Raw genomic sequence first — 57,671 nt, forward strand, 5'->3', positions numbered from 1 at the left:
TTGTCGTAGTAAAGCTGGCGGTTGCGCTCGAAAAAATCGGAGAGATACAGCACCGGTTGCTTCAATATCCCCCGGCTCACCAGATACAAGGCAATCAGCAGGCGTCCGGCGCGGCCATTGCCGTCCAGAAAGGGGTGGATGGTCTCAAACTGGTAATGCACTAGTGCAATCTTCAGCAGTTCGGGAAAATGCTGCCGGTCGTTATTCACAAACTTCTCGATGTCGCCGATCAGCTGCCCGACGGAGTCATGCATCGGCGGCACGAACACCGCGTCGTCGATAGACGCCCCGCCAATCCAGTTCTGGCTGCGGCGGAATTCGCCCGGTCGCTTGCCCTTGCCGCGCACGCCCTGCATCAGCGTCTTGTGTGTCTCTCGAACCAGCCGCGCGGTAAAAGGCAGTTTCTGCAACTTGTCCACCGCCTCGTTCATCGCCGCCACGTAGTTCTGCACCTCTTCCCAGTCGTCGCGCCGGTCCAGTGCGACATCCTCTTTCTCCAGCAGCGCCTCTTCCATGGTCGTCTGCGTCCCTTCGATACGGCTCGACTGGTTCGCCTCTTTCAGCACATGCATGCGGATAAAGAGATCGATGTTCGGGATGTATTCGGAATACATGTCCAGCCGGCCCAGCTCCCGGTCTGCCTGGCCGAGCAACTGGAGCAGAGCCATATCGTCCACAACCCATGCGCGGTTGATGGGATTGGGCTGAAAGCTTTTGTAATGCGGCTGCTGGACATAACGTCCGGCCTGGAAATGCTTCATCGGAGCGGCCCCTCCCCACGGCAATGAAAATTAGCTCGGTTATTGTTTTAGATTCTACGCAATAACTAAAATAACACCAAGCGCTAATTTAGCCCCGGGCACGCGGGCTTCCAGCCCGCATGAGGTGGCCAGAATAGCCGCGTCCCGCCCGTTTCATACCAGCCGAATCCTCCCCGTGAGTAGTTCCGGCATCATGCCCTGCTTGAGGTGGCATGCCTTAGCGAGTTTTTCTTCCAGCGCGTTGAGGGCGGCGAGTTTGCGCTGGTAGGCAGTTATCAATATCTGTCAACGTTTCGCCACATGCCAACAGATCGCTGCGCTCGCAGACGCGTTCACCGGCAGGATGCTGACGCCATGGAGATCCCCGTGAACGGTGGCTCGTTACCGTGTTCGTGCAGCAGTATGCGATCGCCAAAGACCGCACCGTCCCGACCCATGACGCGAAAGGCATCCGCGTATCTGGCTGGCGTGTCGTACGGCGAAGAAACCGTGACGTCGAAGTCAAAGCTATCGGAGCCGCGCGGCTGGACCTTGGCCGAAACAACATCGGGATAACGCTGTGGCTCTGCCGACAAGGCCCCTCCTCCTGCCAGGAGCAGAATGATGCCGATAAATAGTTGCTTCATATTTACGATACTCCCGAGACGGCGCGCGGGAAGCAAGCCATTCCCGAGGGGCGGAGTGAGTTGGAACGATTTGGAAAATTGAGGCTGGCTCTTTTGAATTACGGAAATATCATTAGCCTGGAATATTAGGAAAAATTCCTCTCTGACCGGGTTTTTTACTGCCATGCTCTAACGAACTAGACAAATTTTCCAATCAAGCGTGAATTCGTTGCCGAATTCTTCTCGCTGCCATGTTGGATCATCAAGTTTCAAGGTACACTGTAAGTCCTGGATCAACTTTCGATTGTTGTCAGAATCCCAAATAATAGCTCCCATATAGGTGCCATCCGATACGATCATTAATTCAATTCGACCATCAAGTTGGTTAAGTTCTTTGAAGTGCCTGCTGTTCTCATTGCGAACAATCTCGACAATTTTATCTTCATTGATTTGATATGGCATAGTTTTTTCATAGAATTTCCCCTTGACGATACTCATGGTTGTGCGAACCATCGTGGAAAGCCTTGCCATATCATCTTCATGATAAATTTTTCCTGCACAGGAAGTACCAGTCCCAACAAAAATAACAACTAATACAATTAGAACGTTAAACCCAAAGCGTTGCATTGCCTTCTCCAGTAGGATCAATTGTTCCTTTATCCAAATTCCAGTTAGGCAATGTCGGCATAGAGATATCGCCCTCCCCCTCAATAGCAGCGTTCATAGCTGTCCAATACTGAACAATATTATCGACACCAAAATTGAAGATCTCCTGATAGTGCATATTTTTCACACCAAAACGATTAATTTTGGGTGTCGTGGCTTTCTCTATATACATAGTCATTGCTTGCGCGGGAATAGCTGCTGAGTCTGCGTAACAGTAACCATTCTTAGTAAAAGCATGTCTGAACAGAATTAAGTTGTTATCAGCCATATCAATGGCCTGGATATAACCATTATGCCAACCATCGAAGTCAGGACGATTTTTCTCATATTCATTGGGATAGGTGGTCTTAAGCATATGCTCCCAAATAGCTTTAATAGCTCTGTCCATGCCCGCACCGCTGTCATCGGTAGTGTGGCGTAGATAATCAGCCCATTCGTCATTTACCAGCTCATACCCGAAGGTCTCTTTGAAAATGAAGGAGTCCATGTACATCTCACAAATGCGGTGTTCTTTTGCATGATCCTCATACTCTCCTACGATGGCTCTCACAACGGGGTGGACCGAGGCATCTAATACTACATGTGAAAGATAACCTGACAACCAAGCTACGGCTCGTTGATACTCTTTGCTCGTACGATCGCCAGTCCATTCACTAAGCCACTTGATTCCAGCCCGTACCACATCGCCCGTGCGTTTGTAGTGCATAAGATCAGCCCAACTATCTGATGGATCATGGCTACGGAGATGATGCAGATATGGGAAATCCGGTCCCACAGTACCGGCCTGTAACCATTGAGGATATTTAAGCGTGCTTCGGGCAACCGAATGAAGACCTTTGGATTCTGCCGCTTGTTGCGCTTGTGTAGCAGCTAACATATGAGCAAATGCACCGGGCATATCTACGCCTCCTTCAATGGAGTCTGAACCGCTTGATTGCTACTTCAGAAAGCTACAGTGGATAAAGCCGGCATCGCGTCCCAAACCCGGCCGCGGTACTTCCGGCCATTCGCCTTCTTCGATCGCTTCTGGCCGTCCGCTCCCCAAGCGCCCCATTGCTTGAAGAAGAAAGCCACATCCGCTTGGTCGCATTGTCGCTTGATGCTATCCACCCACTCCCGTTGCATCGGTCTCGCTTTGGGACCCGATTCGCCGCCGACGATGGCCCAATGAATTCCCGTGAGGTCAAATTCTCCGAGGTGCTCCAGAAGAGGCTCGATGGATAAAAACCGTACGTTGACCTCTATCTCCCTCAGCACGCCGATTCTCGGAACGCCGTGCTTTCTGTTTTCAACAGAAACACCGAGCCAAACGTTGGGTGGCACAGTCGTGCCTCGACAGAATTCCGCCATGCGCTCCGCACGTTTGGTGAGTACCTGGAACGTATGCTGTGGCGTTTGCGACATCACGTCGAAAACTTGTCGGATATAGTCGAATGGCACTTTCTCGTGAAAGAGATCGGACATGGAGTTCACGAAATACACCGTCGGTTTTCGGCGCTCCAGGGGTTCGGACAACCGCTCAGGCATGAGGGTGAGGCGGAAACCATTCTCATAGCCGCGCATACCCATAGCGCGCAGGCGTTTAGCCATGGTCTCGGCGTAACAATTCTTGCAGCCAGGTGAAATCTTTGTGCATCCGACTGTTGGATTCCAAGTTTGCTCTGTCCACTCGATTCGACTCTGTGTGCTCATCTGTTTTCCTCCGTAAGCTACAACCGCTCACCACCATCGTTAAAGTGCAGGAAATTCTTTCTGCGTTTTCCACGAGCATCCAAGTTCTTGACCTTGCCACCGGTGATGAGACTCCCCAATGCGCGCTGGAAATCCGCCGGGAACCAATCGGTCGATTCAAGCAGATTGGCGAATTCTTCTTCATCAATTCGTTTCGTGCCTGCAGCCAGATATCGTATCCAATATTGCTCGACCTCGCTTAGGCTGGCGTGCCCTTGTTCTGGGTCTATGAATGAAGCCATACCAAACAGGTCATCCATGCCTGACTTTTTTACGCGCGCATTATGCTTTGTTGAAGCCCTGACATGTTTCTGAACCTGATCGAGGTTTTCTGATATCTTCATGAACTCTATGATACCGCGTGGATGGCTCGTCAAATAAACGAGATGGTATTTCGGACGTTCCTTCTTCCGATCTAACACACGCACATAGGCTGAACGTGCCGACCACTTTCTACCAGAGCGCACACAGCGCTTCAGATTGTCGCGATATGTGCTTAACAGCAATTCTTCCCGCTCTGCGGGATCGAGCCCTTCAGTCTCGATGGTTTCGCCCAGAAGCGCCGCAATATCTTCCTGCCATCCGGACATGGATGCAGTCCGATTCACAAAGTCGTACATGAAATTGATAAGAAACTCGGATTGCGGTCGTCGCAGCAATGGCCTGAGTACCTCGACCCCGACTTCTTTCCAACCAGTGGGATCGATGAAGAAAAACACGAAAGCCCTATTGCCGCACCAACTAAGAATCTGGTCCCGTAGTGCCACGAAATCGCCCGGCAATGCCCGCGCTTCAATCTCGGCAGGGGTGTGCTCTGAAAGGTAACGCTGCAAATGTTCAAAAGCTGGCTTATCCTGTTCTACGTAGAGCGCACGGAAACGCGGGACTGCTCCCATCTGCGCGAGGGCCTGCCGGGTTTTCTCAAGGCTTTGCAGCGAGACCGCGATGGAGGTGCCGCTCAAGTCTTCGCTCTCGTCGGCCCATGGTCCTGCGAAACAATCCACATAGCAGATCTCCTTGATTCCGAGCCTCTTCGAACTCATCCCGACGATGAGAAAGAGCTTTTCCAAATAGCCCTTCAGCAACTCGTGCTTGATGTAGGCCTGCTCTCGCCCCTGGTACGTTTCGGGGACGGTAGTGGTCTTTTTATTGCCCGGCATCCGTCCTCCCTTGACCGGCGAACGATCGTTCGGTAGCGTAACCCCATGTCCAATGACGGTCAATACCTCGCCAAGCTCCAGGACTACTACACCCGGCACCGGGTGCTGCCGTCCTATTCCACCATTGGCAAACTTATTGGACTGGCCTCGAAGGCCTCAGTGGCGGATATGGTTCTACGGCTGAAGGCCGAGGGCTTTCTGGAAAGCACGCCGGGCAAGCGACTCAAACCCGGGCGGCGGTTCTTCGAGCGGCCATTCGCCGAAAGCGTCCGTGCGGGCCTGCCAAGTCCAGCGGCCGACCTGGGACCGGACATCCTGACGATTGATGACTATCTAGTGCCACACCCGTCGAAGACGGTTCTGATCAAGGTCAAAGGCGACTCGATGATTGGCGCGGGCATTCAGCCGGACGATGTCGTCGTTGTGGAGAAACGGACCTCCGCGAATGTCGGCGACATTGTCGTCGCAATCGTGGACAACGAATTCACGCTGAAGCGGCTAGACCGCGAACGGGGCCGGGTCGTGTTGAAGCCAGAGAACAAGTCCTATCCGGTCATCCGTCCGAAAGGCGAGCTTGAGATTTTCGGGGTGGTGGTCGGGCAGTTTCGGAAGTACCGATAACAACTCGGTCGCTCGATCGCAAAATGTGTCAATTCAAGACCTGACCCTGCGCTGCGGGATAACGCTGTGGCTCTGCCGACAAGGCCCCTCCTCCTGCCAGGAGCAGCATGATGCCGATAAACAGTGGCTTCATATTCACGATACTCCCGCGATGGCGCGCGGGAGGCAAACCATTCCCGAGGGGCGGAGTGGGTTGGAACGATTTGGAAAATTGAGGCTGGCTCTTTTGAGTTACGGAAATATCATCAGTCTGGGATATTAGGAAAAATTCCTCTCTGACCCGGTTTTTTGTATTGTAATTAAGCCCAAGCCCCACACAGCAATTCTGCCTGCATCAACACCGTCTTTACCGCCTCTTCCTGTAAGTCAGGCGGGTAGCCGTATTTGTTGAGGATGCGTTTCACCATCACGCGGATTTTGGCGCGGGCGCTTTCGCGCAAGGTCCAGTCGATGGTGACGCTTTTGCGGACTTGGGTGATGAGTTCGGCGGCGATGACTTTGAGTTGGGCGTCGCCCATGGCTTGCACGGCGGATTCATTCGCGGCCAGCGCGTCGTAGAAGGCGACTTCGTCGTCGGTCAGGCCGAGCTTTTCGCCGCGTTTGCTGGCGGCGTCCATTTCCTTGGCGAGTTTGATGAGTTCTTCGATGACTTCCTGCGTGGCGATGGCGCGGTTGTGGTAGGCGTTGAGGGTCTTCTTGAGTTTTTCGCTGAACAGTTGTGACTGGACGAGGTTGTGCTTCGCGCGGACTTTCAGTTCGTCTTTGAGCAGCTTTTCCAACAGCTCGGCGGCGACGTTCTTGTATTTGAGGCCGCGCACTTCGGCGAGGAACTGATCGGAGAGGATGCCGAGGTCGGGCCTGGGCAAGCCGGCGGCGGTGAAGACGTCGATCACCTGGCCTTCGGTGGTGATGGCCTTGGAGACGAGCTGGCGCACGGCGGCATCGAGTTGGTCAGGCGTCTTGCGGCTGCCGCTGCTTTGTTTGTTGAGCGCAGCTTGCAATGCCTGGAAGAAAGAAATGTCATCACGCACTGCTACCGCCTCATCGCTCGCGGCGCACAGGGCGAAAGCGCGGGACAGTTCAGTGACTACCTGCACGAAGCGCGGCTTGCCTTCATCCTGTTGCAGAATGTGTTCCTGCCCGGCGGGGATCAGCGCCAGCCGCTGCGTCGCTGTGCCCGTTGTCCACGGGTCCCAACTGAAGCCATGCAGCATATCGCCGGCGATACCGTGCTTCTCCAGCATCACGGCGATGGCCTGGGCCATGTCGTAGGTGGGATCGCCCTTGCCGCCACTCTCGGTGTAGGTGGCGAGCGCCTGCTTGAGTTGATCGGCGAGACCGAGATAATCCACCACCAGCCCGCCGGGCTTGTCGCGGAACACGCGGTTCACCCGCGCGATGGCCTGCATCAGCCCGTGCCCGCGCATCGGCTTGTCGGCATACATCGTGTGCAGGCACGGCGCGTCGAAGCCGGTCAGCCACATGTCGCGCACGATGACGATGCGGAACGGGTCTTTGCTGTCCTTGAAGCGGTTCGCCAGTTTGCGGCGCTTGTCCTTGTTGCGGATGTGCGGCTGCCAGTCCGGGCCGTCATCTGCGCTGCCGGTCATCACCACCTTGACCACGCCGCCCTTGCCCTTCTCGCCCTCGATGTCGTCATCCTTGGCGCTGGCCCACTCGGGCCGCAGTTTGATGAGCGCGTCGTACATGTCCACGCAGATGCGCCGGCTCATGCAGACGATCATCGCCTTGCCGTCCAGCGCCTCCACGCGCTTCTCGAAATGCGCGACCAGATCGGCGGCGATCAGCGCGATACGCTTGGGATCGCCCACCAGTGCCTCGATCGTGGCCCACTTGGTTTTCAGCTTCTCGCGGCTGGTCTGTTCCTCGCCTTCGGTGATCTCCTCGAACTCCGCGTCGAGCTTGGGCAGCTCGGCGGCGTTCAACCCCAGCTTGGATATGCGGTTCTCGTAGTAGATCGGCACCGTCGCCTTGTCGGCGACGGCGCGCTGAATATCGTAGATGCTGATGTAATCGCCGAACACCGCGCGCGTGTTCGCGTCGGTCTTCTCAATGGGCGTGCCGGTAAAGCCAATGAACGACGCCTGCGGCAGCGCGTCGCGCAGATGCCGGGCTAGGCCATCGATCAGGTCGTATTGACTGCGGTGCGCTTCGTCGGCGATGACGATGATGTTCCGGCGCGGTGACAGCTCCGGCATCCGCTCGCCCTTCTCGGGCAGGAACTTCTGAATGGTGGTGAAGACCACGCCGCCGCTGGCCACTTGCAGCAGTTCACGCAGGCATTCCCGGTTCGCGGCCTGCACCGGCGTCTGGCCGAGGATTTCGTGACAGCGCTGGAACTGGCCGAACAATTGATCGTCGAGGTCGTTGCGGTCGGTCAGTACCACCAGCGTCGGGTTTTGCATCGCCGCATGCCGCACCATGCGCGCGGCGTAGAACAGCATCGAAAAACTCTTGCCGCTGCCCTGCGTGTGCCAGACCACGCCCGCACGGCGGTCGCCGGGCTTACCGCCGTGCATGCGACCCGACCAATAACTGCCCTGCTCATCGTGCACGACATCGCGCTCGCCCGTGCCGCTGGCGCGCACGGTTTCCTCCACCGCCGCATTCACCGCGTGGAACTGATGGTAGCCCGCGATGATCTTGTGCAACGCGCCGTTGTCCGGATCTTCCTCGAAGACGATGAAATGCTGGAGCAGATCGAGCAAGCGTTGTGGCTCGAACACCCCGCGCACCAGCACCTCCAGCTCCAGCGCCGTTTTCGGCGCGTCCTTCTCGCCGTCGATGGTGCGCCAGACCTTGAACCACTCCTGACTGGCCGTGAGCGAACCGATGCGCGCCTGCACACCGTCCGACACCACCAGCAGTTCGTTGTAGTGCATCAGCGAGGGAATCTCGGCCTGGTAGGTTTGCAGTTGCTTCCAGGCGCTCCAGATCGTCGCGTCCTCGTCCGCCGCATTCTTGAGTTCCAGCACCGCCAGCGGCAGCCCGTTGACGAACACGACAATGTCCGGCCGCCGGTTGTGCTGCGCTTCAATCACTGTGAACTGATTCACCGCCAGCCAGTCGTTCGCCTGCGCATCGGTGAAATCCACCAAGCGCACATGATCGCCCGCGATGGAGCCGTCGGGCCGTTTGTATTCCACCTCCACGCCATCGCGCAGCCTATGGTGGAAGGCGCGGTTGTTGGCGAGGAATGAGGGGGAGTCTGGGCGCAGTACTTTGCGTAGTGCTTCTTCTCGCGCTTCTTCGGGAATAGTTGGGTTGAGGTGCGTGATGGCGGCCCGCAGGCGACCTACCAGCACTACATCAGCGAAGGAATCACGTTCTGCCGCCAACTCGCCGGGCGCCATGTACGGACCATGACCGATCGAATAGCCGAGTTCCCCGAACCAGGTCAGGGCGGCTTCTTCGACGTGGGATTCGTTGAGGCTCATGTGCTTGAGTAATTATGGAAGATATTTGTCATCACGTTTATCGAAGGCTGGGCGCGTTCCTTCCAAAATATCTACAATCCGACGATTAATGAGTGGGTCCTCGATTGAGCCACTGGTATATGTGACGGTGTTTTCATGATCCTTCTGCATCTCTGCGCAGATGACTTGTTCGGCATCGCAGACAACAGCGAGGTTGGGGTTGTGCGTCACCATCACAATCTGGCGTCGTTTTTTCGCGTCTTTAATGCACGGAACTAACGTCTTAAACACAGTCTGGTTATCAAGATTTTCTTCTGGTTGGTCAATCACCAAAGGAATGTCGTCTCGGTCAACAAGCAGATAAAATATTAATAGAAGATTGCCACGCTCTCCGGGTGACAATTGTTCCAACCCTTTTCCATCCCATTGAAGGTTATAGATTGGCGAGAGGAATCCCAGCGAGAATACGAAATCGTGAAGTTCCTGGACTGTCCCATCTTGCCGCAACTGATCCTTCACAAGAAGAGGTTTACCCTCTCGCTCAGCCATCCTCTTAAAGATCATTCTCGTAAATCGAAGAGCTCCAAGTGCGGAATCGAAATTCGCACTATCAATAAGCCTTCTCATCTCAGCCGCACCCTCTTCGTCCCCCATAAATGGCCCCACCTTGCGGCGATTTAGACGACTAAGAAACGCCTCTGAGAATCCGCTCTCTGCCATCGAGACATTGAAGGTGAGCCGGAACTGTTCACTTGCCGCCAGTGGGTGCTGCTTTAAAAAGGTTTGTACCGCGCCATAATAGGTCTCGTAGTAAGTGCGTAGCTTTTGTTTCTCGCGGAATATTTCCAAAACTTTTCGATCACGATGTTTCTGCAATGACTTCAATTGAGCCGGAAGCCCATCTAAGTCGCTAAGTTGCTTTTGCAAATACTTTACAGAGCCAACGGAATCATTAGTGCCAACTATCTTTGCCTTCCCGTCTTCCCATTCCTTCAATACTTGGAGGTATGTCTGATATTCCCTCTGTGGCGCACTCAATTGAGCCTGAAGACTCTCAATCACAGCTACCACCGCCATGCGTTTAAACTCAGGACCATCTGCCGTTTCGGGAGAAAGTTGTACAGCGATAGCCCCTCGTTCGGAGTCCAGCGTATTCAGAAGTGTTTCTATGGGGGTGGTGTTGACCTTAAGAGCAACAATCTCTTTGGCGGTTATATTTAGCTCGCCGAGATCCTGCTCCACCTCCACAAGGAATGCCTCAACATACCGTTGTAGATTTTTAAGTTTTCCGGCCAGCTTTTCAGCAGTTGATCGCTTTTTCGCTGCCGCCGCATCCTTTCCCCTTAGCGCAGACAATTCAGTTTCCAGCGTTTTTAGCTCACCCTGCTTCACTTCTAACGCATCTGCCGCTGCCTTGGATTGTTGTTGGACAGCGGGGTCAGCATCAGGCTTGGGTTTATCTTGTGGGCGCGCGTGGGTGTGAGCATCCAGCTCACGGTTTTTCTCTGCCAGATGGGCTTCGATCGTCTTACGATATTGGGGCAGCAATCGCTCCCCTGTAGTTACAATTAGTGCATTGTACTCCTGTAGCTTCGTGACATATTGAGCGATCGCCTGATTAGTCTCTTCGCTTCGATGGGCAAGCAACTCGTCGAGCGTAGCAAAGCCCAGCCTCTCAACCTCTGGCACATGGGAGAAGATGACTTGCTGGAGCTCATTGTAAAACCGCCCCCCCTTTCCAGAGCCAATCTCATTACAGATGTCCTCTAGGTAACTTTGCGGAATATACTTTACCTTCTCAACGGCATCGGGGCTGGGATTGGCGTCGAGACTTGGAACGGTATCAACCGTTCCATCCGCCCATGATAGTGACGCGTGAAATTGTCGTGATTTGTTGTTTTTAGTCCTTCGGAATTTTTCTGGGGTGAGGAAGCTGAATGAAAGAAACCGTGGCGTGCTACCCAACAATCCAATGATGTCCGAAAGCGCGCTCTTTCCGCTTCCCTTGTTACCAATCACTGCCACCAATTCGCTATTCAGGGGAATAGAGGAATCGAACCACCTTTCGGTAGTAGTTGCTGCGGGAAGCCTTCTGACATCCACGGAATTAGCCACGCGCGTCGCACGTCGCGCCGCTCTCGTGAGACTAGGGGGTATTTCGCCAACAAAGACGCGGTCTTCGGGCTCGTTTAATAATTGACGGAGTCCGTGAAATGTAGGGTCTGCCTTTATCCAAGTGTGGCGCCCCTTATCCGGCATAAACAATTCATCGAATGTGTGCGAGTCAGAACTATGCACGCAAGGCTTAAGACTTTTAAATTCTGCTATGAACTCTTCTATGGATGCATGCTTTTTTCCGAGCGCAAACTTGCGTGTTCCATTATTAGCAGACAGGAGAAAATGAGATTTCTGGATGAGAATCTTCCGGGACAAGTGTCCTTGGCCGTTCCAATTACACCTAGAAAGATCCTCATCGCAGGGCAAGATCAGCAAATAACGATCTTTAAATATCGAAGGCTTGCCCTCTAAAATATCGCTCACCTCAGCGTGATCTACGACCGCATTCATCATTCCGACGAACAAATCAGTGTATTGACGAAACTTCTCGTGCTGCTCTTTGAGGCGCCTTCCCAATTCAGCAAGGTGCCTCATCGTCAATGGCCAACGTTCGTCTCTACTCTCTGGGTTTGCCTCTGCCGTGAATTTCAGCTCACGCAGGAAATGCTCTTCAATATCTTCAGGCGACACACCGTCGGAAAATATCACATGGAAGTTTACTCGACTATCTGCTCCGTCCGGGTCCCGGACAATGATTGAAGTTCGTAGTTCTATGTTTGGCACGAATAGGATCCGAGAAACTTTCTCTGCCAGCTCATCCCCAACGAGCTGCCTTAATGCTTCCATATCTGCCAGCAATTGTCTGATCTCGCTATATCCTTGGATCGTGAAATAATCAGTAATCCCAATCACAGCAATGTCTTCTTGGCATGCCTTTTCGATAAGCTGTTTGGCATAGGCCGGGAAATCTGATCCAAATCCGTTATTCAGTGCTGAATACGGCGTGTGAACTTGGAGGTCCCATTTTCTCCATTCGGAGCCACGAGGATATGTTGCATGAGCCATAGCAGTAGTCATCCTTGAGTTGAGGACACCGACACCTCGCCGCTCAGTAGCTTCGGCAGCAGCGTGTCGCGCAGGGTGGCGAGAGTGCGGGATTGCTGCTCATAGGCGTGAATCGCAGCGAAGATTGGTGAAATCTGCATGTCGAACGCGTCAAACACTTGCCGTGTCGGGATAATCTGTTTACTCATGTAAGCATGATTGCGATTCAGCCCAGGTACCGCCGAGTCAGCGCTGAGGTTGGAGAGGCCATGATTTGAGAGTGCGTAATAAAGGAAGTAGAGACTCCGGCAATCTCCTATAGGCACCACGTAGAAAGTTGTATCGATTGGAAAGAAATCGCAATGTGCCCAGGTTATAACCCCTGGATTACCTTTGCGCCCCACGACGATACCTGGACCCGAGACCAGCTTTTCATCATGCCAGCCAACAGGTCCGTTAGCGCCGTAGACACAGATGGGGCCATTCTTTCTGTTTTCTGCTTTCAATGGTTTCCCATATGCGAGTTCAATTACTTCCCCGAGCGACTTCACTCCCCACCCCTGCGGGACATGGCCGAGGGGGGAGTCTTGGAAGGTGGCGGGGAAAAGGGCGGCGGTTTCGGGGTCGAGGCCGGTGGGTGGGCGGCCGTCGAGTTTGGCGCGGACAGGGTCGAAATCCACGAACCAGCTCTGGAACAGCGCCCGCGCCATCGCCTCCAGCGTCGCGTTCATCCGCCGGTTCAACTCGATCTTGTCGTCCAGCGAGCCGAGGATTGATGCGATGGCTTTTTGTTCGGAAAGGGGTGGGAGCGGAATCCGGCACGTTTTGAGATCGTGCACCTTGATGCTTTTTTGAACCGTCTCAATGGTTCGACCGTGAACCTCATGCTGGAAGAACGAGTCGTTGATTGCGTAATAAAGGAACCGCGGGTCCGCCTTTGAGCGATTAACTCGGAACCCAAGGACGTTCTGCGCAATACAAAACTTGGGCGTCGCCGGCACCATGCAGGAACGAGCAATCGAGCCAACCGTTGAGAACAGGATGTCACCCGGTTCGAGGTGAGCCCTGAACCAGGTATCCCATGTTTCTTGGTCCACATACTTAGTGTCGTCAAATACTGGGTAGAGACGGTCTTCCTGAATGTGTTTTACCTCAATGAGCGGATAGCCAATTGCAGAAAGTGGCGGAGTCTTTCCCCGGTTATCAATGTTCTTCTCAAGGACACTGACGAAGAGTTCGAGGCTATAGGTCATGCCCAAGTCCCCTTAGGTTCGTCTTAATTGCCTTCTCCAGCTTCGCGGACTCTTCAAACTGGGCACGCAACTCTGCAACGAGCCGCGACATTTTTTCCTCGAAAGGTTCGCCGTCGTCTTCGATATCCTCGGCACCGACGTAGCGGCCGGGTGTAAGAACATGGCCATGCGTGGCAATTTCGGTGGTGGTAGTGGATTTGCAGAAGCCGGCGATGTCTTCGTAATTTCCAGCGCCTTTGTCGCCGCGCCACGCGTGGTAGGTGGAGACAATTTTCTCAAGGTCGGCGTCGGTCAGTTCGCGGTGGACGCGGTCGATGAGGGTGCCGAGTTTGCGGGCGTCGATGAAGAGGGTTTGTTTGCGGCGGTCTGTTGATGATTCTGGATTCCGGCCTGCGCCGGAATGACGGGCTCTTTTATTCTTCGTCAAGAACCAGAGGCAGACGGGGATCTGGGTGCTGTAGAAGAGTTGGCCGGGTAGCGCGACCATGCAGTCGACGAGGTCGGCTTCGATGATGGCGCGGCGGATGTCACCTTCGCCGGACTGGTTGGAGGACATGCTGCCGTTGGCGAGGACGAAGCCGGCGCTGCCGGTGTTTGCCAAGTGGTGGATGAAGTGTTGCACCCAGGCGAAGTTGGCGTTGCCTTTGGGCGGCACGCCGTACTGCCAGCGCACGTCGTCGTCTTTGCGGAACCAGTCGGAGTCGTTGAAGGGCGGGTTGGCGAGGACGAAGTCGGCGCGCAGGTCGGGGTGCAGGTCGCGGCGGAAGGTGTCGGCCTGTTCGGGGCCGAAGTCGGCTTCGATGCCGCGCAGGGCGAGATTCATCACGGCGAGGCGGCGCGTGGTGGGGTTGCTTTCCTGGCCGTAGATGCTGATGTCGCCGAGTTTACCGCCGTGGGCTTCGACGAATTTTTCCGATTGCACGAACATGCCGCCGGAGCCGCAGCAGGGGTCGTAGATGCGGCCTTTGTAGGGGGCGAGCATTTCGACCAGCAGGCGCACGATGCAGGACGGGGTGTAGAACTGGCCGCCGTTCTTGCCTTCGGCGCTGGCGAACTGGGTGAGGAAGTATTCGAAGACGCGACCGAGGAGGTCCTTGGAGCGGCTGGCGACATCGGCGAGTTGGATGGAGCCGATGAGGTCGATCAGTTCGCCGAGGCGGTGTTTGTCGAGATCGGCACGGCCGTAGTTTTTGTTGAGCGCGCCCTTGAGGCGCGGGTTGTCGCGCTCCAGCGCGACCATGGCGTCGTCCACGTCCTTGCCGACGCTGGGGAGTTTGGCGCGGGATTGCAGCTGCGCCCAGCGGGCTTCCTTCGGCACCCAGAAGACATTGGCGGCGAGGTATTCGTCCTTGTCTTCGGGGTTGGCGCCGGCGTAGTCACCCTTGCCGGCGAGGAGCTTGGCGCGGTGTTCCTCGAAGCTGTCGGATATGTATTTGAGGAAGATGAGGCCGAGGACGACGTGCTTGTATTCCGCCGCGTCCATGTTGTTGCGCAGCTTGTCGGCGGACAGCCAGAGTTTGGCTTCGAAGCCGAGGGTGGCGCCGTTGTCTTTGGCTTTGTTGGGTTTTTCGGTAGTTTTCTTGCCTCTTGCCACTGACTGCCCTCCTCCAATCCCTTTTATTTATTAAGGCATCGTAACACCGGGGTCCACGGCATACACCATGACGGGGTTTCGATAAACCTCGAAAAACCTGTGTCCCCGCCCCGGCCAACAACATGCAGGGGCAGTCTCTACACCCCCACCCTAACCCTCACCCCGTCAAGGGGGAGGGAAAATGAGGAAGACTATTTTTTTACCAAGGCGAGTGACACCCGAAGCCGGGTCACAAGACCGAGCACAGCCGGGTAACGGGCAGCAAGATTTTCCATTGAGCGCAGCGCGGCCTCGGCATCTTCGGGGCGACTGGCTTTCTTGTAGCCGACGGCGGCACGGTGGTACCACTCGATGGCTTGCTCCTTATCCGTATCCTCGCGGCCGTGCTCATGCAGATGCGCGAGGCTCATGGCCGCCTCGGGCATCCCGTTTACGGCGGCTTTTTCGTACCACTCGGCGGCTGTGGCTGGGTTCTTCTCGACTCCCCTGCCATCGGCATACATCGTCCCAAGCGCGTATTGGGCCTCGGCATGGTTGCGCTCGGCGGCGAGACGGAAATATTCGACGGCTTTGGTTTCATCACGATAGGTGCCAGTACCGGCGGCATGGAGCCGGCCGAGTGCACAGAGCGCACGCGGGTAGTTCTGCTCGGCCAGCGGTCGCAGGTGTTGGAGCGCTTCCTGGTAGCGGTGGTCATGCAGGGCAGCCATACCCAGTTGGTAGCGATCCCAGTCCGGGGTCTCAGGTTGCTTCATGCGATATATCTGCCAGGTGGCGGCGATGACCGGGGACATCAACAGCAGTTGCAGCCCGAAGCTGTTGACGAATTTAATGACAAGCACCAGCACGACGAGCCCGGTGATGAAGATCACCGGAAGGATCGCGCTCGTGGCCGTGATGAAGTTGAGCGTGGTATACCACTTCTCGTCCTGGGTCAGGTCCAGCTTCTCCTGCACCAGCTCTTTGGCCCAATGCCGCTTGCTGCGAAATACCGCGAGGCCGATGGCGAGCCCGAAGGCGGCACCGGCGAGGTGGGCGACGTAGTTCACATAGCTGCGGCCGTACGAGACCTGATAGAGCAAATCCCAGCCGACGTACCAGGTGGCGACGAACCACGCCGGCACGGCGAAGGTTCCGGCGGACAACAGGAACCAGAACGCGAAGCGGATCCTGGCGCGCGGCAGGAAATAGACGAACAGCGCCATCATCCCCATGACCACGCCGGACAGCCCCAGGGTCGGCCGGGGGTCTTCCACCCAATGGCTGATGATTTGATCAAAGCTGCCGATGGCCAGCGCCAGCATCACGAACACCGCCATGAACAGCACCGGGCCGAGGACGAGCTCGACCGCGGCGGCGAAGGCGAAGAAGAAAATGAGATTGAAGATGACATGCTCCCAGCTCCCATGCGCCACGCTGCTGGTCAGCATGCGCCAGGGATTGAAGGCGGTGCGCTCCTGCCAGAGATTGGCGGTGAGCAGCGCCGGGGCGTGAGCAAGGTAGGCAGCGAACAGCGTGCGGTAACGCTGCGCCGCCTCGCCCTGCCCGTTCCGCTCCATGTCCTGAACGTGCCATTCGGCATGGGCGGTTGGGTCGGGAGAGTAATAGGTATGCCACATCGCCATGGCACAGCTCAGCTTGTAACCCCGCCACCAGGTGAAGCCGGCGGCGGGCTTCCCGTCATCGGCCTGGGCGCAGAATGCCTCGGTGTATGCCTCGACCCGGGAATTGCTTTGCGCCTGCGCGAGGTAGATCACGAGACACAGCAGCGAGATGGCGATGGTCATCACCGGCCATTTGTGCAGTTTGAGCTGGGCGCGATAGGGAAACAGGAACATGCCGGAAAGTATAGGCCGGCGGGTTGGCAGGCGCGGCGATCGACTGGTACGCGCCCTACGGGGTTTCCATGCAGGTCGGGATTCGGCTTCGTTCTCACCCCGCCTTGAGTGGACTTACTTATCCGCCAGCAAATTCATGATCAACCGGATCATCAGCTCCTTGTTGCGCGGTTCGCTCTCGGCGGTGAGCAGCGCCAGGGCCACGAGGGCGTTGTCGTTGATTTTCGGCACGCCGTTGACGTCTTCGAGGTAATCGTTCGCGCGCAGAAACAGGATGAACAGGAACGAGCCGATACGCTTGTTGCCATCAGTAAAGGGATGATCCTTGATGACGAAGTAAAGCAGATGCGCCGCTTTTTCCTCGATGCTGGGATAGAGCGGATCGCCGCCGAAGGTTTGTTCGATGGCGCCGAGGATGCCAATGAGTTGTTCGGTGCGCTCCTGGCCGAAAAGGTTCGAGGCCTCGCCCTTCTCCATCAGCCGTGCCTTGAGCATGTTTATGTTTTCCCGCGCCCGGGCGTAGTCGATGGCGACGCGCGCAGGCCGGCGGCGCTCGGGAACGCTCAGCGTGTTATCGTCATACTCCTTGAGCAGGAGCCAGGATTTGGCATAGCGCGCGATGACGTCCAGCACGCCACGGCCATCTTCGGTGACGAGCTCATGCCGGGTCAGCGTGCGGGACAGCAGCTGCACCGCCTGCTCCATCTCGATGCCCCGCTCGCTCAGGCGGCGCTCGTTCAGCGTATAGCCGCGGACCAGGTGGTCCTTGAGGGTTTGGGTGGCCCAGATGCGGAATTGGGTGCCGCGTTTGGACTTCACCCGGTAGCCGACAGAAATAATGACGTCCAGGTTATATAGCTGGGTATCGTAGGTTTTACCGTCCGCGGCAGTTATCCGGAAATTCCGGATAACTGAAGATTTCTTCAATTCCCCGTCTTTGAAGATATTCCTGAGATGTTCAGAAACCGTCCGGACGTTCTTGTCGAACAGTTCACCCATCTGTTTCTGGCTGAGCCAAACGGTGTCGCCATCAAGCGTTACATCGAGGGCAGCCTTGCCGTCCTCCGTTTTGTAGAGAACCACTTCGCCCAGATTATTCTGCCGGTTGTTCATTTTTCGTCCCTGGAAGGTTTCGTAAACCGGGCAAGATTATAGAGCCCCTTTCCAGATTATTGGCCCTAGATATAGGGGGGATGTCAGAAACGGAATACGACGCTGAATTTTCCGGTGACATTTCTCACCCCCACCCCCGGTTTCCCGTCCGGGGTGCGCCGATTCACGGCGCACCCGTTCGGCGGCATGGAAGTCCACCGGACTTCCATGACTACTCCGCCTCACCCCCATCAAGGGGGAGGGAGTTTAATTTTGAGATAGATTCTAATCAGAAACACCCTCGTGCGCCGCGGCCCGTTTTTCGGTGGGCGGCGGCACGCTGGCCATGGCCAGATCGCGCAGGCTGCGGCCGCGCAGCGAAGCGTCGGCGGCCTCGTCCAGGCGCGCGAGCAATATCTCCACCTCGGCTTCGTGCGGCAGGATTTCGGCGTTCAGGCCGGGCTCTTCTTCGGCACTGCGCAGGGTATCGAGCAGTTCCTTGACGGTGATCGTCTCGAAGGAACGCGCCGGAAGATAACGCGGCGGAACGTCGGCGGTTTCGGTGATGTAGCCGGCGCGCTGGATGGCCATGATCACGGATTCGACTGTTATCACCGGCACCCCGAGCCGGCCGGCGAGGGATTCGAGCGACCAGGCCGGGGCGTTGGTGTAGTAGTTGCGGCCGATGAACGTCGCGATCAGCAGCGCGATCTTTTCCTTGACGCGGTTGCTGAGCCGGAACTCGCGCCGCGGCGTGGCCAGCAGCGCGGGATACTGGTGATAACAGGCGATGCTGGCGCCGACGAGCACGATGAGCCAGTTGAGGTACAACCAGATCATCGAGAAGATCACGATCGCGAAACCGGCGTAGATCGCGGTGTACCTGGTCGAGCCCGCGATGAAGGCGGCCAAGCTCCAGCCGAGCGTCTGCCACAGCACTCCGGCGACGCTGGCGCCCACCAGCGCCGAACCCAAGCGCACGCGGGTGTTGGGCATGAGCACATAAACGAAGGTGAAGCCCGCGATCACGAGCAGGAATGGCAACAGCGCGGCCACGAGTTTGACCAGGGCGCCGAGGGGTTCAATGGCGATCAGCCCCTGCACCGTGCTACTGCCGAAGAACGCCGCCGTGACTCCCATGGCCGAGAAGATCAACAACGGGCCGATCATGAGCACGCTCAAATACTGGCTGAAGCGCTGCGACAGCGGGCGGGCGCTTTTGACGCGCCAGACGAAGTTGAAGGCGTGTTCGATCTTCTGCAGCAAGGTGATGACGGTGTATATAAGGAGCCCGAGGCCGAGCGCACCGAGCACGCCGACCTGGATGTTATTGACGAAGCCGATCACTTGGTCGGTGATCTCCACCCCCTGCTCGCCCAGCGGGGCCAGCAGCGCCAGCAACGCCGGGCGCACCTGGTTTTGCACGCCAAATCCCTTGAGCACCGAGAACGCCAGCGCCAGCAGCGGCACCAGCGACAATAATGTGGTGTACACAAGGCTCATGGCGCGCAAGGTGATCTGGCCTTCGCCGATGTCGCGCCCGACGGCGTATAGCGTGCGCAGGGGTAACAAGAACCAGCGGCGCAGCATGGGGGCCGTGCCGAGATCCTCGCCCCAGAGAAAATTATGCGAGTGCTGCGTTATTTGCTTGAGGAGTTTCATGGAATCTGTAAACCGATAAGGTCAGACTCGATTGAAAATGGCCAGACCGCCGACCACTCCCTTTTGGAGATTTTTGATGTTACAGGGGTTTAGCACGAACTTAAATTATCCTGCTGATACTCCTTGGAAAACTTAATGGTGCCCAGGGCCGGACTCGGACCGGCGGATTATCAGGACGTTTCTTTGCCGACCTCGGCAAGTAACTGTTGCGCTCGCTTCAGGAGTTCAGGCAGCTCATGCCTGATGATTTCCCATACGACTTCATGGTCTACTACGTCGTAGCCATGAACAAGAATGTTGCGGAATGAAATAATTTGTGGCGCAGGGCCAATTTGGCGAGAGACTTGGGGGTCCACGCGAGACAGGCGGTTCAACGCCTCGCCAATGATCTCGAAATTTCTTTCAACGGCCTGTCTGCGAATTCGGTCACGGGCATAGGTCTCGAGCGTTAGCGAAGCTACTGCTTCCAGGATGAACGTTGCCGAGTCGCGAATATCCTCCAAAAGCTTCGGGGCCTTATGCTGCATAGAGCATGGTCCTGCTCTTATTGACCTCGCGAATGAAGTAGGGGTTGTGCATGGCGCGGGCCATCACGAGATCCACCTTTCTTTGAAATAGCAACCTGAGCGCTTCAAGCAAACCAAAGTATTGATCGGCGGCATTCGTTTCCTTGGATGGGTGAAATTCAACCAGAAAATCGAGATCGCTAGTCTCCGGCTTGAAATCTCCGGTCGCGGCTGAGCCGAACAGCTCCAGGCGCTTGACGTGGTAGCGCTTGCAGAGCTGGTCTAACTCGGAACGATGAGTTTCAATAAGTGGATTCATGATGATTTGTAAAGAATAACCCAGAAATCGCTAAATGGTGCCCAGGGCCGGACTCGGACCGGCACGGAGGTTGCCCTCCAAAGGATTTTAAGTCCTTTGCGTCTACCAATTTCGCCACCCGGGCTTCGGGGTTGAGTGTAATAGATGGGTTGGTGCTGCGAAAGGAAGGAGAAAATGGAGGCTGGGGCCGGAATTGAACCGGCGTACGCGGCTTTGCAGGCCGCTGCATAACCACTCTGCTACCCAGCCTAAACCTGCACAAAAAAGGGAGGACCCGGCTTATGGGTACCTCCCCGAGTATCTGGAGCGGGAAACGAGGCTCGAACTCGCGACCTTAACCTTGGCAAGGTTACGCTCTACCAACTGAGCTATTCCCGCAGGAGTTGTGCATTGTAAGGATGGGCTGATTTCTGTCAAGAAATTTGCTCGTAATACCTTGTTTTATAGCCAGTTGCAAAAGAATTGGTCTCACCGCCAAGACGCCAAGCGCGCCAAGATAAAGAATTGGGGTTCACGATGAAAAACTAACTGCCAAGTCTGGCGGCGTGCCTTGTTGATTTGACTGCCAAGCGAATGTGTTCAGAAGCCTGTAGAGCTTTAATGACCCCGAAAAGGCTTTCCGCCGTGGGATTTCCGCTCGGGCCTAGCATGCGTTGCAGGCTTTTGCCGGGCAGGCCGGTTTTCTTTGCCAGAACTTCGAAGGTGATGGTGGCGTTGACGTAGTCGCGGAGCATTGCCTTGCCGGCTTCAAGATCGCCAGCCAGCAGTTCGTTAATGGCCTCGGTCAACATTGCTTCACGGAAGCGAGTATCGTCTTGGGCACGTGCCCAGACTGTCTCACGGAACTTGCGTGTAATTGGCATAATCGTTACCTCTTTTTGCGTGTCCTGTATTCCCGCCAACGCTGCCGGGCCAGCTGAATGTCTACGTTCTGGCCTTTTTTGGTGCCGCCACCGAGAAGGATGATCAGAACCGCCCCATCTTGTCCCAGGTAAATTCGATAGCCTGGCCCGAAATCGAGTCGGTATTCCGAGACGCCCTGCCCGACCGGCTTTACGTTTGAGAGGTTTCCCTGCTCCATCCGGTACAAACCCGTTGTTATCTTTGCTGCGGCAACAGGGTCCAGACGGGAAAACCACTTTGCGAAAGGCGATGAACCATCCTGCTCCAGATATTCAACGACCTTTTTCGCTGACATACCTTATAGTAACATGTAAGTTACTATTATCAAGCTACGCGGCTGCACCCTTCCGGTTTGTAGACGCGCTCTTTCGAGGCCGGGTCCTGGGCCAATTTGTTGGCCGGGCGGCGCGGGCGGCGAGTGAATTCGCCGCCGCAGTTGGGGCATACGCCTTTCAGAACGGTATCGACACAGGTCGCACAGAAGGTGCACTCGTAGGAACAGATGCGGGCCTCTCTCGACTCCGGCGGGAGATCCTTGTTGCAGCATTCGCAGTTAGGGCGTAACTGAAGCATGGCCTTCTCCTTGGGTTGGGAGATTCGTCATGCCGGCGAAAGCCGGCATCCAGATATCAAACTGGACCCCCGGCTTTCGCCGGGTTGACAGCTAAAATAGTCTTGATAAATCAATCGAACGATTTATATAAATATACTGAAATCATTACGAAAAGTTCAGCCTTGACGCGGGGCGATGAGATCGGGCCAGGCGGCCTTGAGATAGATCAGCATGGACCACAGTGTCAGCGCCGCGGCGAGGTACAGCAGCACTTCGCCGATGCGAAAGATCGGCAGGCCCCAGAAGGATTGCGACCACAGCAGGAACGGGATGGCGACCATCTGCGAGACGGTCTTGATCTTGCCCAGGGAGGACACCTTCACGTGCGAGCGTTTGCCCACCTCCGACATCCATTCGCGCAGGGCCGAGACGGTGATTTCGCGCCCGACGATGACCAGCACCATGACGGCAAACAGGCGGATATCCAGCACCAGCGCCTGCACCTTGGGGTCGGCCACCAGCATGACCAGCGCTGCCGCGACCATGAGCTTGTCGGCCACCGGGTCGAGGAAGGTCCCGAAGTGCGTGGTTTGCTCGAGTTTGCGCGCGAGATACCCGTCCAGCCAGTCCGTGAGCGCGGCTAAAACAAACAGCACGGTGGCGAGCACGTGGGACCACGGGTGGGTCCAGTAATACGCCACGATAAACGCCGGGATCAGCACGATGCGCAGAAGCGTGAGGATGTTGGGGGCGTTCAGTAACATTTGTCTTATTGTTCCTCGCCATGAAAGGCGTCATAAATCTTTTGCGCGAGCTGCGGGCTGATGCCGGGCACGCGCGCCAGGTCTTCGACACCGGCGCGGGCGACCTCGCGCAGGCCGCCGAAATTCTTGAGCAGCGCCATGCGGCGTCGGCCACCGATGCCCGGAATCCGCTCCAGGGTCGAGGTGGTGCGCGTCTTGCCGCGCCGCGCCCGGTGCCCGGCGATGGCGAAGCGATGCGCCTCATCGCGAATCTGCTGGATCAAATGCAGCCCGGCGGAAGTGGCGGGCAGTATAGTGGGCCGGCCGGAGCCGGACAAGAAAAGCTGCTCCTGGCCCGGTTTGCGTTCGCGCCCCTTGGCCACGGCCACGAGCTTGACGTCGGCCACCTGCAATTCCTGCATCACGCCTTCGGCGGCGGAGAGCTGGCCCTTGCCGCCGTCGAGCAGCAGCAAATCGGGCAAGCGGCCTTCGCCCTCTTTCACCTTGCGGTAACGGCGCGTTAGCGCCTGGGTCATAGCGCCGTAGTCGTCGCCCGGCTCGATGCCTTCGATGTTGAAGCGGCGGTAATCCGATTTCACCGCGCCGCTGGCGTCGAACACCACGCACGAGGCCACCGTGGCCTCGCCCATGGTGTGGCTGATGTCGAAGCATTCAATGCGCTCGGGCATGGATTCAAGCTTGAGCGCATCGCGCAGCGCCTCGAAGCGGCCCTGCATGTCGATTTTGCTGTCGAGGTGGCGGCGCAGTGCATCAGTGGCGTTGAACTGGGCCATTTGCAGCCAGCGGCGCGGGGCACCGCGCGGGTTGACGGTGAGCGTGATTTTTTTGCCGGCCTGTTCAGTAAAGGCGCGCTCAAGCAGCGGGCGGTCAACGATGGCCTCGCTCAGGTAAATGCGCGCCGGGATGGTGCGGCCAGAGAGATAGTATTGCGACAAAAACGCGTCCAGCATTTCCCAGGGCGTGGATTCCGCGCCCATGCGCGGGAAGTACGACTTGCTGCCGAGGTTCTGCCCGCCACGAATCCAGGTAACGACAATGCAGGCGGCCTCCGGCGTGGCAGCAATGGCCATGGCGTCAGCCTCGCCGCCCTCCCCCGTGATGTACTGCTTTTCCTGGATGCGCTTGAGCATGGCGATGCGGTCGCGCATGAGCGCCGCGGTTTCGAAATCCTGCTTGTCCGAGGCCTGTTCCATTTGTTTGATGCTGTCGCGGATCAGGCTCTGGCTCTTGCCTTCCATGAACATCACCGCCTGCTGCACGTCGGCGGCGTAGCGCTCGGGTGTGATGAGGCCGACGCAGGGGCCGGAGCAGCGCTTGATCTGGTATTGCAGGCAGGGTCGCGAGCGATTGCGAAAGAAACTGTCCAGGCACGGGCGCACACGGAAAATCTTTTGCACCAGGTTCAGCGTTTCGCGCACGCCGTAGGACGACGGATACGGGCCGAAGTAACGCCCCTTCTCGCGCTTGGCGCCGCGATGAAAACCGATGCGCGGGTATTCCTGCGTGTGCGAAATGAAAATGTAAGGATAACTCTTGTCATCGCGCAGCAAAATATTGAAGCGCGGGTGCAGTGACTTGATGAGGTTGTATTCCAGCAGCAGCGCTTCGGTTTCGGTGTGAGTGACGGTGATCTCGATGTTTTGCGCCTGCTGCATCAGCAGCATCACCCGCGCGGCGAGGCCGCTGGCACGAAAATAACTCTGCACGCGCTTGCGCAGGTTGCGCGCCTTGCCGACGTACAACACCTCGCCCTTCGCGCCCAGCATCCGATAGATGCCGGGCTTGGGCGGCAACGACATGATCAAGGCTTTGGGGTGCTCGACGGGCATGGGTTAATTTATCTGATTATTCACCGCAAAGACGCAAAGAGCGCGAAGACAGATGTTTAAAGCTACGTTCCTTCCCCCTTCACGGGGGGCGAGGCGTAAACGGGAAAAGGTCCGGTGGACCTTTTCCCCGCCGAGCGTGTACGCGAGCTTTCCGAGCACCCCGGGCAGGAAACAGGATGGGGGTGAATGGTGCCAACTGCATAACTTCATCACCCCCACCCTAACCCTCCCCCATCAAGGGGGAGGGAAATTAAATATGAGGTTGCTCATTTTAACCATTCAGCAATTCACGCGCCCGCCGCAAAATGGCATCGAACATATCCGCCGTCAGGCGTTTGGTCTGGGTGTTGTAGCGACTGCAGTGATACGAATCCAGAAGTTGCAGACCGTTGGGCAGGCGGTGCAGTGCGCCGTGCGCGAATTTGTAATCTTTCTTTTTGAGCTGGAAGGCTTTCAACGCGGCCTCGTGCGCCACCGTGCCGAGCGCGAGCAACACACTGCCCTCTCTGAGTTTCGAAAGTTCGGTGGCAAGATAAAGATTGCAGGTGGCGATTTCTGCCGGCAGCGGTTTGTTGGCTGGCGGCAGACATTTGACGGCGTTGGTGATGCGACAGTCCTTCAGGCGCAGTCCGTCGCGCGGGTGTTTCCCTTCACGCTGATTGGAGAAGCCGTGACGATAAAGTGTTTCGTATAAAAGAATGCCGGCGTGATCGCCGGTGAAGGGCCGTCCGCTGCGGTTGGCGCCGTGCATGCCGGGCGCCAGTCCCACAATCAGCAGACGCGCCTTGAGGTCGCCGAACGGCGGCACCGGACGCGCGAAATACGTCGGGTACATGTCGCGGACGTTGGACAAATGGCTCGCCAGCCGCGGGCAGGCGACGCAATGAGGATCGAATTCGGGCATTGGGACTGTCGGTAAACAACGACACCGATATCCTAACGGACTTCAGGCGGAAACGACAGACGGGAAATAAATAGAATAGACAGGATTAACAGGATTCACAGGATTAAAAAATTAGGGGAATTGAAAAACTGGCAGTTATCGGCGCGCTTTGAAATTGCTCAACACATCCTTGTGATTTTTATGAAAACGTCAGAGTGTTCTTGTGGAAGGATTTTGTAAACAAAAATCCTGTTAATCCTGTAAATCCTGTCTCTTGTTTTTAGCTTACCCGCACCATATTAGTGCCGTAGAAAATCTCCGCCATCTCGTGCGTCAGACGCTGGGTGACGACTTTAGCGTCTTGCGGCGATAGATCGGCCTCTTTCACACCGAACAAATAGTTATCCAGCTTGGAATCTTTCAGCATCATCTTGGTGTGGAAAAGATTTTCCTGATACACGTTCACGTCCATGGCCTGGTAATGCGTGAGCGTATTTTTGTCGACGAAATTCTGTATCGAGTTGATCTTGTGGTCGATGTAATGCTTGGTGCCCTTCACGTCGCGGGTGAAGCCGCGCACGCGGTAATCGATGATCACGATGTCGGATTCGAACTTGTGAATCAAATAGTTCAAGGCGCGCAGCGGCGATATCTTGCCGCAGGTGGAGACGTCAATGTCGGCGCGGAACGTGGCGAAGCCGTTTTCCGGGTGTGACTCCGGGTAGGTGTGCACCGTGATGTGACTCTTGTCGAGGTGAGCGACCACGGATTCCTTGTGCGGCTGCCCGTTCTCGAACAGGCTGGTCTGTACGACACGGTTCTGGGGGTTGCGCGCGGCGTCCGGCAACGGGCCGGGCGCTTCGGGGTTGAGCGGCTCTTCCTGGATCGGCAGCTCGGAGATGAGCATGGTGACGCTCGCGCCCTGCGGGTCGTAATCCTGATGCGCGATGTTGAGAATGTTGGCGCCGATGATGCTCGCTACTTCGCTCAGGATGGCGGTCAGGCGCTCAGCGTTGTACGCCTCGTCAATGTACGCAAGGTATTCCTTTTGAGCCTGTTCGCTGGGGGCGTAGGAGATATCGTAGATATTGAAGCTCAGCGTCTTCGTGAGGTTGTTGAAGCTCTCGAGCCTCAACTTCTTGAGTGGTTTCAGCAGATCCAATTCGTAATGCTCCCGGCGCAAACCGTGTTGACTTAGGCTAATTATCGGACATCCTGCGCGTGAAGCAAATTTTAATTGCGCTCAGGCGATGCCGGTGACAGCACGCACGGCGTCACGGTAGGTGTGATCCTGCGCCAGCGCCATGCGCGTCGGGTACTCGCGCCCGTGCATGCGCACCAGACGTAGGTGCGACACCGGATCGTCGTGCGCACCCAGCCCTTCCAGCACCTGATCGGCGGCCTTGGCGTCGTTGCACACCAGCACCATGTCGCAACCGGCGGAAAGCGCCATTTTGGCGCGCGCGACGATGTCGCCCACGAATTTGGCGCCCTCCATGGACAGGTCATCGCTGAAAATGACGCCCTGGAAGCCCAGTTGCTCACGCAGGATCTTGCGCAGCCAGGTGCTGGAGTACCCGGCCGGGAGCACGTCCACCCGGGTGAACACGACGTGCGCCGGCATGATGCCCTCGAGGCCGTAATGAATCATGCGCTCGAACGGGACCATGTCCTCGGCCTGGATGTCGACCAGCTTGCGATCGTCCACCGGCAGCTCCAGGTGCGAATCGGCCGCGACCGCCCCGTGGCCCGGGAAGTGCTTGCCGGTGGCAGCCATCCCCGCGCGGTGCATGCCGACCATGTAAGCATGGGCGAGATTGGCCACGGACTCGGGATGGGAGTGGAAGGCGCGGTCGCCAATGACGCTGCTCACGCCGCTGTCCAGGTCGAGCACCGGCGCGAAGCTGAAATCGATGCCAATGGCACGCAGTTCGGTCGCCATCAGCCAGCCACTGGTCTCGGCCAAGCGTATGGCGCGCTTGGAATTCTCGTCGTAAATGTGGCCCAGCTCACGAACGGGAGGCAGCGCGGTAAAGCCCTCGCGGAAGCGCTGCACCCGCCCGCCTTCGTGGTCCACCGCTACCAGTAACTGCGGCGTGCGCAGGGAATGAATTTCGCTCACCAGCGCCTCGACCTGCTCAGGCGAGCGGTAATTGCGCGAAAACAAGATGACGCCGCCGACGAGTGGATGCTTGAGGCGCTCGCGGTCTTGCGGGGTCAGTTCCAGCCCCTGAAGGTCGAGCATAACCGGGCCGAGCGACATATTAGCCCTTGATGATCACGCGCGTGCCGGCGGCGACGCGGTCGAAGAGGTTAATGAGTTCACTGTTACGCATTTTGACGCAGCCGCGCGAACCGGGGACGCCCATGGGGTCCTCGTCCGGGCAGCCGTGTATATAAATGTAGCGGCGCATGGTATCGACGTTTCCGAAGCGGTTTTTACCCGGTTCCAGCCCGCAGAGCCAGAGGATGCGCGTCAGGATCCAGTCGCGATTCGGGAAGGCGGCGCGCAGTGCCGGCGAGTAAATCTCGCTCGTGGGGCGGCGCGATATCAGCACCGCGTTGGGCGGCAGGCCGGCGCCGATTTTGGCGCGAATATAATGCTCACCACGCGGGGTTTTTTCGCTGCCATCCTGCTCCCCCGCGCCGTTGCGGGCAGTTGAGACGCGCGTGCGCATGAGCTCCTTGCCCTTGGCATCCTTGAGGATCAGGGTCTGGGCCGGGATATCGACTTCAATAGTATGCTGCGTTGTGGCCATGCGTCAGGGTTTGATGAACAGGGCCATGGATTCAACATGGCTGGTCTGCGGGAACATGTCCATGACGCCGGCGGCGGCGAAACGATAGCCGAGCGTTTGCACGAGATATTCACTGTCGCGCGCCAGCGTCGCCGGATAGCAGGACACGTAAACGATTCTTGACGGAAGCGGCTCGACGAGACTCTTGATCGCCTCCATCGCACCGCCACGCGGTGGGTCGAGCAGGAGTTTATTGGCCTGAAAGCTGCTCCATGTCGTGTCTGAACTTTTACGATATAAATCAGCGCTGACAAATTCAACATTCATAATCTGGTTTAAGCGTGCATTGGCTTGGGCGCGGCTGACCAGGCTTGCCTCACCCTCCACTCCCAAGACATGAGCCGCCCGGCGTGCCAGTGGCAAAGTGAAATTGCCCAGGCCGCAGAACAGATCGAGCACCCTGTCATCCGGCGCGAGCTCGAGGAGCTTAAGCGCTTGCGCGACCGTGGCGTTGTTGACGACGTGGTTGATCTGGATGAAATCGGCCGGCTCGAAACGGATTTCCACATCGAAGGCCGGAATCCGGTAAGACAGCGGTTCTGGATTGGCCGGCCACAAAGGCGCGATGGAATCCGGGCGCGACGGCTGGAGATAAATCCGGATGTCATGATGCTCGCCAAACGCGGCGAACATCCCCCGGTCATCCTCCGTGAGCGGGTCCAGATGTCTGAATATCAGCCCCGCGGCGTTGTCCCCGACTGCCACTTCAATTTGCGGGATGCGACCCGGACAGGAAAGCCCGGCGACCAGCTCGTGGAGCGCCGGCAGGAGCGCCGAAACCTTCGGCTCCAGTACAAGACAAGTCTGAAGATTCTCCAGAAAGCTTTTGTTTCTTTGACGAAAACCTATGACGACCCCGCCCTCGCTCGGAACCGAGCGCACACCCAGGCGTGCGCGCCGACGATAGCCGAGAGTTGGGCCAGTAACAGGCGCCAGCCACGACTCCGGTTTGACCTTGCCGAGGCGCTCCAGCTGTTCCGCCAGAATCTGCTGCTTGGCCTCAAGCTGCAACTCTGGGCGCAGGTGCTGCAGGTCGCAGCCGCCGCAGGACCCAAAATGCGGGCATGGCGGCGCAACCCGATCTGGGCTCGGCTCCAGGATTTCCAGCAGTTCGGCGGTATCGTAGCGTTTGCGCCGCTGCAGGTAGCGAAAACGCACCCTCTCGCCCGGCAAAGCGCCTTCGATGAACACCGCCTTGCCGTCGAGGCGCGCCACGCCGCTGCCGTCATGGGTAAAGGAGGTCACCGCGGCGACGGCGGTTTCCTCGCCGGACGGCGAGTCAGTATGCGGACTGGGCTTTTTCATTAAGGGCACAACCATGTGCGGGGCGCTTATTTCCAGGCTTTAAGAAACTCATTGAAGTGTGGCTTATTGGCGTCACGCAGGGTTTTGCGCACCATTTCGGCTTCACGCTTGTAACCGGCCTCGTCGAGGTTGCCGCGCATGAGCTCATAGCGCAAGTAAATAAGATAAGTATTGAGCGCGTCGAACTCGCAGTAATCGCGAATCTCGCCGATCTTGCCATCCAGATACTGGCCCCACACCTCGCTGCCGTGGCGGCCGAGTTTGCCGGGAAAGCCGAGCAGTTGCGCCATCTCATCGAGCGGCGCGCCGGCACGCGGCTGGTAACCGGCGAGCACGTCCATCAAGTCGGTGTGGCGTTCGTGAAAGCGGCTCAGGTAATTATTCCAGCGGAAACTTTGATCGTCGCGACCGTTTTCCCAGTAACGCGGCGCGGAAATACCGTGCGTGAGGCAGCGGTAATGCAATACCGGCAGATCAAAGCCGCCACCGTTCCAGCTCACCAGGGTTGGCGTGTATTTCTCGATGCCATCGAAGAAACGGCGGATCAGATCGGCCTCGCTGGAATCCGGTTCGCCGAGTGACCACACCGTGAGGCTGTCTTCGCGCCGCAACACCGCCGAGATCGCTGCTACGCGCTGCAAGTGATGGCGCAGGAATTCCGATTCGCCGGTTTGTTCGCGGCGCTTGGCAAACATGACCTGTGCGATATCGGCGTCGCTGAGGCCGTCGAGGCCGTACAGCTTGCGGCCGGCGGCAACGTCGGGGATGGTTTCGATGTCGAATGCAAGAATATTCATAAGAAATCTAACCGCGGAGAACGCAGTGTGAGTGGAAAATAAACAATAAACAAGTTCATTCTCTGCGTGCTCAGCGTCCTCTGCGGTGAAAAATTCATAATAATCTTATTCGGGAAATACGTTGGTCGAGAGATAACGATCGCCGCGGTCGCAGATGATGGTGACGATCACGGCGTTTTTCAGTTCCTGTGAGAGCTTGAGCACGGCATGCATGGCGCCGCCGGAGGAGATGCCGCAGAAGATGCCCTCCTCGCGCGCCAGACGGCGCGTCATGTCTTCCGCTTCCACTTGGGTTACTTCCATGACGCGATCAACGCGGTTGGCATCGTAAATCTTTGGCAGGTATTCCTTGGGCCAGGCGCGGATGCCGGGAATCTGTGAGCCTTCGGATGGCTGCACGCCGATGATCTGAATTTTCGAATTCTTTTCCTTCAGGAAACGCGACACGCCCATGATGGTGCCGGTGGTGCCCATGGCGCTGACGAAGTGCGTGATCTTGCCGTCGGTGTCGCGCCAGATTTCCGGGCCGGTGTTTTCGTAGTGCGCGCGCGGGTTGTCGGGGTTGGAAAACTGGTCCAACACCCTGCCCATGCCTTCGCGTTCCATTTTATCCGCCAGATCGCGCGCGCCTTCCATGCCCTCTTTCTGCGTCACCAGCACCAGCTCGGCGCCGAAGGCTTTCATAACGGCGCGGCGTTCGAGGCTCAGATGTTCCGGCATGATGAGCACCATGCGATAGCCCTTCATGGTCGCGGCCATGGCCAGCGCAATGCCGGTATTGCCGCTGGTGGCCTCGATCAGCGTGTCTCCAGGCTTGATTTCACCGCGCGCCTCGGCGTGCTTGATCATGGACAGCGCCGCGCGGTCCTTCACCGAGCCGGCGGGATTATTGCCTTCCAGCTTGGCGAATATAGTGTTCGTGGTCTTGCCCGGCAGCCGTTGCAGCCTGACCTGCGGCGTGTTGCCGACAAAATCTTCCAGAAGTTTCATGCGCAGGATATTAACCTGCGTGCGCCCGTAATGCGACGGGACCGCGGGGGTGCATGGGGCTCATTCAGTCGGTGGTGACCGCTTCCGCTTCGGGAACGACAGCATCTGCCGGTTCCAAATGTTCAAGGATCAGCTGCAGGGACCGATACCCCTGGTATTCATTCACGTCCAGCTTGAAGGCGGCGCGGATACGCCCGTAGGCCGGCGGCTTGCCATCACGGACGCTATTGAAGGCAATCGCATCGAAGGTTTTTTCTACGCCGGGCAGACGCAGGCTGAGCTTGAGGTGTTTCTCGCCGACCACCTTTTGGCTGGCGACTTCGAAGAACCCATCGAACAAGGGCTCAGGAAATCCCTGCCCCCAGGGGCCGGCCTCACGTAATAGTTCGGCGACCGGGAGCGACACCTCGTCCGGCATCAGTTCGCCGTCGCTGACGATCTTGCCTTGCAGATCGTCCTCAGACAGATGACGGCTGACTTCCTCATCGAAGGCGGAACGGAAGGCATCGAAGTGCAGCCGTTCCAGTGTCATGCCCGCGGCCATGGCATGCCCGCCAAACTTGCTGAGCAAATGTGGATGACGCGCGGCAATGGCATCGAGCGCGTCACGAATATGCAGGCCGGGAACAGAACGGGCCGAGCCTTTCATTTCGGTTTCATTGACCGGGGCAAACGCGATTACCGGGCGATGTGTGCGCTCCTTGATGCGCGCGGCCACGATGCCGATCACGCCTTGATGCCAGGATTCGTGAAACAGGCACAAGCCACGGGGAAGGGCCGTCATGTCGAGCTTTAAACCTTCTACCTCGGCAACGGCCTGTTGCTGCATGGTTGCTTCAATGGAGCGGCGTTCGCGATTCAGGGCATCGAGTTGCTGCGCCATGGTATGGGCTGCCGTGAAATCATCCGTCAGCAGGCATTCAATGCCGAGCGACATGTCAGTGAGCCGGCCTGCCGCGTTGAGACGCGGGCCGACGATGTAGCCCAGGTCCATGGCCGTCACGCGTTGCGGCTGGCGACCCGCGACGCGCAACAAGGCCTCGATGCCGGCGCAGGATTGGCCCTGATTGATGCGCTTCAAACCTTGCGCTACCAGGACGCGATTATTGGCATCAAGCGGCACCACGTCGGCAACGGTGCCGAGCGCGACCAGATCAAGCAGTCGGCCCAAATTGGGTTCCGTGATGTTGTGCTCGGTGAACCACCCGCTCGCGCGCAGACGCGAGCGCAACGCGAGCATGACATAGAAGATAACGCCGACACCGGCGAGGTTCTTGCTCGGAAACGTATCATGGGGCTGGTTCGGATTGACGATCACCGTTGCTTCCGGCAGCGACTCGCCGGGCAAATGATGATCTGTGACCAGCACGTCAATGCCGAGGCTGCGCGCCGCCTTAACGCCTTCGTTGCTTGAGATACCGTTATCGACGGTGATGATCAGATTCGGCGATTGTTGTGCCGCCAGCGCGACAATTTCCGGGGTCAGGCCGTAACCGAATTCAAAGCGATTCGGCACCAGATAGCGCACATCCGCGGCACCCAGGCTGCGCAGGGCACGCAAGGCGAGCGCGCAACTGGTGGCACCGTCGGCATCGAAATCGGCCACGATCAGAATACGTTTTTGTTGCCGCAGGGTTTCTGCGAGCAAGATGGAAGCTTCGTCGATACCCTTGAGTTGGGTCGGCGGAATAAGGTGGCCCAGTGATTTATCCAGCTCCTCGCGCGAGGCCACCCGGCGCGCCAGATAGATGCGCTGCAACACCGGGTGCAGATCCATCAGAAAGCTTTCTGACCCCACAGGCGGGCGGCGGATGATTTTGGCGCTGGCGATCATTGTACGGTTTTCGGGAAAGTGCATGACCCTTTCCCGAAAACTACGCCACGTATGATTCTCGGGAAAGTGCATGACCCCTTCCCGAAAACTACGCCACGTATGATTCTCGGGAAAGTGCATGACCCCTTCCCGAGAATCATACTTGACAATGCGACGTCAGGGAACGACGCCAATGCCACCAACGCCGTGCCTGTCGGGATGTCAGCGTGAAATTGACGCCGGCATCGGTCATCAGGGTCAGGCGCACGATGACGCCGGATTTTAAATCGCGCAGCAGCGGTTCCATCCAGTTTTTTTCCAGCCTGTGAAGCATTTCCTGATGTCGCGCTGCGTCATTGTAGAGTGTTGCGCCATGAATCTCATCCAGCACGATCAGATGCTCGCCGGTCTGGCCCGCCTGTTTATGCCATTCGGCATAACCACCCGGGACATTTCCCGCTGCGGTACCGGACAGTTTCGCCAACGACAGGCTTACGGGTTCGTTGCTCCATATCCGCGTCCAGGATACCGGTGCGATGCGGGGAAGCCGACCGCTGCCCCAGAACCACAGGCTGTTGATGGGAAGCTTGCCCTCTTTTTCGCGCTCGACATTGACCGTCGCGGTGTGCAGCAGAATCTGGAGTTCGTTTAGAATGGTGTGCCAAGCCTTTTCGTCCGGACCGCGCGGCAGGAATCCATGGACGTCGCGCCCGACCACTTGCGATAGTGCGGAGGTAGTCAGCTTCGGGGCGCGCATTGGCTTGAGATACCAGCGCTCCGGGTGCGGCGCTTTTAGCAGCCATCCGTCGGAGGTGAAGACTTCCATGATCTCCGCGATCAGGCCACTGGCTTCCTCTTTGGTGACTTCCAGTTTCTGTGCATCGGCGAGAATCAGGCGGTCGCGATCGAGACTCAAGTGCACCGGGTCCGCGCGTAACCACCAATCGTTATCAATCACGCCCATGTCGAACATGCGCGTGACGGCGGCCACCGGCAGATCGGCGTTTTCCTGCCGCACGAGATCGAACAAGGCGAACAGCCCCTCTTCGTAGCCCTGCGGAAAACCGCGGTCGATGACTTCCGCCCGCGACAGCAGCGTCTCGAGCGCGCGCAAAGAACCGTTTTGAGCAGTGTCGCTATCTTGCGGGCTGAGCAATCCGGGGACGTAAAGGGTCAAATGCTGATGGATGGGGCTGTCAGAGACTGTTGTCATTTTTTATTGCTGGTCCCGTGGTGCGCACACTTCATTGCCCGATTTTAAGATATATCGACGTCAAATAATGAAACCGATGAAACGCTTTACCAGTGGCCATTACGGCAAGGATGCTGAACCGGCTACCGATAATTAATCGCCTACCCGGATTTGGCGGTGAATGGCGCGTTTGCTCTCCTTTTCACCTTGATTCCAGCCCTGCCGGGACCCTTGCCGGAGAGAAATGTGACAAAAAACCGGTTAAATCGCCTGATGATCAAGGGTGCTGGCCTGACTTTTGCATAAATATGAGCTAAATCCTTTAGTTAATGGAATTTCAGGCAGGGCGCCTTGACCGCTAAACCAGGGACATCAGCAGCACAGGAAAACGTCGCCAACGACGACGGTAAAGTCGTGGCCATGGACGATTTCGTCCAGTCGCGCAATGCCAAGGCCGCGCTCGACGGCTTTGCGCGCGGGCTGACCCAATTCAAGCGCTGGCGCGACGATATCGCCCAGGCGATTGCCGATTACCAGACCTGGGTGGAACAGCAGGGTTTCTCCGACGGCGAGCAGGATCTGCGCGTCTACGAACTGATCGAGATGTTGCAGTCGGACAAGCTGACGGTGGCGCTGGTGGCCGAATTTTCGCGCGGCAAGACCGAGCTGCTGAATGCCATATTCTTTTCCGATTACAAACAACGACTGCTGCCCTCCGCGGCCGGGCGCACCACCATGTGCCCCACCGAACTGCGCTGGGACGAGAAGGACGGGCCTTGCGTCAAGCTGCTGCCGATCGAGACGCGCAAGACGGCGCTGACCATCTCCGAATACAAGCGCACACCGGTGCATTGGACCACGATTCATATCCTGAAGCTGAGTTCAGCCGAGGAAGTACGCGAAGCGCTCTCGGAAATAACCAAGACCAAAAAAGTCAATCTGCGCGAAGCGCAGGAGCTGGGACTGTACGATCCAAAGCAGCCCGCCAATAAAAACGCACCGATCTCCGGCAACACAGTCGAAGTCCCGGTATGGCGCCATGCCGTCGTCAATTTTCCAAACGCCTTGCTCAAACAGGGGCTGGTGGTTCTCGATACGCCCGGACTGAATGCGCTGGGTGCCGAACCCGAGCTGACACTAAACACCCTTCCCGGCGCACAGGCGATACTGTTCCTGCTGGCCGCCGATGCCGGCGTCACCAAGACCGACCTCGAAGTCTGGACCAACCACGTGAACACGGTGAGAGGCAATACCCAGCTGGTGGCGCTGAACAAGATTGATATTCTCTGGGATGAACTGCATGACGATGCCGCCGTGGCTAAAACCATCGCGAGCCAAGTGGAGGAAACCGCACGCACGCTGCGCATCGACCGTAAGCTCATCTTTCCGGTATCCGCGCAGAAGGGGCTGATCGCGAAAATCAAGGGTGACACCGCACTGGCCGCCAAAAGCGGATTGTCAGCGCTGGAGGATAAACTCACACAGGACCTGATCCCGGCGCGCCACATGCTGATCCGCAACCGCATCGTGCATGAAGTGAGCGGCCGGGTCGAAAGCAGCCGTGCACTGATTGAGGCCAAGCTTGCCGGTGTTAACAAGCAATTGACCGAGCTCAAGCAGTTGAGCGGAAAGAACCTCGATGTGATTCAGAAAATGGTCGTACGCATGCGCACAGAAAAGCAGAAATACGACAAGGAAATCGAGGGATTCCTGTTAACCAAGGCCGCGCTGTCGAGACAGGCGCAGATCCTGCTCGGCCACCTCAGCATGACGAGCCTGGACGAGCTTATTGCGAAAACACGCATCGGCATGAACGAAACCTGGACCACGCGTGGCCTCAAAACCGGCATGGCGGCGTTTTTTACCGGAACCCTCGAACGCATGGAAAAGGTCAGTGCCGAATCCGATGAAATCCGCAAGGTGGTCGAGGCCATCTACCTGCGCCTGCACACCGAATACGGGTTGGCCAAGATCACGCCCCCGCGGCTGTCACTGCTGCCGTTCGTGGTGGAGTTCAAGAAACTCGAAGAGCGGGCCGATGCGTTCCGCGACAGTCCCGTCACGATGATGACGGAGCAACATTTCGTCATCAAAAAGTTCTTTATCACGATGGTGAGCCAGGCGCGGCACCTCTTTACCGAATGCAATACCGCGTCGAAAAACTGGTTCCAGGCAGCCGTATCGCCGGTCTTTGCCCAGATCCAGCAGCACAAGGCCACCATCGACCGCAGTTTCGAGGCCCTGAAAAAGATTCACGAAAACCTGGATACCCTCGGCGAGCGCATTGCCGAAATGGAAACAGTCCGCAAGGATCTTGAAGGCCAGATGAAAACGAGCGAGACCCTGCTGGAGCGCATTCACCGCCCGCTGACGCAGTAACCTGAAGGGCAATATCGGCTTACTTTGATTGCTGTGTCGGGGGCGATGGCTCACCCCGATTGCGCCCCATGGCATACATGATCCGGCCCGGGCCATTTTCTTCCCCCTGTTCCAGCCAAATCAGATGCAAATTGCCTTGCGCGTCCAGCGTGATCGAAGGACTGGTCTTGACACCCTCACCCGATGCCGCCGGCGGCGAGATATTGGTGCTCCAGCCTTCCCCGGTATTCCACGCCAGCCAGATGCTCGAAACATCGTCACGGTCATCGTCCCAGGCAACGATCACGCGTCCAGCCGCATCGCCCGAGATGGCGGGATGCCATTGCGCATATTGATCGGCGAATGAATCCTGCACCAGCTCGTTAATACCGAAACGCCAGCCGCCATCACTGCTGAAAGCGGCATAAACATCGTAACCGGTCTGGTTTCCGCGCTTGTCCATCCATGTCGCGGCAACTTTGTCCTCGCCATACGCGGTCAGCGCAACCCGCATGACACCATTGCCTCGACCATAACGGTCGGATTTTTTCACCACCTCGTTAAGCACCTGCGGTTCGCTGAAATTCCCACGCGTCGCGGCACGGCTGTAAAGCAGCATGGTATGTTGATGCCGGCGATCTTCCCAGGCGATAACCGTTCCTATTTTAGTCACGGCCACCATGGGGTATGACTGGTCGTCTGTTGGCGGCTTGACGTCCACGGGTTTTAGTTTGCCGATGCGGATCAGCTCTTCTCCGGCGCCAGCTTTTAATTCCTGCGTGACGATCCGGTTGAATTTTCCCGCCCGCTGGCACCAGGCGGCGATAATGTGCTGTCCGTCCTGCGTCGCCAGCGCTACCTGTGTGGCGTTCGATCCGCTTATTTTTACCGATGGTCCCAGACCCGAGGGCGTCACCCATCGCGCCCAAATGGCGCTGTCCTGTTCCCAGGCGGCAAGAAACCGGTCTTCCTGCAGCGCCACGATGGTTGGAGCAAAAGCCGATTGCCCGGAGCTGATCCGTTTTGCCGAGGTAAAAACATTACTGCCCGCGGGCTTGAAGCTGACATAGGCCTGCGGCGAGCCGTCGCGATTGTCTTCCCATGCCACAGCCAGCACTTTTTCGGACATGGCAATACTTTTGCGCCCGGTCGCGTCCAGATGCTGAAACACGCTGGATTCGTTGACGGGGGCAACAGCAATCTTTTCGCCGAAGTCCCATCCTTCGGCATGCGTCTGCGTGCTGAAAAATAAAATCAGCGCCAGAGAATATTCACGTTTCATCGAGGCTGCGAAAGAAACTGTTCCAGCGATTTTTTCTTGTAATGTTCGCCGTTGATATATTGATCGTACTTGATGAAGTCCTGTACGGTCTGAAAGCCCGGAACCTTGAGCAGGGATTTACCGTCACTATCCATATAGATAAAAACCGGCGTTACTTTTGCCTTCAGACGCGCACCCAACTCCATCTCCGTTATGCGCTCACCATTTGGCAGCACCAGGCGCCGCCCGCTCTCGGCGTCCACGTAGGAAATTACGTAATGCCGGGTATAGAGTTTTTTCAGCGCCGGGTCGCTAAAGGATTCCTTGTTGGTCTTTTCACAGAATCCACAGCCGTAACGGCCATAGTAGACAAATATTTTTTTATTCTGCTGGCGTGCTGCCTTGAGGGCTTCGTCGTAATGCAGGAAAGCGTACCCGGGAGGCGGATCGGCATAGCTGACAGCCGCAACGACCGTTGCCCACGCTGCCAGTACGATACATGGCCATAAACGTCCCCGCATGGTATCCCCTAGTGTATTAACACTGCTGGAATAGTTAATTATTAAAGACGGGAAATATTACGTTATCTAAACTAGCTAACACGACGCACTTCCCCAAGCTTTTATTCCCGACGAATATGGCCTGCTCAAGCAAGCAACAACTCGTACCAGATCTTGAGGGCTGTGCCCGCTATCAGCACGGAAAGCGCCCCGCGCAGCAGCCGGCGCGGCGTTCTCTGGCTTATAACACTGCCCAATTGCGCACCAATCAGCACGCCGGCAACCAGCACAGCGGACATCAGGTAGGGTATCTGATCGGTTCCCAGGCGGCCCACGAGCACCGCCGCCGAAGAGGCAATGCCCACCGCCAGGGTGGTCCCGATCGTGATGCGCGTCGGAATCCGTAGTATATAGAGCATGGCCGGCACAAGCAGAAATGCCCCGCCCTGTCCGATAATGCCGGACAACAATCCTATTCCGAGCCCTATCACCACTGCCAGCGGTTTATTGAACCGGAGCGATTCCACGTCGGGCTCGGGTCCGTTTTCATGTCTCGGCAGCACCATCATGATGGCCGCGACGATGGCCATGGCGGCGAATACCATGAGCAGAACTTCGGAGGTGAGATAGACCGAGGCAATCGAACCGGTCAGGGAGCCGGCCGTGGCGCTCCCACCCACGGCATACGCCAGCGGCATGCTGACACGGTTATAGCGCTTGTGGCCGATGGCGCCTGACAGCGCCCCGAAAAAGCTTTGCACCGAGGTGATACCGGCCACGGTTTTCATGCTCAGGGCGCCCACCCCCAAGGCCGACGGCACGTACAGCAGCAGCGGCACCATGATGATGCCGCCACCGATACCCAAAAGACCCGACAGGAACCCGCCCAGCAAGCCAAGCGAGAATAACGTCGGGAACAGTCCCGCGTCCATGATCGCCAATTACCCCGGGTTAGCGATTGAAAACCACGGGCGCCTCTGTTCCCTTTGGCGTGGTGATCCGACCGATGATGGCAGTTTCCGCGAAGCCGAATTCTTTGAGCTTGTCCAGACACATTCCGGCCTTTTCAGGGGCAACCGCTATCAGCAGGCCCCCGTTCGTTTGTGGATCGGTAAACACCAGCTGGTGGTCGATATTCCAGTCATCCGCAAAAAACAGCGAATCGCCGTAACTGTGCATATTGCGGTAGGCACCGCTCGGAACCATGCCTTCCTCCACCAAGGCCCAGGCTTCTTCGATTACCGGCACCGCGGTGGTGTCGATTTCCATGCGGAGCTGCCCTTCCCGGGACATCTCGTACAAATGCCCGGCCAGGCCGAATCCGGTTACGTCGGTCAGGGCATGCACCTCTGGCTGCTTACCCAACCAGGAACCCGGCCGGTTCAGCTGGGTGATGTGGTGAATAAATTTCTTGTAGGCAGAGGCGCCTAATGTGCCTGCCTTGATGGCGCTGGCAAGAATTCCGATGCCAAGTGGTTTGGTGAGAATCAACATGTCACCTGCTTGAGCGCCGGAATTGGTTTTTACCATATGCGTGTGCACCCGGCCGATGACAGCAAGACCAAATATTGGTTGCGGATTGTCGATACTGTGACCGCCGGCGAGCGGTATATTCGCATCCTTACAGACATCGACCGCGCCGTGCATGATTTCCTGCATGCTGTCCATCGACAGCTTGTTAACCGGGAAGCCGACGAGGGCATTGGCTATCAGGGGGTCCGCGCCCATGGCGTATATATCGCTGAGCGCATTGGCGGCGGCTATTCGGCCATAGGTATAAGGATCGTCTACTATCGGCGTGGAAAAATCGCTGCTGAAAATCAGCGATTCGTGTTCACTGATACGCATGACGGCGGCATCGTCATTGTTTTCTATACCGACCAGCAGATCGGATTGGGCCCAATGCTTGGGTACTTTTTCAAGAATCTGATGCAGCGCGGTCGGATCAATCTTGCATCCACACCCCCCCGATTGGGAGAACGACGTCAATTTTATTGCCAGTGCGTCCATTACTTCTCCTTTGTGCGATAGTTTCGTGTCTGAAAAGCCCCTGATTTATAATTTTTGCTTCGGTACAAACACATCTCGGCCAACGAGAGAATCAGCCGACAATGTCCAAACCTTCCCTGCGCCGGCACGTTTCACTTACGGCAGGTCTTAAAGTAATACTGTTAAAGTAATGCTTTAGGAATTCCCCTGGCTGTAACCGGTTCTCAGGGGCTGTGGAATGTAATGCTGCACCGTCCGCTGGCACAATTCTTTTATCCTCTACAAGAGGTAAGTACCGTAATTACCCGAATAGAATATGTATTTTCTACATGCACTGCAATGGTGCATGAGAAAGCCGTACGCTAATTGGTTTTTCGGGTTACGGCCGGAGGCGAGGGGTGTTCTTGAAGCGTGATCAGGACAGGGCTGGGCCTGGGCGAAAATGGCTATTGTCGGAGCCGAAATTGTCTTTCGACAGCTCGTCACGATGCAGTTCCAGATAACGCGTGATATCGGTCACCGGCATGGGACGTCCAAGATGATAGCCCTGAGCAACGTCACATCCAAGCAGCGCAAGCATGTCCATTATTTCCTGGCTCTCCACGCCCTCCGCGACGACACCCAGACCAAGATTGTGGGCGAGCTCGATCGTCGAGCGCACGATCATGGCATCGTTTTCTTCCTTGGCCATACCGATGACAAAGGATTTATCAATCTTGAGTGAATGCACCGGGAGCTTTTTAAGATAGGCCAGCGAAGAAAAGCCCACGCCAAAGTCATCCACCGCCATGCGGATACCCATGTTGTTGAGCTGGGTCAGGACCTCAAGCGCGTGATCCGGATCGGCCATCATGGCGCTTTCAGTTATTTCAAGCTCAAGACAGGAAGGCGGGATGTTCCAGGTGGCAAAAATGGCCTTGATCGCATCCACAAGCGTCGGATCCTGAAGATTCCATACCGACAGATTAACGGCCACCTTCAAATGAAAACCCTGCTTGCGCCAAACTTCGCATTGATGCATCGCCGTATTGAGCACCCACATGGTCAATGGTTTGATCAGGCCGGTTTGCTCGGCAATGGGAATCATCTCATCGGGTGGGACCATCCCGCGCTGCGGGTGTTTCCAGCGTAACAGCGCCTCCACGCCAATAACATGTTTGGTGCGCTGGCTGACCTGAGGCTGATAGTAAAGCTCCAGAACGTTGTTATCGATAGCATCATGGAGATCTTTTTCCAGCGCGAGTCGCGTGACGCTGTAACGATCCTGACGCGAATCGTAAAACGCGCAACCGCTGTTTGAGCGTTTGGCCAGATACATGGCCACGTCAGCATGTTGAATCAGCGTTTCAGCATCCTGCCCGTGCTCCGGAAACACGGCAATACCGAGACTTCCCCCGACGTAAAGGCTGTGGCGTCCGAGCTCGAAGACTTTTTTCATGGCGAGAATGACTTTCTGGGCCACATGGTTGGCGTACGAAGCGTCTGTTACCGGTAGTAGCAGGGCAAATTCGTCACCACCAAGACGCGCAATCGTGTCGGAGGGGCGCAGGATCTGTTGGAGTCTTGCGCCCACCTGTTGCAGCACCACATCACCCACATGGTGGCCCAGCGTGTCATTAATGTCCTTGAAGCGGTCCAGGTCCATAACCAGAAGCGCGAGATAGGTGTTCTGCCTTGTGGCCATCCGAATGGCATGTTGCAGGCGATCGCGCAGCAAGGCGCGATTGGGAAGACCGGTCAGCATGTCGTGCAGCGACTGATGCTCGATGACTGCTTCCTGTGCCTTGTGCTCGGTTATGTCGGTGAGTGAACCGGAAATGCGCACGGCCTCGCCGGTGGGGCTGCGTATGGCCTTGCCGCGCATCAGAAGCCAGCGTGTATTATTGTCCACCGCCGTGCGGAACTCGGCCTGAAACAGATTGTTTGCATCGCCTTTTTGCAGATACGACTCGAGCTTGCCGAGCAGGGAAAGATGATCTTTCTGGGCTACCTTGCCGGCGATAATTTGCTTGGGATTGGATAAATAATTATCTGTTTCGTCGAGCGACAACATCTGCTTCAGTCGCGGCGAGAAATAAGCCCTGTCCGCCAGTACATCCCAATCCCAGATACCGTCGTTGGTCCCGGCTACCGCCAACTCAAAGCGTTCTTCGCTGCGGCGCCGGATTTTTTCAAGCTTGCGCATACGCAACAGCAACAAGCTGGCGAGTACGGTCAGCGCCACAAACACCAGCACCAACCCTGACATCAGTTTCAGTTCCTGGTTCTTGCGCTCCAGTTCAGCCGTGCGGCGTCGCGCTTTCAGGCCGTCATCGAGATTTGCCGCCGGCGTGAACAGAACTGTGCCAAATCTCTCCGCGCCAAAGCGGCGAATGTGATCCTGGGCTTCGTCAGAAACCAGATACTCCACGAAGCGTTCGGCAAGATTCTGATTGGCCTGCGGATGGCGTTCACGGCTGACGATGACGGCGGAATAGTAATTCCGCAGCAAAGCGTGATCGCGATACAAGGGGATCACGCCACCGGCAACGAGATCACGATTGACCAGATAGGTTCCGATATCGGTGAAGCTATAATGTCCGAACAGCGCCGCATCACGCAGCGTTGCCGCCGAGCTGGCGTTGCTGACTTCATACCCGACCCAATCGGGTTCAATGCCCGCCATGAGCCAAAGCTCATTCAGTTTGTTCATTGTCCCCGAACGCTTGCCGGGAACGAGGAAAGACACCTGTTCGCGCGCCATGCGTTGCAGGACCGTGACCAGATCCCTCTCGCGCGACAGTTTCAACGGATCGGCCGGCGGGCCCATGATGGCGAATTCGTTGTACATCACTAAAGTCCGCAACAGGCCTTGGCCTTCCTCGATGAAAAGCTTTTCTGCTTCCGGAGCATGGGTAACGATCAGGTCGGCCAGACCGCGCCGGCCAAGATCCAGCGTGGCCAGCGCGCCCGCAGGCTGTATGTCGATGCTGGTGTCCGGATAACGCGCGCGAAATGCATCCGCCAGTGAACCGATCAACCCGGTATCCGCGGCGGTTTGCGCCACCACAATGCGCAGATGTTCGGCGGCGGGCACCTGCCCGGCATAAATAGCCGTTACCGAGCAAAGAATCAGCGTGAACAGTCCATGCCGAAAACGAGAGGCTACGGCATGAAGACCAGGCGATCGGGATTGTCCAGCCCGCTCCCTTTGAATATCGGCAACGGGCCCTTGGCGGCCTGATGACATTGCCCCCTTTATGTCTCTAAAGAAATTAACCGTTTTGATACGCAAACAGATGAAGTCCTTTTCAAGCAGCGATTTTAAGACGACTCCTTCAATCGAAAATCGCGCTCAGGCGATCTATCCGGATTTGCCCAATCAGTGATGAAGTTGGCAATACGTTCCAGCGATACCACGTGACTGACACCACCGAGACGAATGGCCTGTTCGGGCATGCCAAAGACAACACTGCTCTTTTCATCCTGGGCGATGGTGCGCGCACCGGCCAGTTTCATCGCATGCAAACCCTGCGCGCCGTCGCTACCCATGCCTGTAAGGATGATTCCCAAGGCATTGGCGCCGGCCATGCGTGCAGCAGAATCGAAAAGGACATCCACGGAGGGGCGATGACGATTCACCGGCTCGTCTTCATATACCCGTACCGCGTATCCCCCCGCCGCACGCATAATGGCCATGTGAAATCCGCCCGGGGCTACCAATGCCACGCCCGGTTTCAGCCGGTCACCGCTTTTGGCTTCTCGTACTTCAAGATTCGATTGTTGATTCAGGCGCTCGGCAAATGAGGCGGTAAACTTTGGCGGCATGTGTTGCACGATGGCAATGCCCGGCGTGGAACGTGGCAGCTTCGCCATGATCTCTGAAATCGCCTGTGTGCCGCCCGCGGAGGCGCCAATGACAATAATGCCATCACGGCAACCGGGCGAAACAATATACGCTAACGGAGATTCCGTTATCACGGACGGCGCCACCAGTGAAGGACGCACATGGGCTCCGGCCGCGGCGCGAACCTTGGCTCGTATCTCCTCCATCAATTCAGCACTCAGTCCTTCACGCATACTGCCTTGCGGCTTGGCAACAAAATCCACGGCCCCCAGATCGAGCGCGCGTAAAGTCGCCGTCGCGCCTTTTTCAGTGTGTGTGGACACCATCACCACCGGTAAGGGGTGTAAGCGCATCAGCTTTTCCAGGAAGGTGATTCCATCCATGCCGGGCATCTCGACATCCAGCGTCAATACATCCGGCTTGAGTGACTTGATTTTCTCGCGCGCGATAAGCGGGTTGGCTGCTGTGCCGACGACATTGATTTCCGGATCTTGGTGTAAAACCATCGTCAATACCTGACGCATCAGCGCCGAATCGTCGATGATGAGGGCCCTTATTTTTCGTGTGACGCGCATGTTGCCAGCAGTCGGTTTCGCGGGTATCCGTTATTGATCAAAAAAGCGTGACATCGCCATCGAGCTTCTGTTTCTTCAGGCTGATCAGGTACACCACTTCTTCCTGCGCCGTGCGTTCGGCATCGGTGTTACCCAGGTACTTCAGATGCACCTTTCCGGTGTGGGTCTGAAACAGGACGCGTCGCGGTTGAAAGCCGCCGACGTCCTCGCGCACAACGGGTATCTGTTCGTCGTCCAAAAACCGCTTTACAAAATCGATGTTGCGTTGCGGTACGCCGTCGAGACTCTCGCGGATATTGAGCACATGGCCACCGCCGAAGATCTTTGCCTGAAAACGCCGACGATCGGCGCCAATCTTCATGAGATCGCTGATGAGTAATTCCATGGCGTTAACGCCATAGCGCGTGCTTGTCGGATCACCGGGATCGGAGCCTTCCGGCAGCATGAAATGATTCATGCCTCCCATACCCAGCACCGGGTCATATAGACAGGCGGCAATGCAGGAGCCGAGCACGGTATCCAGCAACAGCGGTTCGCGACTGGTTTGCAGCCCCCCGATATGAATGGTTATGCGCCTCAAGTCGGTATCGAGGTTGCTCGGCAGGCGTGTTCCCCTGACATGAGATGGCTGGATGTTCTTCATAATACTTTTTTGCCCCGGCACTGATAAATGCTGTGGCCGACAGATTTGAAGAGATCGTTCAGACCATGCATGGCCTCCGAATGACCGAGCATCAAATAACCATCCTTTTTGAGTGCGCCGGCCATACGCTGAAACAGCTTCTGCTGTGTGGGCTTGTCAAAATAAATAAGTACGTTGCGGCAAAAAATGACGTCAAACTTCTCCTGCATGGGCCAGGGGTCTTCCTGCAGGTTGAGCCAGTGAAAATGAACCAGCGACTTCAGTAGCGGCTTCGCCATCACTTCTGCTTCATGCGCGCCCTGCCCTCGCAGAAAATAGCGACGCAACAATGCTTCAGGAATTTGCTTTGCCTGGACACGCGAGAAAACGCCACTGGCGGCGCGTGACAGCACGTCAGTGTCAATATCCGTAGCCAGGATACGGATATCCAGTTCATTGAATGACGGCATGGATTCCAGGGCCGTCATGGCGAGTGAATAGGCCTCTTCGCCTGTTGACGAAGCCGCGCTCCACATACGCAGTGGCCGTTCGCGATTGGGATTCTGTTTATAAGCAGGGAAAATCTGTTCCGCCAGGAAACGGAAATGATGAGGTTCACGAAAGAAATCCGTCTTGTTGGTGGTGATGCAATTGATCATCGCCATCAACTCCGCGCCCTCGGGGTCGTTCTCGACCAGCAACACGTAATAATCGGAATAGTGCTGCAGCCCATGATGACGCAGACGTTTAGACAGGCGCGAACACACCAGCGCCTTCTTGTGTTCGGAAAGGGCAATGCCGGTATGCACGTGGATGAACTCACGCAACTGTCTGAATTCAGCGTCAGAAATGGTCAGCCGGCTGTCGTCCAGTATCGAGCTGACCTTTCCGGTGACTATATGGCTGGACACCATTTTTTTTCCTTTTCCGCTGCCGCTGTTGGAGTTATCCCGGCGCGAGGATGCACGCACCGGCCAGTTAACTAATGAGCTGACTTGGTCAGAACTCGGTCCAATCGCCCCCTGCCGCACTGGATTTCTGCGTGACAACACGCGGCTTGAGATACTGCACATTGCGAGACTTCGACTCCGGTTCGGTAACGGCGGCCGAACCGCTCGTCACGGCGGGTGAAGCATGCGGTGTTTTCACAGCGGCGGTACTGGCGGCATTACGCTTTACCGCATCGGGTTTGAAAGTGAAATGTGATACCAGCGCCTGTAACTGCTCCGCCTGCGAAGCCAGTGACTGGCTGGTACCGGAAAGTTCCTCCACCTGGGCGGCGTTAGACTGGGTGACGCCATCCATTTGCATGATGGCGCGATTCACCTGTTCGATGCCGGAGGCCTGCTCCTGGCTGGAGGCGCTGATTTCGGCAATGATCTCGGCGGTGTTCTTCACGTTCTCGACAATACCCTCCAGCGTCTTGCTTGAGGCGCCGACGAGCTGCGTACCGTCCTGGACCTTGTCCACGCTGTCCTTGATCAGCGCCTTGATCTCCTTGGCCGCGGAAGCGCTGCGCTGCGCCAGGTTGCGCACCTCGGCCGCCACCACGGCGAAACCGCGTCCCTGTTCGCCGGCGCGCGCGGCTTCGACCGCCGCATTCAGCGCAAGCAGATTGGTCTGAAACGCGATTTCATCGATTACGCCGATAATATCGGCGATTTTGGCGCCGCTGGTGTTGATCGCTTCCATCGAGCGCTTGACGGAGGATGACATGACAACGCCTTCATTCGCCGACTCACGCGCCTCCAGCGCGACCTTGTCGGCACGCAGGGCATTGTCGGCATTCTGCTTCACCGTGCTGGTCATCTCTTCCATCGAGGCAGCGGTTTCTTCCAATGAACTGGCCTGTTCCTGCGCCGAGGAAGACAACTGCTCGGCTGCCGAACTCAGCTCCATGGAACCACTGGCCACAGACTCAGCGGCCTGTGAGACCTGGATCATGCTTTCATGAAACTCATCCACCAGCACATTGAGCGCACCGATAGCCTGTCCCACCTCGTCCCTTCTGTCGGTATAAAGCGTGGCGGTGAGATCGCCTTCCGAGACGCGATGCATCGCGCCCACAAGCCGATTCAGCGGGTTGGATACCGTGCGGACAAAGTAGAAGGCAATGGCAATCGGGACAATGATGGCCGCCAGGATGCCGCCAATGGTAATCAGCTGATACTGCCGGTACACACTCTTTGTCCGCTCATGATGCTCTTGCAATGATTTGCCGAGCGCCGAATTGTCTTTGACATAGGACTGGGTTACCTGATTGGAATCCATGACCTGTGAAAGACTTCTCAGGCCAAGACCTCCGATGGCGACCAGCATCAGCGTCATAAGCAACGCCGCCGCGACCATCTTGACTCGAAGGTTAAAGCCCTTTGCGTAGTACATTTCCATAACACACTCCTCTTGCGCGAAAATTCGCCAAATTAACGTGCCGCCACAGCGCTCGCCGCGGCGGTTGATTTATCCAATGATTCCGGGTTGACCATGCGGTCGATGTCCAGCAGTACAAGCAGTTTGCCGTCGACCTGCGCCAAACCCTTGATGAATTCACGATTCTCCTGACCTTCGTAGGCGGGCGCTTCGCATAATTGCTCAGCGCTGACATTGATTACGTCGCTGACCGCGTCCACCACGATGCCTGCCAGGCGTCCGTTGACATTGGCCACGATGATTACCGTAAAAACATCACGCTCGGCCTCCGGCAGGCCGAATCGCAGACGCAAATCGATCACCGGCACAATTACGCCGCGCAGGTTGAGCACGCCTTTGACATAGACCGGGCTGTTCGGAATCGGCGTGATCTTGTCCCATCCCTTGATTTCCTGAATCTTGAGAATGGTGATGCCGTAATCCTGCCCGTGCAGACGAAAGGTCAGGAACTGCTCCTCACTGGATTGCATCGCTTTATGGTCAAATGCGCGCGCCGTTTGCATGACTTTTCCCTCAATTCAATGTTGGCGAGACTGCCGTTGTGATTGGCGCGTCACCGGGAGGAATTACTGTTCGCCCGGTGCCTGCGTGCGCCAATCGGATCAGGCCGGTCACGTCCAGAATCATGGCCACGGTGCCATCTCCCAGAATGGTGGCCGCGGAAATACCTTCGACCTTACGGTAGTGCGTCGCCAGGCTTTTAATGACGACCTGCTGCTGGCCGAGCAGGTCATCCACGTACAATCCCGCCTTTTTGCCATCTGCCTCTACGATCACCAGCAATCCCTGAGACAAATCGGTCGAACGCGGTTCGACATGAAACAACTCATAAAGCCGAAGTAACGGCATAAATTCCTTGCGCAGTCCGTACAACTCGGCGCTGCCCGCGGGGCGGCTGATCTGCTCCGGCTGGATACGCACGGATTCAAGAATGCTGACAAGTGGCATGATGTAGGTATGAACTCCCACCTGCACGCTCAGACCGTCCAGAATCGCCAGGGTCAAAGGCAGGCGCACGGTGAAACAGGTGCCATGCCCTTTTTGCGAAGTGACCTCAATGGTGCCACCGAGGCTGCGAATGTTGTTGCGCACCACGTCCATGCCCACGCCGCGGCCGGAAACATCGCTGACAGTTTCTGCCGTTGAGAATCCCGGCATGAAAATGATCTCAATGATTTCTTCAGGTGAAGGTTTCGCCGACGCCGAAAGCAGGCCACGTTCAACGGCCTTGCTGAATATACGGTCAAATGGCAGGCCACGGCCGTCGTCACGAATTTCGATGACGACGTTACCGCCCTTTTGAAAAGCCTTCAGTTCAATACGCCCTGTTTCGGGTTTACCGCCGGCAACGCGTTCCACGGGGCGCTCGATACCATGGTCGAGACTGTTTCGCACCAGATGCAACAATGGGTCAATCAGGCGATCGATCACGGTCTTGTCGATTTCGGTCGACTCGCCGTGAATAATCAGTTCCACCCTCTTCTCCAGCTTCTGGCTCATGTCATGCACCAGCCGCGGCAGCCGGTTAAACGCAAAGCTGAGCGGCAGCATGCGGATGTGCATGACGCTCTCCTGCAATTCGCGGGTATTGCGTTCAAGTTGCGCGATGCCGGCAAAAAGCCGGGAAAGGTTGTCGAATGAGAAATTGGTCGTGAGCTGGCTCAGCATGGTTTGCGTGATCACCAGCTCGCCCACGGTATTGATCAGCGCGTCAACCTTGGGCACGCTCACTCGCAGGGTGTCGGTGTGCGCATCCATGGAAGCCACCGCCTCTGCAATAGAACGCGGGGCCAGGGACTGCACCGCTCGCGCGGTAATCTCAAGGGTACAGTCGTCCACCACCCAGCTGAATACTTCATTGATGGTCTCGCGCGTGACCGGTCCAATGAGTTCAATATTCCAGGCGAGATAGCATTCCTCGGGATCCATCTCGTTCCAGACAGGCAACGTGGTGATATCAACCAGTGCCGTGAACTCCCCCAGATCGCTCAATTCGCGCAGAATTCGCAGCGGATCATTGCCTGTCTGGAACAGGCGCTGGTGCGGGCGAAATACAATATGCCAATGAGATGTTCCTGTCGCCAACGCCGGTTTTGCCGGAGCGGCTGAAGCAGTGGTTGTCTTACCCTCGTTTTCAAGACTTTCCAGCTGGGTGCGCACCCCGTCGATAGCGTTTTTGTCGGCTTCCTTTCCGGTTCTGGCGGAAATGATCAGGCTGCGCAGACAATCTACCGAAGACAGTAAAAGACTTATCACGCGACGATCGGGGCGCAACCGCCCATCGCGCAGCGCATCGAGACGGGATTCGAGCACGTGCGCAAAGGCGGCCACCTCATCGAAACCAAAGGTGCTGCTGCCGCCTTTGATGGAATGGGCTGCGCGGAAGATGGTATTGAGGATCTCCGGATCGGCCACCACAGTATCGTGGCCATTGCCCGCCGCCGTCTTTTCCAGGCGCAGCAGCTCCGTTTCCATGATCGCCAGACCCTCGAGGCTCTCCTCGAAGAAGGTCTGGTGAAATTGGCGCATATCGATGGCCATGGCCCTATCCCAGGACTTTCTTGACCACGCTCAGCAGCTGTTCCGGGTTGAAAGGTTTAACGATCCAGCCGGTGGCGCCGGCGACCTTTCCCTGTTGACGCTTCGATTCCTGCGACTCCGTGGTCAGCATGAGAATCGGCGTGAATTTGTAGTCCGCCTGCTCGCGCAGTGACTTGACGAGTGTGATGCCGTCCATGTTGGGCATATTGACGTCGGCGATGACCAGGTCGACTTTCTTGCCCTGAAGAAGCTGTAACGCCTCCTTGCCGTCGCAGGCCTGGATAACCACATGCCCCACGCTATTCAGCGTGAAACTGATCATCTGGCGCATCGAAGCGGTGTCGTCAACGGTTAGTATTGTTGCCATAACAGTCCTCCTTCAGAACAACTCCACGGCGGGCCCGTTCCCCGTGGCTCCGTGTATCTTGCGTAAATCCTGTCCGGGATCGTTCGTCAATTTCACTTCTGTTTCCGCACTGGTGGTTTCCCGCATGCGCGAGAGCCAGTTTTCGTTACCCGGCACATTCTTGAGCAGGCCTTTGTCGAGATTGACTGTTTCCTGCATCAGGTGGAACAGCATGCGCCGCAACTCATCCATCGGCTCCAGCATCCCGCTCAGCTTCTGGCTGGTGATGTCCTGAAACTGAAGAGAGACCACGACGTTCTGCACGTCCTGGGCGATTTCCTTGCTGATTTCATTGATGCGGCTCACGGTCTCGGCTACTTCGCGGTTCTTGCCTTCCAGCGAGCGCGTGAGCGATATGACGTCATCCTTGATCTTGAGGGCGTGCTCCATGTCGGCGGCGGACAGCGTGCGCATGTCACCATAAGTCTTGCTGAGACCGGTTCTGACTTCCTTCAAGTGCACGCGTATGCGATCGCTGAATTCGTGCGAACGTTTGCTGAGCCGGCGAACTTCCGACGCCACGACTGAGAAACCTCTTCCGTGTTCACCGACGCGCGCCGCTTCAATGTCGGCGTTCAATGCCAGGAGGCTGGTCTGATCCGCCAGTTTTTCCACGTCGAGCAAAAAACCGTCAATCGCCTGCGTCCGGCTTTGCACGCCATCGAGTTCGCGCACCATGTTCACGGAAAGATCCGCCACGCGCACAACCTCATCCGCCATCTTGTTGAGGCGTTCGTCCGAGACCTGAATAAAATCCTTCAAGGATTGAGGTATGCCATCGCTCGCGGCGCCCTGCGTACCTTCGAGCAGCTCCATGGCTTGACGTGCCTGGATGGTGGCCTTGTTGATGACTGCTTCGAAGCTGCTGGCAATGGTGCCGGTAGCCTGTTCCGTCTGCTTGATGACGGACTGTATCTCCCGTCGCAGCACTAGCGCGGCTTCGCCGTAGCGTTGCCCCACTTCGACCCAGCGACGCATCAGATCGTCAACACGACGGCGCTGATTGTCCGCCGCCATTGATTGCAAAACTTCATCCACTTGCGGGATCTGTTCGATATCCCTGGACGGCGACATCAACGCGTCGACCTGTTCAAGCACCTGTTTGGCGTCATGGCCTTCCAGTACTTCCTCGCCCTGTAGTGGTATAGCCTCTTCCTGTTTGCGCGCATAAAACGCCAGCACGGTGAGTGTCAGCACGGCGCTCAAGCCGCTGCCCAGCGCCGCCCACCACGGCACAAATGCCACCGTCCAGATCAACGTGAGGATCATGCCGACGACGGCCCACAGCCACCAACGTGGCCAGGACGCTGTTTTTCCTGAAGTGGGGGATTTGAATGAAAGCGGTCCGATCATGACGCCATCTCGAGAATGGTTTCAAAACCAAGCACGCGCGCGGCTTGCTGTAAAACCGGAGACGGATTTTTCCAGGTGAGCGCAAGGCCACGCTCCCGGGCAGCGCGGGCGAACCCTGCCAGCACTTGCATGGCGGCGGCGTCCAGACGCTCGACACGGCTTCCTTCGAGCACCACCGCGGTAGCCGCCGCCAGCACGGTGTTCAGTTTTTCATGCAACGTGCGGGCATCCCTGATGCCGAGCGCTGCCTCCAGCACCACATGCGTGGTGTCGGCGGTGTGCTCGATATGTATCGGTTCCATGCTGTTTCCCATTACGACCCCTCCTTGTTGGGGTCCTGCTTCCGTACCTGTTCCCAAGGCCCAGAGCTAACCGGGCTCGCTCCTTTATAGTTATAGCAATAGCTATGCCAGTTCCCGCCAGAAAGGGCGGAATTCATAGGAAAACCGCCAGGAATGGCAAAATCGGCCTGGGATGGCCGGAATCAGCTCAGGGTCATTTCAGCGGCGGCGGCCGGGCAGGGGACTAAGCAACTGGGAATACAGGTCTGGAATGCCCTATCAGGGCAGGATTTGCGGGGAACGTCAGTCCCGCCGCTAGCGAGGCATGTTATCGAGGATGGCCTTTTTGACGGCCCCCAACTCGCCCTTGATCTTATGGAGAGGCCTGCTGCTTTGCTTGATGGCGGTATCGGGGTCCTTGAGGCCATGACCGGTCAGGGTACAGACCACCCGGCTACCCTCCGGGATCTTGCCCTGTTTGATGTCGTGCATGGCGCCGGCCAGCGATGTGGCGGAGGCCGGCTCACAGAAAATGCCTTCCTTTTCGGTGAGCAGCTTTTGCGCGGCAAGAATATCCTCGTCGGTGAATTTTTCGAACCAACCCTTCGACTCCTTCTGTACTTGCCAGGCCTTGTCCCACGACTGCGGATGACCGATTCGGATCGCGGTAGCAACGGTCTCGGGATTGTCCACCATCTTGCCAAGGAGGAACGGCGCCGCGCCGGACGCCTGATACCCGACCATCACCGGGCGAGTCCGGCAGATTCCGGCATCGGCATATTCACAGTAACCCATCCAGTGGGCGGATATGTTGCCGGCATTGCCGACAGGCAAGCAATGATAATCGGGCGCGCCTCCGAGTTCCTCGACAATCTCGAAGGCCGCAGTTTTCTGTCCCTGCAGACGATAGGGATTGATGGAGTTGACGATCGTGACCGGCGTGTGACCAGCCACTTCTTTCACCAGCGCCATGCCGACATCGAAGTTTCCCTGAATCTGGATCACGACCGCGCCATGGATCATCGCCTGCGCCAGTTTGCCGAGCGCAATTTTTCCATCCGGGATGACCACAAAGCAGGTAATGCCGGCGCGCGCGGCGTAGGCCGCGGCCGCGGCTGAAGTATTGCCAGTCGAGGCACAGATGATGGCACGACTGCCCTCTTCCACCGCCTTGGTGACGGCCATGGTCATCCCACGGTCCTTAAAGGAGCCTGTCGGGTTTAGCCCTTCGAATTTGACATAGATCTCTACCTGCTTGCCCAGCGTGCGCGGAATATTCTGGAGCTGGATCAGGGGTGTTGCGCCCTCGCCCAAACTGATAATACGGGTGTCTTTCGAGACCGGCAGACGGTCACGGTATCTTTCAATGAGGCCGGTGTAGCGATTGCCGAGATTCATGATGTAGAACCTAAATATGAAATTTCACCGCAGAGAACGCAGAGAACGCAGAGAAAGAATTTTAAATTTAAAAATCTCTGCGCCCTCTGCGATCTCTGTGGTTCAAACTATTATTTCCAATCGGGATTCAGGTGCTCAAGGCGAATACGCGCGACCTTGCCTTTGATCGAGGCCAGTTTTTCGATACGGGCGATGGCTCCATTCATGTTTTTTTCCCTGACACGTTGCGTCAGGATGATGACGGGCACCGTCTCTTCGCCGGCCTGCGGTTCCTTCTGCAAGATGGATTCAATGCTGATGCCAAGATCGGCCAGGATGCGCGTGACTTCGGCAAGCACGCCGGGCTTGTCCAGTGCGTGCAGGCGCAGGTAATACGAGGTCTCGACTTCTTCAATCGGCAGTATCGGCAAATCGACCAACGCATCCGGTTGAAATGCCAGATGCGGCACGCGATTATTCGGGTCCGAGGTCAACGTGCGCACCACGTCAACCAGGTCGGCGACCACGGCCGAGGCTGTGGGTTCGGCACCCGCGCCAGCACCGTAAAACATGGTCGGTCCCACGGCGTCACCCTTAACCAGCACGGCATTCATCGCACCGTCTACATTGGCGATGAGTCGGCGCTCCGGAATCAACGTCGGATGCACGCGCAGCTCTACCCCGCCATTGGTGCGGCGGGCAATGCCCAGCAGCTTCAGACGATAGCCCAGCTTTTCCGCGTATTGCACGTCCATGCGCGTTAGTTTGGCAATGCCTTCGATGTAGACCTGGTTGAACTTGAGCGGAATGCCGAAGGCAATCGCGGCCAAGATAGTGAGCTTGTGCGCCGCATCGATGCCCTCGACATCGAAAGATGGATCGGCCTCGGCATAACCGAGTTTCTGAGCTTCCCTGAGCACGTCAGCGAAGTCCGCGCCTTTGTCGCGCATCTCCGTCAGAATAAAGTTGCAGGTGCCGTTGATGATGCCGGCCATCCACTCAATGCGGTTGCCCGCCAGCCCTTCCCGCACCGCCTTGATGATGGGAATGCCGCCGGCCACCGCGGCTTCAAAAGCCACCATGACACCCTTTTTCTGGGCCTGTGCGAAGATTTCATTGCCGTGCAGGGCAATCAGGGCCTTGTTGGCCGTGACCACGTGCTTGCCATTATTGATCGCGGCCAACACCAGCTCGCGCGCCGGTTCGACGCCGCCGATTAATTCAACCACTACCTCGATTTCAGGGTTGCGCACCACCTCATGCGGGTCCTTGACCAGTTGAATACCATCAACAGAACAAGGCCGCTTTTTATTGAGGTCGCGCGCCGAAGCCTGAGCAATCCGGATTTCACGTCCCGCGCGGCGGGAAATCTCCTGGGCGTTGCGCGCCAGCACGCTGACCGTGCCACAGCCCACGGTACCGAGGCCAAGGATTCCAATGTTTACCGGTTTCATAAAATTTGTTCTTTTTTCTCGCCAACCTTGTCACGGCGAAACATATCACGGATGGAGCGCACGGCCTGACGCGTACGGTGTTCATTTTCGATGAGTGAAAAGCGCACATGCTCATCGCCATATTCGCCAAACCCTATCCCGGGTGAAACGGCCACCTTCGCTTCTGTCAGCAGTTTCTTGGAAAACTCAAGCGATCCCATGGCACGATAGGCTTCCGGGATGCGCGCCCAGATGAACATGGTGGCCTTGGGTTTCTCCACCAGCCAGCCGGCGGCGAATAAACCGTTGCATAACACGTCGCGACGGTTTTGGTATAGCTGCCGGATTTCATCAATACAGTCCTGCGGCCCTTCGAGCGCGAGGATGCCAGCGATCTGGATAGGCGTAAACATGCCGTAGTCAAAGTAAGATTTGAGTCGCGCGAGCGCTGCCACCAGCTTGCGATTGCCGCACATGAAACCGATTCGCCAGCCGGGCATGTTGTAACTTTTGGAAAGGGTGAAGAATTCCACCGCAATATCCTTGGCGCCGGGCACCTGCAGTATCGACGGCGCACGGTAACCGTCGAACACGATGTCGGCATATGCCAGGTCGTGCACCACCCAGATGCCGTGTTCTTTCGCGATCGCAATGACTTTCACAAAGAAGTCCAGATCAACACACTGTGTTGTCGGATTGGCCGGAAAATTCAGCACCAGCATTTTTGGCTTGGGCCAGGCATTCTTGATGGATTTTTCCAATTCGGCAAAGAAATCCACGCCGGGCACGAGCGGAACATGCCGGATATCGGCGCCCGCGATGACGAAACCGTAGGCATGAATCGGGTAACTCGGATTCGGCACCAGTACGGAATCGCCCTTGTCCACCGTCGCCATGGCCAAATGCGCCAGACCTTCTTTGGAGCCGATCGTGACTATTGCCTCGCTGTCCATGTCGAGATCGACGTCGTAACGTCGCTTGTACCACTGGCAGATGGCGCGCCGCAGGCGCGGAATGCCACGCGATACCGAATAGCGATGGGTGTCTTCGCGCTGTGCGGCTTCGACAAGCTTGTCCACAATATGCCTGGGCGTGGCGCCATCGGGATTGCCCATCCCGAAGTCGATGATGTCCTCGCCGCGCCGACGCGCTTGGGCCTTGAGCTCGTTGACGATGTTGAAGACGTAGGGTGGCAGCCGCTTTATGCGGGGGAATTCGTCGTTTTGTGACATGCTTTTCGTCGGGCTGTTATAGTGTCGAGCGACCGCCAAGATATTGAATACGTGTGCATTATAGGGCTTTCACCATAGCGATGGAACAAGCCATCATGACACGACAGCCACGGACATAGCGTCAACTTTACGATGAAAATTCACCTTGAATCAGGCGCCGGACAGAATCTGATCCACGCTTATGCACCCGGTAGCATCACCATCAATAACAGGGCATACACCCGAAGCCTGATCGTGACGCCTGCACAGGTGGCGGACTGGCCGCCGCTGAGCTTCGAGGATCTTCTGGGGGTGCATTTCGAGATGATTGCCGGTATGCCATTGGAAGTCGTGATCCTGGGCACCGGCGCGAAATTGAGGTTTCCTCCCCCCGCTTTAACTCGGGCGCTGGTAGAGGCGAAGATCGGTCTTGAGGTGATGGATACCGGCGCGGCGTGCCGAACCTACAACATTCTTATGAGTGACGGCCGGCGCGTCGCTGCCGCCTTGCTGATGATCGAGAAACTAAAACAGGGAATCGACTGAGTAACCGGCCTTTTCCAGAATCACACGCAGACGCTTGAGAGCTTCAACCTGGATCTGGCGCACACGTTCACGCGTGACGCCAATATCAGCACCGACCTCTTCGAGGGTGGATATCTCGCGGTGATTCAGCCCAAAACGGCGCTCGACCACTTCGCGCTGCTTGTCATTGAGTTCGTTCAACCATTGCTGGATGAGCTGTTGCAAGTCGTCGCGCTGCAGCACTTTCTCCGGATCCGGAGTACGTTCATCGGCAATGGCGTCCAGCAACGAACGGTCCGGATCATCGTCCAGCGGCGCATCCACGGAAGCCACCCGCTCATTGAGGCCCAGCATGCTTTTCACATCCTCCACCGGTTTGTCGAGCAGTTTGGCGACTTCCTCCGGAGACGGTTCGTGATCCAGCTTCTGAGCCAGGTAACGCGCGGCACGCTGGTAGATGTTTATTTCCTTGAGAACGTGCACGGGCAAACGGATGGTGCGTGTCTGGTTCATGATGCCGCGTTCTATGGTTTGCCGTATCCACCAGGTGGCATACGTGGAAAAACGAAACCCACGCTCAGGGTCGAATTTTTCCACGGCACGGATGAGGCCAAGATTGCCTTCCTCGATTAGATCGAGCAATGACAACCCGCGATTCATGTAACGCCGCGCAATCTTGACCACCAGGCGCAGATTGCTTTCGATCATGCGCTTGCGCGCCTTGCCATCGCCTTTTTGCGCCTTGCGCGCAAAAAAGACTTCTTCTTCAGCGGACAGCAGTGGGGAGAAACCGATTTCCTTCAGATAAA

Annotated in this window: 51 protein-coding genes and 3 tRNA genes (2 of these 54 cut by a window edge); 3 read left to right on the forward strand and 51 right to left on the reverse strand. The window is 56.9% G+C overall.

The features are described 5' to 3' along the window. The 7 genes from NUV55_RS01975 to tcmP all read right to left on the reverse strand — a co-directional run. Window positions 1-761, reverse strand: partial view of a Fic family protein gene (locus NUV55_RS01975; protein WP_296669919.1) — the 5' portion only. It extends 364 nt beyond the left edge of the window; the window shows 761 of its 1,125 coding nt (coding positions 1-761); it begins with the start codon at window positions 759-761; the stop codon falls past the left edge of the window. Window positions 762-914: 153 nt separating this feature from the next. Next, window positions 915-1,040, reverse strand: a complete 126-nt coding sequence (locus tag NUV55_RS01980) for a hypothetical protein (protein ID WP_296669921.1) — start codon at window positions 1,038-1,040, stop codon at window positions 915-917. A gap of 53 nt (window positions 1,041-1,093) precedes the next feature. Continuing rightward, window positions 1,094-1,387 carry a hypothetical protein gene (locus tag NUV55_RS01985; protein WP_296669923.1) on the reverse strand — a complete coding sequence of 98 codons (294 nt, stop codon included), beginning with the start codon at window positions 1,385-1,387 and terminating at the stop codon, window positions 1,094-1,096. 168 nt (window positions 1,388-1,555) lie between these two features. After that, window positions 1,556-1,993 carry a hypothetical protein gene (locus NUV55_RS01990; RefSeq protein WP_296669925.1) on the reverse strand — a complete coding sequence of 146 codons (438 nt, stop codon included), beginning with the start codon at window positions 1,991-1,993 and terminating at the stop codon, window positions 1,556-1,558. Beyond that, window positions 1,974-2,930, reverse strand: coding sequence for a zinc dependent phospholipase C family protein (locus NUV55_RS01995; protein WP_296669927.1), 957 nt, complete (start codon window positions 2,928-2,930; stop codon window positions 1,974-1,976). Before NUV55_RS01995 ends, NUV55_RS01990 begins: the two co-directional genes overlap by 20 nt. A 44-nt stretch (window positions 2,931-2,974) precedes the next feature. Further along, window positions 2,975-3,724, reverse strand: coding sequence for a DUF5131 family protein (locus NUV55_RS02000; protein WP_296669929.1), 750 nt, complete (start codon window positions 3,722-3,724; stop codon window positions 2,975-2,977). A gap of 17 nt (window positions 3,725-3,741) precedes the next feature. Beyond that, the gene (tcmP, locus tag NUV55_RS02005; protein ID WP_296669930.1) at window positions 3,742-4,923 is read right to left on the reverse strand and encodes a three-Cys-motif partner protein TcmP; all 1,182 of its coding nucleotides are present in this window, start codon (window positions 4,921-4,923) and stop codon (window positions 3,742-3,744) included. Between the two features lie 45 nt (window positions 4,924-4,968). Here tcmP and NUV55_RS02010 point away from each other — a divergent pair, with 45 nt between their 5' ends. Further along, window positions 4,969-5,544: a LexA family transcriptional regulator gene (locus NUV55_RS02010; RefSeq protein WP_296669932.1), complete on the forward strand. Its 576-nt coding sequence runs from the start codon at window positions 4,969-4,971 to the stop codon at window positions 5,542-5,544. 299 nt (window positions 5,545-5,843) lie between these two features. Here NUV55_RS02010 and NUV55_RS02015 read toward each other — a convergent pair whose 3' ends face one another. From NUV55_RS02015 to NUV55_RS02140, 26 genes are all read right to left on the reverse strand, one after another. After that, a complete protein-coding gene (locus tag NUV55_RS02015; protein ID WP_296669935.1) occupies window positions 5,844-9,002 on the reverse strand; it encodes a type I restriction endonuclease subunit R in 3,159 nt (1,052 codons plus the stop codon). Between the two features lie 12 nt (window positions 9,003-9,014). Next, entirely contained in the window at window positions 9,015-12,104 is a 3,090-nt protein-coding gene (locus NUV55_RS02020; protein WP_296669937.1) for a TrlF family AAA-like ATPase, read from the reverse strand. An 8-nt stretch (window positions 12,105-12,112) separates the two neighbouring features. Beyond that, on the reverse strand, window positions 12,113-13,336 hold the full coding sequence (locus tag NUV55_RS02025; protein ID WP_296669939.1) for a restriction endonuclease subunit S: 1,224 nt from the start codon (window positions 13,334-13,336) through the stop codon (window positions 12,113-12,115). Further along, window positions 13,326-14,930 carry a class I SAM-dependent DNA methyltransferase gene (locus NUV55_RS02030; protein WP_296669940.1) on the reverse strand — a complete coding sequence of 535 codons (1,605 nt, stop codon included), beginning with the start codon at window positions 14,928-14,930 and terminating at the stop codon, window positions 13,326-13,328. The genes NUV55_RS02025 and NUV55_RS02030 overlap by 11 nt, the downstream gene beginning before the upstream one ends. A gap of 191 nt (window positions 14,931-15,121) precedes the next feature. Further along, a complete protein-coding gene (locus NUV55_RS02035) occupies window positions 15,122-16,768 on the reverse strand; it encodes a rhomboid family intramembrane serine protease (protein WP_296669942.1) in 1,647 nt (548 codons plus the stop codon). 114 nt (window positions 16,769-16,882) lie between these two features. After that, on the reverse strand, window positions 16,883-17,881 hold the full coding sequence (gene rhuM, locus NUV55_RS02040) for a virulence protein RhuM/Fic/DOC family protein (RefSeq protein ID WP_296669944.1): 999 nt from the start codon (window positions 17,879-17,881) through the stop codon (window positions 16,883-16,885). 264 nt (window positions 17,882-18,145) lie between these two features. Further along, window positions 18,146-19,522, reverse strand: a complete 1,377-nt coding sequence (locus NUV55_RS02045; RefSeq protein ID WP_296669946.1) for a YihY/virulence factor BrkB family protein — start codon at window positions 19,520-19,522, stop codon at window positions 18,146-18,148. Window positions 19,523-19,692: 170 nt separating this feature from the next. Then, complete coding sequence (locus NUV55_RS02050) at window positions 19,693-20,049, reverse strand: HepT-like ribonuclease domain-containing protein (protein ID WP_296669947.1); 357 nt, start codon at window positions 20,047-20,049, stop codon at window positions 19,693-19,695. Next, window positions 20,039-20,347 (reverse strand): nucleotidyltransferase domain-containing protein, encoded by a 309-nt coding sequence (locus NUV55_RS02055; RefSeq protein WP_296669949.1) that lies wholly within the window; start codon window positions 20,345-20,347, stop codon window positions 20,039-20,041. Before NUV55_RS02055 ends, NUV55_RS02050 begins: the two co-directional genes overlap by 11 nt. Before the next feature lie 35 nt (window positions 20,348-20,382). Beyond that, a tRNA-Leu gene (locus NUV55_RS02060) sits at window positions 20,383-20,471 on the reverse strand. Between the two features lie 51 nt (window positions 20,472-20,522). After that, window positions 20,523-20,596, reverse strand: a tRNA-Cys gene (locus tag NUV55_RS02065). Window positions 20,597-20,649: 53 nt separating this feature from the next. Beyond that, window positions 20,650-20,725 (reverse strand) — tRNA-Gly (locus tag NUV55_RS02070). Between the two features lie 146 nt (window positions 20,726-20,871). After that, window positions 20,872-21,210, reverse strand: a complete 339-nt coding sequence (locus NUV55_RS02075; protein WP_296669951.1) for a transcriptional regulator — start codon at window positions 21,208-21,210, stop codon at window positions 20,872-20,874. A 5-nt stretch (window positions 21,211-21,215) separates the two neighbouring features. After that, window positions 21,216-21,545 (reverse strand): type II toxin-antitoxin system RelE/ParE family toxin, encoded by a 330-nt coding sequence (locus tag NUV55_RS02080; RefSeq protein ID WP_296669953.1) that lies wholly within the window; start codon window positions 21,543-21,545, stop codon window positions 21,216-21,218. 29 nt (window positions 21,546-21,574) lie between these two features. Continuing rightward, window positions 21,575-21,823, reverse strand: a complete 249-nt coding sequence (locus NUV55_RS02085) for a DUF1272 domain-containing protein (RefSeq protein WP_296669955.1) — start codon at window positions 21,821-21,823, stop codon at window positions 21,575-21,577. Window positions 21,824-21,979: 156 nt separating this feature from the next. Further along, on the reverse strand, window positions 21,980-22,567 hold the full coding sequence (pgsA, locus tag NUV55_RS02090) for a CDP-diacylglycerol--glycerol-3-phosphate 3-phosphatidyltransferase (protein ID WP_296669957.1): 588 nt from the start codon (window positions 22,565-22,567) through the stop codon (window positions 21,980-21,982). A 5-nt stretch (window positions 22,568-22,572) separates the two neighbouring features. Beyond that, complete coding sequence (gene uvrC / locus NUV55_RS02095) at window positions 22,573-24,396, reverse strand: excinuclease ABC subunit UvrC (RefSeq protein ID WP_296669959.1); 1,824 nt, start codon at window positions 24,394-24,396, stop codon at window positions 22,573-22,575. A 271-nt stretch (window positions 24,397-24,667) separates the two neighbouring features. Then, the gene (locus NUV55_RS02100) at window positions 24,668-25,300 is read right to left on the reverse strand and encodes a uracil-DNA glycosylase (RefSeq protein ID WP_296669961.1); all 633 of its coding nucleotides are present in this window, start codon (window positions 25,298-25,300) and stop codon (window positions 24,668-24,670) included. A gap of 259 nt (window positions 25,301-25,559) precedes the next feature. Further along, complete coding sequence (speD, locus tag NUV55_RS02105; protein WP_296670029.1) at window positions 25,560-26,435, reverse strand: adenosylmethionine decarboxylase; 876 nt, start codon at window positions 26,433-26,435, stop codon at window positions 25,560-25,562. 87 nt (window positions 26,436-26,522) lie between these two features. Beyond that, window positions 26,523-27,542: a beta-N-acetylhexosaminidase gene (gene nagZ, locus NUV55_RS02110; protein WP_296669963.1), complete on the reverse strand. Its 1,020-nt coding sequence runs from the start codon at window positions 27,540-27,542 to the stop codon at window positions 26,523-26,525. 1 nt (window position 27,543) lies between these two features. Next, a complete protein-coding gene (locus NUV55_RS02115) occupies window positions 27,544-28,038 on the reverse strand; it encodes a L,D-transpeptidase (protein ID WP_296669964.1) in 495 nt (164 codons plus the stop codon). A 3-nt stretch (window positions 28,039-28,041) separates the two neighbouring features. Then, complete coding sequence (gene rlmD, locus NUV55_RS02120; protein WP_296669966.1) at window positions 28,042-29,382, reverse strand: 23S rRNA (uracil(1939)-C(5))-methyltransferase RlmD; 1,341 nt, start codon at window positions 29,380-29,382, stop codon at window positions 28,042-28,044. Between the two features lie 26 nt (window positions 29,383-29,408). Then, complete coding sequence (locus NUV55_RS02125; protein WP_296669967.1) at window positions 29,409-30,179, reverse strand: 3'-5' exonuclease; 771 nt, start codon at window positions 30,177-30,179, stop codon at window positions 29,409-29,411. 105 nt (window positions 30,180-30,284) lie between these two features. Next, window positions 30,285-31,169 carry a cysteine synthase CysM gene (cysM, locus tag NUV55_RS02130; RefSeq protein WP_296669968.1) on the reverse strand — a complete coding sequence of 295 codons (885 nt, stop codon included), beginning with the start codon at window positions 31,167-31,169 and terminating at the stop codon, window positions 30,285-30,287. Window positions 31,170-31,233: 64 nt separating this feature from the next. Beyond that, window positions 31,234-33,003, reverse strand: coding sequence for a single-stranded-DNA-specific exonuclease RecJ (gene recJ, locus NUV55_RS02135; protein ID WP_367280321.1), 1,770 nt, complete (start codon window positions 33,001-33,003; stop codon window positions 31,234-31,236). Between the two features lie 136 nt (window positions 33,004-33,139). Beyond that, window positions 33,140-34,195 carry a hypothetical protein gene (locus NUV55_RS02140; protein WP_296669971.1) on the reverse strand — a complete coding sequence of 352 codons (1,056 nt, stop codon included), beginning with the start codon at window positions 34,193-34,195 and terminating at the stop codon, window positions 33,140-33,142. 330 nt (window positions 34,196-34,525) lie between these two features. Here NUV55_RS02140 and NUV55_RS02145 point away from each other — a divergent pair, with 330 nt between their 5' ends. Further along, window positions 34,526-36,553 (forward strand): dynamin family protein, encoded by a 2,028-nt coding sequence (locus NUV55_RS02145; RefSeq protein ID WP_296669972.1) that lies wholly within the window; start codon window positions 34,526-34,528, stop codon window positions 36,551-36,553. Between the two features lie 19 nt (window positions 36,554-36,572). Here NUV55_RS02145 and NUV55_RS02150 read toward each other — a convergent pair whose 3' ends face one another. The 17 genes from NUV55_RS02150 to alaC all read right to left on the reverse strand — a co-directional run bounded on the left by NUV55_RS02150 (window position 36,573) and on the right by alaC (window position 56,358). Continuing rightward, window positions 36,573-37,814: a hypothetical protein gene (locus NUV55_RS02150; RefSeq protein WP_296669974.1), complete on the reverse strand. Its 1,242-nt coding sequence runs from the start codon at window positions 37,812-37,814 to the stop codon at window positions 36,573-36,575. Further along, window positions 37,811-38,314, reverse strand: coding sequence for a thioredoxin fold domain-containing protein (locus tag NUV55_RS02155; RefSeq protein WP_296669975.1), 504 nt, complete (start codon window positions 38,312-38,314; stop codon window positions 37,811-37,813). Before NUV55_RS02155 ends, NUV55_RS02150 begins: the two co-directional genes overlap by 4 nt. Window positions 38,315-38,439: 125 nt before the next feature. Continuing rightward, entirely contained in the window at window positions 38,440-39,225 is a 786-nt protein-coding gene (locus NUV55_RS02160) for a sulfite exporter TauE/SafE family protein (RefSeq protein WP_296669977.1), read from the reverse strand. 19 nt (window positions 39,226-39,244) lie between these two features. Further along, complete coding sequence (gene selD, locus NUV55_RS02165; RefSeq protein ID WP_296669978.1) at window positions 39,245-40,303, reverse strand: selenide, water dikinase SelD; 1,059 nt, start codon at window positions 40,301-40,303, stop codon at window positions 39,245-39,247. A gap of 394 nt (window positions 40,304-40,697) precedes the next feature. Then, a complete protein-coding gene (locus tag NUV55_RS02170; RefSeq protein ID WP_296669980.1) occupies window positions 40,698-43,358 on the reverse strand; it encodes an EAL domain-containing protein in 2,661 nt (886 codons plus the stop codon). A gap of 227 nt (window positions 43,359-43,585) precedes the next feature. Continuing rightward, a complete protein-coding gene (locus tag NUV55_RS02175) occupies window positions 43,586-44,683 on the reverse strand; it encodes a chemotaxis response regulator protein-glutamate methylesterase (protein WP_296669981.1) in 1,098 nt (365 codons plus the stop codon). A gap of 37 nt (window positions 44,684-44,720) precedes the next feature. Next, the gene (locus NUV55_RS02180) at window positions 44,721-45,326 is read right to left on the reverse strand and encodes a hypothetical protein (protein WP_296669983.1); all 606 of its coding nucleotides are present in this window, start codon (window positions 45,324-45,326) and stop codon (window positions 44,721-44,723) included. After that, on the reverse strand, window positions 45,323-46,216 hold the full coding sequence (locus tag NUV55_RS02185; protein WP_296669985.1) for a protein-glutamate O-methyltransferase CheR: 894 nt from the start codon (window positions 46,214-46,216) through the stop codon (window positions 45,323-45,325). Before NUV55_RS02185 ends, NUV55_RS02180 begins: the two co-directional genes overlap by 4 nt. Window positions 46,217-46,304: 88 nt before the next feature. After that, window positions 46,305-47,696, reverse strand: coding sequence for a methyl-accepting chemotaxis protein (locus NUV55_RS02190; RefSeq protein WP_296669986.1), 1,392 nt, complete (start codon window positions 47,694-47,696; stop codon window positions 46,305-46,307). A gap of 32 nt (window positions 47,697-47,728) precedes the next feature. After that, window positions 47,729-48,238, reverse strand: a complete 510-nt coding sequence (locus NUV55_RS02195) for a chemotaxis protein CheW (RefSeq protein ID WP_296669988.1) — start codon at window positions 48,236-48,238, stop codon at window positions 47,729-47,731. A gap of 10 nt (window positions 48,239-48,248) precedes the next feature. Beyond that, on the reverse strand, window positions 48,249-50,276 hold the full coding sequence (locus NUV55_RS02200; RefSeq protein WP_296669989.1) for a chemotaxis protein CheA: 2,028 nt from the start codon (window positions 50,274-50,276) through the stop codon (window positions 48,249-48,251). A 4-nt stretch (window positions 50,277-50,280) separates the two neighbouring features. Beyond that, window positions 50,281-50,643, reverse strand: a complete 363-nt coding sequence (locus NUV55_RS02205; protein ID WP_296669991.1) for a response regulator — start codon at window positions 50,641-50,643, stop codon at window positions 50,281-50,283. A 12-nt stretch (window positions 50,644-50,655) separates the two neighbouring features. Continuing rightward, on the reverse strand, window positions 50,656-52,035 hold the full coding sequence (locus NUV55_RS02210; RefSeq protein WP_296669992.1) for a methyl-accepting chemotaxis protein: 1,380 nt from the start codon (window positions 52,033-52,035) through the stop codon (window positions 50,656-50,658). Continuing rightward, complete coding sequence (locus NUV55_RS02215) at window positions 52,032-52,349, reverse strand: STAS domain-containing protein (protein ID WP_296669994.1); 318 nt, start codon at window positions 52,347-52,349, stop codon at window positions 52,032-52,034. The genes NUV55_RS02210 and NUV55_RS02215 overlap by 4 nt, the downstream gene beginning before the upstream one ends. A gap of 282 nt (window positions 52,350-52,631) precedes the next feature. Next, window positions 52,632-53,714 carry a threonine synthase gene (gene thrC, locus NUV55_RS02220; protein ID WP_296669996.1) on the reverse strand — a complete coding sequence of 361 codons (1,083 nt, stop codon included), beginning with the start codon at window positions 53,712-53,714 and terminating at the stop codon, window positions 52,632-52,634. A 110-nt stretch (window positions 53,715-53,824) separates the two neighbouring features. After that, entirely contained in the window at window positions 53,825-55,147 is a 1,323-nt protein-coding gene (locus tag NUV55_RS02225) for a homoserine dehydrogenase (protein WP_296669997.1), read from the reverse strand. Continuing rightward, a complete protein-coding gene (gene alaC / locus NUV55_RS02230; protein WP_296669999.1) occupies window positions 55,144-56,358 on the reverse strand; it encodes an alanine transaminase in 1,215 nt (404 codons plus the stop codon). The genes NUV55_RS02225 and alaC overlap by 4 nt, the downstream gene beginning before the upstream one ends. 132 nt (window positions 56,359-56,490) lie before the next feature. Between alaC and NUV55_RS02235 the strand changes: the two genes are divergently transcribed. Beyond that, window positions 56,491-56,883 carry an Mth938-like domain-containing protein gene (locus NUV55_RS02235; protein WP_296670000.1) on the forward strand — a complete coding sequence of 131 codons (393 nt, stop codon included), beginning with the start codon at window positions 56,491-56,493 and terminating at the stop codon, window positions 56,881-56,883. Here the strand turns inward: NUV55_RS02235 and rpoS are convergent. After that, on the reverse strand, window positions 56,863-57,671 hold the 3' portion of the coding sequence (gene rpoS, locus NUV55_RS02240; protein ID WP_296670002.1) for an RNA polymerase sigma factor RpoS. It continues 262 nt past the right edge of the window; 809 of the gene's 1,071 nt are visible here — the last part of the coding sequence; its start codon lies beyond the right edge, outside the window — the gene reads right to left on this strand; its stop codon occupies window positions 56,863-56,865. The genes NUV55_RS02235 and rpoS overlap by 21 nt on opposite strands.

This window comes from Sulfuricaulis sp. (assembly GCF_024653915.1).
GTDB lineage: Bacteria > Pseudomonadota > Gammaproteobacteria > Acidiferrobacterales > Sulfurifustaceae > Sulfuricaulis.

What these genes read in the sequence shown, in the direction of transcription:
- alaC (WP_296669999.1), bottom strand. Translation starts at nt 56,358, where the DNA reads ATGTCACAAAACGACGAATTCCCCCGCATAAAGCGGCTGCCACCCTAC.
- uvrC (WP_296669959.1), bottom strand. Translation starts at nt 24,396, where the DNA reads ATGCCCGTCGAGCACCCCAAAGCCTTGATCATGTCGTTGCCGCCCAAG.
- rhuM (WP_296669944.1), bottom strand. Translation starts at nt 17,881, where the DNA reads ATGAACAACCGGCAGAATAATCTGGGCGAAGTGGTTCTCTACAAAACG.
- NUV55_RS02155 (WP_296669975.1), bottom strand. Translation starts at nt 38,314, where the DNA reads ATGCGGGGACGTTTATGGCCATGTATCGTACTGGCAGCGTGGGCAACG.
- NUV55_RS02050 (WP_296669947.1), bottom strand. Translation starts at nt 20,049, where the DNA reads ATGCAGCATAAGGCCCCGAAGCTTTTGGAGGATATTCGCGACTCGGCA.
- pgsA (WP_296669957.1), bottom strand. Translation starts at nt 22,567, where the DNA reads ATGTTACTGAACGCCCCCAACATCCTCACGCTTCTGCGCATCGTGCTG.
- NUV55_RS02195 (WP_296669988.1), bottom strand. Translation starts at nt 48,238, where the DNA reads ATGCAAACGGCGCGCGCATTTGACCATAAAGCGATGCAATCCAGTGAG.
- NUV55_RS02080 (WP_296669953.1), bottom strand. Translation starts at nt 21,545, where the DNA reads ATGTCAGCGAAAAAGGTCGTTGAATATCTGGAGCAGGATGGTTCATCG.
- NUV55_RS02215 (WP_296669994.1), bottom strand. Translation starts at nt 52,349, where the DNA reads ATGGGAAACAGCATGGAACCGATACATATCGAGCACACCGCCGACACC.
- NUV55_RS02000 (WP_296669929.1), bottom strand. Translation starts at nt 3,724, where the DNA reads ATGAGCACACAGAGTCGAATCGAGTGGACAGAGCAAACTTGGAATCCA.
- NUV55_RS02115 (WP_296669964.1), bottom strand. Translation starts at nt 28,038, where the DNA reads ATGGCCACAACGCAGCATACTATTGAAGTCGATATCCCGGCCCAGACC.
- NUV55_RS02125 (WP_296669967.1), bottom strand. Translation starts at nt 30,179, where the DNA reads ATGAATATTCTTGCATTCGACATCGAAACCATCCCCGACGTTGCCGCC.
- NUV55_RS02225 (WP_296669997.1), bottom strand. Translation starts at nt 55,147, where the DNA reads ATGAAACCGGTAAACATTGGAATCCTTGGCCTCGGTACCGTGGGCTGT.
- NUV55_RS02180 (WP_296669983.1), bottom strand. Translation starts at nt 45,326, where the DNA reads ATGAAGAACATCCAGCCATCTCATGTCAGGGGAACACGCCTGCCGAGC.
- NUV55_RS02160 (WP_296669977.1), bottom strand. Translation starts at nt 39,225, where the DNA reads ATGGACGCGGGACTGTTCCCGACGTTATTCTCGCTTGGCTTGCTGGGC.
- NUV55_RS02020 (WP_296669937.1), bottom strand. Translation starts at nt 12,104, where the DNA reads ATGGCTCATGCAACATATCCTCGTGGCTCCGAATGGAGAAAATGGGAC.
- thrC (WP_296669996.1), bottom strand. Translation starts at nt 53,714, where the DNA reads ATGAATCTCGGCAATCGCTACACCGGCCTCATTGAAAGATACCGTGAC.
- NUV55_RS02190 (WP_296669986.1), bottom strand. Translation starts at nt 47,696, where the DNA reads ATGGAAATGTACTACGCAAAGGGCTTTAACCTTCGAGTCAAGATGGTC.
- recJ (WP_367280321.1), bottom strand. Translation starts at nt 33,003, where the DNA reads ATGATCGCCAGCGCCAAAATCATCCGCCGCCCGCCTGTGGGGTCAGAA.
- NUV55_RS02205 (WP_296669991.1), bottom strand. Translation starts at nt 50,643, where the DNA reads ATGGCAACAATACTAACCGTTGACGACACCGCTTCGATGCGCCAGATG.
- NUV55_RS02010 (WP_296669932.1), top strand. Translation starts at nt 4,969, where the DNA reads ATGTCCAATGACGGTCAATACCTCGCCAAGCTCCAGGACTACTACACC.
- nagZ (WP_296669963.1), bottom strand. Translation starts at nt 27,542, where the DNA reads ATGTCGCTCGGCCCGGTTATGCTCGACCTTCAGGGGCTGGAACTGACC.
- NUV55_RS02200 (WP_296669989.1), bottom strand. Translation starts at nt 50,276, where the DNA reads ATGGCCATCGATATGCGCCAATTTCACCAGACCTTCTTCGAGGAGAGC.
- NUV55_RS01985 (WP_296669923.1), bottom strand. Translation starts at nt 1,387, where the DNA reads ATGAAGCAACTATTTATCGGCATCATTCTGCTCCTGGCAGGAGGAGGG.
- NUV55_RS01995 (WP_296669927.1), bottom strand. Translation starts at nt 2,930, where the DNA reads ATGCCCGGTGCATTTGCTCATATGTTAGCTGCTACACAAGCGCAACAA.
- NUV55_RS02150 (WP_296669974.1), bottom strand. Translation starts at nt 37,814, where the DNA reads ATGAAACGTGAATATTCTCTGGCGCTGATTTTATTTTTCAGCACGCAG.
- NUV55_RS02235 (WP_296670000.1), top strand. Translation starts at nt 56,491, where the DNA reads ATGAAAATTCACCTTGAATCAGGCGCCGGACAGAATCTGATCCACGCT.
- NUV55_RS01990 (WP_296669925.1), bottom strand. Translation starts at nt 1,993, where the DNA reads ATGCAACGCTTTGGGTTTAACGTTCTAATTGTATTAGTTGTTATTTTT.
- tcmP (WP_296669930.1), bottom strand. Translation starts at nt 4,923, where the DNA reads ATGCCGGGCAATAAAAAGACCACTACCGTCCCCGAAACGTACCAGGGG.
- NUV55_RS02140 (WP_296669971.1), bottom strand. Translation starts at nt 34,195, where the DNA reads ATGACAACAGTCTCTGACAGCCCCATCCATCAGCATTTGACCCTTTAC.
- NUV55_RS02085 (WP_296669955.1), bottom strand. Translation starts at nt 21,823, where the DNA reads ATGCTTCAGTTACGCCCTAACTGCGAATGCTGCAACAAGGATCTCCCG.
- cysM (WP_296669968.1), bottom strand. Translation starts at nt 31,169, where the DNA reads ATGAAACTTCTGGAAGATTTTGTCGGCAACACGCCGCAGGTCAGGCTG.
- NUV55_RS02015 (WP_296669935.1), bottom strand. Translation starts at nt 9,002, where the DNA reads ATGAGCCTCAACGAATCCCACGTCGAAGAAGCCGCCCTGACCTGGTTC.
- NUV55_RS02175 (WP_296669981.1), bottom strand. Translation starts at nt 44,683, where the DNA reads ATGCGCGTCACACGAAAAATAAGGGCCCTCATCATCGACGATTCGGCG.
- NUV55_RS02100 (WP_296669961.1), bottom strand. Translation starts at nt 25,300, where the DNA reads ATGCCCGAATTCGATCCTCATTGCGTCGCCTGCCCGCGGCTGGCGAGC.
- NUV55_RS02025 (WP_296669939.1), bottom strand. Translation starts at nt 13,336, where the DNA reads ATGACCTATAGCCTCGAACTCTTCGTCAGTGTCCTTGAGAAGAACATT.
- rlmD (WP_296669966.1), bottom strand. Translation starts at nt 29,382, where the DNA reads ATGAAAAAGCCCAGTCCGCATACTGACTCGCCGTCCGGCGAGGAAACC.
- NUV55_RS02210 (WP_296669992.1), bottom strand. Translation starts at nt 52,035, where the DNA reads ATGATCGGACCGCTTTCATTCAAATCCCCCACTTCAGGAAAAACAGCG.
- NUV55_RS02075 (WP_296669951.1), bottom strand. Translation starts at nt 21,210, where the DNA reads ATGCCAATTACACGCAAGTTCCGTGAGACAGTCTGGGCACGTGCCCAA.
- selD (WP_296669978.1), bottom strand. Translation starts at nt 40,303, where the DNA reads ATGGACGCACTGGCAATAAAATTGACGTCGTTCTCCCAATCGGGGGGG.
- NUV55_RS02035 (WP_296669942.1), bottom strand. Translation starts at nt 16,768, where the DNA reads ATGTTCCTGTTTCCCTATCGCGCCCAGCTCAAACTGCACAAATGGCCG.
- NUV55_RS02055 (WP_296669949.1), bottom strand. Translation starts at nt 20,347, where the DNA reads ATGAATCCACTTATTGAAACTCATCGTTCCGAGTTAGACCAGCTCTGC.
- NUV55_RS02045 (WP_296669946.1), bottom strand. Translation starts at nt 19,522, where the DNA reads ATGAAACTCCTCAAGCAAATAACGCAGCACTCGCATAATTTTCTCTGG.